The following is a 56,988-nucleotide window of genomic DNA, read 5'->3' on the forward strand; positions in this document are numbered from 1 at the left end:
CCGTCGTATATTTCCGCCGCCGCGAATCGCGATGGATATCGATGAAGTAGTGCAAGTCACGATTTTGCTTCATTGCTGCGACCACTGTTTGGCGGGACATATCATACGATTGGGAGTATTTCATCCCTTTCTTTAACAATTCGCTGACAATGTCGATTTTGCTCACTTCAGCCCCGATGCCGCGCTTTTCCAGTTCTTCCGCTAACTTTTCCCCCACTTTTGTGATGTTGACCGTCGGGTGAAACGCCAAATCCGGGTCAGTGACCCCTTTGAGCGCCGGCAAAAACGACTCATGCGTATGGGTATTGTAAATGTAGACCACTTTTTTCCCTCCGGTCGTCTGCGATGGCGGGGGAACCGGTTTTTCATCTTCGTTCTTGTTTGCTTGTTCGAGTTCATCGACCGAGGCTTGCCGTTCCGCAAGCATCGCCTCAAGCGGCGGCGCTGATTCGTATGGCATGTTCGTATAATCCGTTCCTTCACCAGCGATGAGAATTTTGCTGTCATAAAGGGCAAAGCCCGGCAGCTCGCTGCCAAGCAGGCTGCGCGGGTCATCGGGATTGATGCTCGTCGCCAGGCGGAACAATAGCGATGAGTAATTCGTCTGCCGCCGATCTTTCGGCAGCAGCTGCGCAAAATATCGATTTTCCAAGGCGAACAGACGAATGAACGTCTCTTCCGGAAAATGGGCCGCCATATCGTTCAGCGATGATGACGACGGACGGTATTCCGGCCGCAGCGATGTGAGCGCTCCGACAAGCATAAACATCATCATGCAGCCAAGGATGATGAGCATCAACAGTTTCTTTATGCTGGCTCCTGGAATCGCGATCATGACGTTTGGGGAGCGCCATCGTTTCATATTCCCACCCTTTCCCGGCTTGTCTCCTCAGTTTAACGTATGGCCAAGCGGGAAAAGATAGAACTGTTTTTTGTCTAATGGGTGTAGGAGCCGACATTGCCTTGGTCGACTTGCCGATGCAGCGCCGCATTCAAGCCGCCGGCTAATAAGTTGGCCATATCGCCGATAAACGAATCGATCTCTTTTGGGGTCACCATCAAATTATGCCCGAGCGGGGCGAGCACTTCATAGATGAGGCGCCGCTTTTCTTCATCGCCAAGCGTGCCGACCATGCCAAGAAACGTCGACCGTTCTTGCGGCGACGGCATGTCTTGTTCCGTCAATTTTCGTTTGCGCCCAAACGTCCAGCCCGCCGGAGCGAGCGCGCTTGACGGCCGTTTCCCTTCGCGCATTTCGCGGCCGAAGTGCTTCAAAATGAAATCGATCGTGTCGCTCGTGATGGAGACCGCATCGACAACCGTCGGAACGCCGATCGAAATGACCGGAATGCCAAGCGTTTCATAGCTTAACTCTTTCCGCTTGTTGCCGACCCCGGAGCCAGGATGGATGCCGGTGTCAGAAATCTGAATCGTCGCGTTGACTCGTTCGATCGAGCGGGCAGCCAAGGCGTCAATCACAATGACAAAATCCGGCTTTGTTTTCCGGACGACGCCGTCGATAATGTCGCTCGTTTCAATCCCGGTCGTCCCCATCACCCCCGGAGCAAGGGCGCTCACCGGCCGGAAGCCTTCCTCGACGCTTTCCGGCTGCAGCTGGAACAAATGACGGGTGACAAGCACGTTTTCCACCGTGAGCGGCCCGAGCGCGTCCGGGGTGACGTTTTGGTTGCCGAGCCCGACGATCAAGCAGCTCGCTTGATCGGGAATGCGGAGCCGCTTGAAAAAGGCGCTGAGCTGCTCGGAAAAAATGCGCTGCACGTTTTGCTGCAGCTCGGTGTTTTGTTCGCGGATGCCTTGCGCTTCAATCGTCACGTAGTGGCCCGGCTTTTTGCCGATCGAGGCCGCTCCTTGTTCCGTGACATGCACATGCGACAGCTTGACGCCGTTGATCTCCTCGTCATGAATGATGACCCCCTCAATCGGCGCGGCGCTTTCTTGTTTTTGCTGCAAGCGCTCCTCGAGTGCGATCTCATGCGCTTCGATCGCTAAATCCGTGCGCACCGAGTACTGGCGTAAATCGAGCGGCTGTTCCATGTCGTTCCTCCCCATTTCTGCCGTTTTCTTTTATTGTCGCCGCAATCAGGCCCGGTCATTCATGTTTCGTAAAGGATTTTCGCTTGAACACTCTTGCATAATCCAAACACGTTTGATAGAATAACACTTGTTCTTCCTGTTGTTCACAACAGAAAGTAGGAATGGTAACGGAGGTGAACGAACGTGGCTAACATCAAATCAGCGATCAAACGCGCGAAAACGAGCGAAAAGCGCCGGACTCACAACGCCTCGATGAAATCGGCCATGCGTACGGCGATCAAAAAATTTGAAGCGCTTGTTGAATTGAAAGACGTGGAAAAAGCGCGCGAGGCATTCATTATTGCGTCGAAAAAATTAGACAAAGCTGCAAGCAAAGGCCTTATCCATAAAAACGCCGCCAGCCGGCAAAAATCGCGCTTAGCGAAAAAATTGAACAGCATCCAAGCTTCCTAATCAAAAACGACCTGGCGCCAGGTCGTTTTTTTGTTTTTCTTTTGTTCACGGCAAACGGCCGGGCGATCGCTTCACCGCCGGCCGTGACGCCCCGCTTGCGCCGGGCGGGTGCCCCACCGCATCAGAAGCAGCTCAACGGCCAACCGGCGATCGACCGCTCCGCTTTTCACCTCGTAATCGGCGTCAGCGAGCTCGTTGATCGCCTCAGCAAGCTCTCCGTCAGCGAAGCGGGCCGCTTGAGCAAGAGCGAGCTTGACGCGGAACGGGTGCACCTTGAGCGCCGCAGCAATTTGCGCCTGCCCGTAGCCTAAGGAGGCAAGCCATTTCACTTGCGAAAGCAAGCGGAAATGGGCGGCGAGCAGCGCCAAAATTTTGATCGGCTCTTCATTGTTTTCAAGCAGATCATAAAACGTCTGCAACGCCGCTGGAATGTCGCGCTTCGCCACTTGCTCGACAAGCACAAATACGTTTTCTTCCGGCGTGCGGGCGACAAGCCGTTCAACCGCCGCCGCCTCGATGGTTCCGCCCGATCCGGCAAACAGGGCCAATTTATCGATTTCATTCGCCAAGGCGGAAAGCTGCGTCCCGGCCCGCCGCAACAGGACATCAATCGCCTCGTCGCTTGCTTGCGCCCCTTGGCTCTCGATGCGGCGCCGCACCCAGGCGCGCAGCTCCGCTTCGGCGAGCGGGGCGGCGATGACGACTTCGCTTTGCTCTTTGGCGAGCTTCGTAATTTTTTTTCGCTCATCAAGCTTCTCGTACGGCGCGAAAAAGACGACGATCGAAAACGGCGACGGCGCCTTCAAGTACGCCTCCAGCTTCGCCAAATCATGTTCGATCTCCTTCTCTTTTTCAGACGTGAAAAAATATGGATGCTTGATGAGGATGACACGCCGCTCGCCGAAAAACGGCACCGTCTCGGCCTCCTCAAGCGCCGCCTCGACCGGCGTTTCCTCGCAGTCGTACACAGCCAAGTTCCACTCCCGCTCCTCGGGGCCAAGCGCTGCGTTCACCAATCGCTCATACGTTTCCGTTAATAAAAACGGCTCATTGCCGTATAATAAATAAAGAAGAGAAAAACGCCGTTTTTCAATGTTTCCCCATACGCGTTCCAGCATGTTCCCGTCTCCATTCCCTAGCAAACGTCTCTGCTAGAAAAGATACACCGTTTTTCGTCATTTTACAAGGGAACCGGCTGCCGAAAAAACCGGTTCCCCTTTATATAAACGCCAGCCTATAAGTCCTAGGACCTTATTGGCCAGCGGGTTATTTTTATGTTTTCCCGGCTGTTTGAAAGTATTTGTGTCAACTGTTGTCAAGGAAGGAAAAGAAGCGAGCGGCGGTAGATTTTTCACGCGTTTTCGTCTATACTAAAAATGATTGAACGAGGAGGGGGAAAACGATGAACGTATTTGAAAAGGAAGTGCAAAGCCAACGAAATGACGCCGTCGATTCCGCCGTCGGATTCATCGTGTCGTTCGGCTTTTTCGCTACCATGTTCATCATCGCAACGTTGATCGAATTTTTCGGTCGATAAGGATTGCTTACATAAGCAATCCTTATTTTTTTGTTTCTGCTGAAACGTTCCGCTTTTTTGTGCACTACATCTTATGGTTTCATCACCTGAAAGGTTCCACCGTTTTCGTCATACACATAGCGAATGGCCCCGTTTTCATCCGTCCGCCAAATGATCGCCCGTTGTTGCCGAAGCCGCATAAGCACCTCGGGGGACGGATGCCCGTAGCGATTGTAGCGGCCGACGGAAATGATGGCCGCTCGCGGCTTGACCGTCCGCAAAAACAGCTCTGTTGTCGACGTTTTGCTGCCGTGGTGGGCGACTTTCAATACATCGGCGCGCAGCTCTGGATAAGCGCGGATGAGCGCCTGTTCCGCCTCTTCCTCGATATCCGCAGCAAACAGCCATGTCAAGCGGCCGAGGCGGGCAAGCAATACAAGCGAGCCGTTATTATCCTCATTGTTTCCCGCCTCCGGGTGCAATACGGAAAACGCGGCATCCCCCACCTTCCACCGATCCCCCCGCACGCTGGCGGCCACCGGCACAGAAAACGGGCGCGCCATCGCCTTGACGGCCGGCAGCGCTCCTGGGCTTGTGACAATCTTCTTGACGCGCACGGCTCCCATCACCTCGGGAGCAGCCCCGATATGGTCGGCGTCATCGTGCGTCAAAATCAGTTGATCAAGCGTCCTCACCCCTTGGGCTTTTAAAAACGGCACGACAACGTCGCGGCCGACGGCAAACGGCCGCGACCGTTTGCGCCACGGTTCGCGCACCCATTCCGGCGTCCCGCTGGTATCAATGAGATAGACTGCTTTTCGATAAGGAAGCTCAATATAAATACAGTCCCCTTGCCCAACATCCAATACCGTCACTTCCCCTTTCGGATCCACATACGGGGCGGCCAGCTGAAGCGCCGTCGCCGCCGCCACCGCTGTCAATCCGCGGATCAGGCGGCCGCGCTCCCAATCCAAAAACGCCGCCGCGATGGCCGTCAGATAGCCAGCTAAGCACCACGGCCCCGGACGCCCGAGCACAAGCATAAACGAGTAATCGACCGAGAAAAAACGGACAACCGCGTCCGTCAGCTCAATGAGGCGGCTAAACAGCCAAATGAGCGGAGAAAAGGAAAAAACTGCGGATAGAAAAGCAATGGGCAAAATGACAAATGAATACCAAGGGACGAAGAAGACATTCAGCCCTATGCTCCAAACAGAAATTTCATAAAAATGGTAAAGCAAAATCGGCAGCGCGGCAAGCTGAGCGGCGAGCGCGGTCTGAAACAAGTTTTGGAGCATCGAACGAGCAGAGGCGAGCACCGACACATGGGCGAGAAGGGCAAACGTGACAAGAAATGATAGTTGAAAACCGACATCCCAAACCATATATGGGTCAAAGACGAGCAGGGCAAGCGCTGTCCAACTCAACGCATCCAGCGGATGGATCATTCCTTTTTTCCACTGGACGGCCAATACAATCATCCCGGTCGCACAGGCGCGCAGCACCGACGGCGAAGCGCCGGCGAGCACCGCATACATAGGCAAGAAAACGAGCAAAGCAAGCACGGCCGCTTCGCGCGTCACAAACCGAATGGCAGCGGCCAACGCAGCGCCGACAAGCAGGGTGACATGGCCGCCGGAAATGGCCAACAAATGGATGATCCCGAGCTGCTGGTAACCGCTAATCACTTCCTCGTCCAACGAGCGGCGTTCGCCATAAATGAGCGCAGCGGCGATGCCGGCCGCTTCCGGCGGAAACTGGGCTTCAATGCGGCGGACGCCAGCCTCACGAATCGCCTCAAGCCGTTCGATGATGGTGGGACGGACGCGCACGCAAGCGGAAAGATCGATCGCCTCAGGGAGAAAGAGCCAATGGATACGATGGCGGCGCAAATAACGGCGGTAATCAAATGCATACGGATTGCTGGCTGGCATAGGGCGCTCGAGCATTCCGCTCAGCCGGCACACGACCCCGGGCATAAGACGCGCACGCAGCGCTTCTTTTTCCGCAGCCGTCCGAATGATGTAACGAAGCTGCACCCGCTCCTTGCCAGCTTGCACCGCCGCCTGCAATCGATCGCCGTCGATCGCCGGCGCGGCGGAAAAACGAACGGAAAGCGAATGACGGCCGCCGGAAAGGGAAGTTTTGTTATGATGGTCAACGATGAGAAAATAGACAAAAAAGAAGAGAGCTGCAACGAGAGCAGGAAGGAAACAGTGCGGCCGGCGGATGAAAAGAAGAAGGAGATAAATGATAAGGAGAAGACATGTGGTTTTGGACGGCGAGGCCGCCGCCACGGCAAAGAGCGCCGCCGCGGCGGGATAGACGGCTTGTCCTTTCATGCTCCCCCTCCGCCGCCGGAAAGCAAGGCGAACACATCCGTTTTCAGCGGCACTTGCACAAGCCGGACGCCAGCTTGAGCAAACAGCTCCAAGGCGTACGGGTGGTTTTTGTAGTCTTGGGCGTAATAGACAGCGCGAATGCCGCTTTGAATGATCGCCTTGCAACAATGCAAGCACGGAAAATGGGTGACATACATCTCGGCCCCCTCGGTCGGGACGCCGAACTTGGCGCATTGCAAAATGGCATTCATTTCCGCATGGATCGTCCGTACACAATGGCCGTCAATAACGTAGCACCCTTCATCGGTGCAATGGGCGCCCCCGGCGATCGAGCCGTTGTACCCGCCGGCGATGATGCGCTTATCGCGCACAATCGTCGCCCCGACCGCCAGCCTTGTGCACGTGCTGCGCAGCGCCAACAGATGGCTTTGCGCCATAAAGTATTGATCCCATGTGATGCGTTCCATTCTACGTCCCTCCGCTCGTTTCCATACTTTTAGTCTACCCGCCGCCGCCTGCCCCCGTCAACGCCGAAAAACGTCCGCAGCAGCCCTGATCCGCCCATAAACGAGAAGCATTGCGCTCCCCCGCCTCGTTTACGGCACAAGCAAATACGGTTTCAATTTCTCCAGCGTTTTTTCGCCAATTCCGGTTACATTCAACAAATCTTCCACCCGCTGAAACGGCCCGTGTTCTTCGCGATAGGCGATGATCGCTTTTGCCTTCGCCGGTCCGATGCCGGGAAGCTGCATCAACTCCTCTTCCGTCGCCGTATTGACCGCCACTTGCGGCCCGTCCCGAGCTCCATCGCTTGGAGACTTGCCGACGGCATCTGACGCTGGTGCGGCCTCGTCTTTTGCCGGCACGTAAATCATCATCTCATCGCGCACTTTTGCCGCCAGATTGATTTTCGTTTCATCCGCCTCGTCCGTCAATCCGCCGGCTAGGGCGATAACATCGCGAACGCGGGCGTCCGCCGCCACTTCGTACACTCCTGGCTTCGCGACCGCCCCTTTCACATCCACCACAGCGGTTTTGGGCGCCTCGTCCTTTTTTTCTTCCGGCCGGGCGGCATCCGTTTCAGCCGCCGCCGGCAAGACGACTTGCTCCTTTTCATCCGTCGGATGACGAAACACCCATAACCCCGCCGCCGCGGCAAACAACAAGAGCACCCCCGCTTTCCCATAACGTTTTCCAAGCTCCTGCACATGCTCCCACATACGATCCCATCCTTTCCATCTCCAGTCATAAACCGAGCCTTTTTCTCATACATATCGAAAAAGAGAGTTCCGGTGAACCAAAACCGGGAGGGGGGACAATGCATGAACATCGGCGTTATCGGCACGGGGAATATGGGCACCATCTTAATCGAAGCGTTCCTCGACTCCGGCGCCGTGAAAGCGGATCAGCTCGTCATAACGAACCGTACGCTTGCGAAAGCGTTCGCGATACAACGCGCGCATCCCGGCATGGCAGTGGTTGCCGATGCGGCTGAAGTCATCAAACAATCCAGCCTCGTCTTTTTATGCGTCAAACCGCTCGACATCCACCCATTATTGCAGCAACTGGCCCCGCACTGGACAAACGAACACTACCTCGTATCGATCACAAGCCCGATCAGCGTCGAACAGCTTGAAGCAGCCGTCCCTTGCCAAATCGTGCGCGCCATTCCGAGCATTGCAAACCGGGCGCTCTCCGGCAGCATCCTTGTCACCTTCGGCTCGCGCTGCTCAGCCGCCTGCCGGCAAACGATCGATGATCTTCTCCGGCGCATCGCCTCGCCGGTGTACATCGACGAGGCCATCACCCGCGTCGCTTCCGACATCTCAAGCTGCGGTCCAGCGTTTTTCAGCTATTTGCTTCAGCGCTTCATCGACGCCGCAGCGGCCAAAACCGCCATCACGAAGGAACAGGCGACGATGCTGGCGACCGATATGATCATCGGCCTTGGGGAACTGCTCAAGCGGAATCTGTACACATTGCCAACGTTGCAGGAAAAAGTATGCGTCAAAGGCGGCATTACCGGGGAAGGAATCGCTGTGCTGGAACAACGAATGAACGGCGTCTTTGAAGAAGTGCTGGCGAAAACACATGAGAAGTTTAAAGAAGATGTGGAGAAGGTGAAGCAACAGTTTCCTTGATTGATTTTCATTTGACAAGCAGCAGCGAAAATCCTGCTTCGTTCGACAAAAAAATGGACCCCAGCTTGTACGGCTGGGGTTTTCATATTTACGGATTTTTCGTTGGATTCCATCGTCGTTCAACCTTTCAGCTGTTGCTTGTTTTTATCTATATTGTTTCGATCCTCATTCGGCTATTGAGCCGGGCACAAGATTTCTTCCAATTACGTTTGGTTGACATTACACTCGTTTCAATCCTCAGCCAGCTATTAAGCCGGATGCAAAACGATAGAGCATTTTCCCTGCATGATTTTATGTTTCAACCAAAATCTCCCTAAATCTTCCTCATCCACGTTTCTTTTTATGATTTATGATTTCTCGCTCTTCGCCCCTCACCGCTTCCGCGCGACGAAAAACAACCGCTCCGCCGTCTCGGTCGGGGGCGCATCGGTGAAATCGGCGGTCACTTCAAGCACCTCGAAGCCAGCGGATTCGAGCCATCGCTCATAGACGGCGCGCTCGAACGTACGCTGTTCGTGCCATTCGTCGAAACGTTCGTATAGATCGCCGCGGCGGACGAAAAAGGTTAATTCATGCCCGACGCTGTGCGGCCAGTCAAGCGGATGGCACATCCATATGTAGCTGAGGTCGTCATCCTGGTCCGCAAACACGGCGTCGCGGAACAGGACGTCCATTTTGTAGACCGAATGGACATCAAACAAAAGCAGCCCGCCGCCGCCAAGGGCGCGGGAGACGGCGGCGAACGTCCGCTTCACATCCTCTTCATTCGTTAAATAGTTGAGAGCATCGCAAAACAGGAAGGCGCCATCCAGATCAGAAAACCCGTCGAGCTCCGCCATGTTTTGCTCGAAAAACGGCACCTCCACTCCCTCCGCTTCGGCTTTCGCCTGGGCGACGGCGAGCATATGTTCAGAGAGATCAACGCCGGATACTTGCCATCCGGCCTTGGCAAGGCGGATGGCAAGCTCTCCCGTCCCGCAGCCGATGTCAATGACCCGTCTCCCCGGCCGTTTGGTGTATTGGGCGAATGCCCGTTCAACAAACGATTGCCATGCGTCATACGGCGCCTCAGCCATGAGCGCATCATACCAGTCGGCGAAGCGGCCGTACGTCATGGCTGCAACACAGCCGCGACGTCTTCCGTCGGGGCGTCCCCCCAGAGCCGTTCGAGGTTGTAATACTCGCGCTCCTCTTTGGCAAAAACATGCACAACGATGTCGCCCAAGTCGACAAGCACCCATTTCGCCTCATGGAATCCTTCAACCCGCTTCACCACTAGGCCGTGTTCTTCCGCTTGGTCTTGAATTTCGCGGGCGATGGCCTGCACTTGTTTGTCCGAATTGCCATGGCAAATGACAAAATAATCGGCGACAAGCGAAATGCCTTTCATGTTCAAGACGACAATTTGTTCCGCCTTTTTATCATCCGCCGCGCGGACGACAAGCTGCAACGCCTCTTGTTCCGTCACCGTTTTGCTTCCCCCTTCACTTCACGCATGAGTGAATTGTACGCATGAATCGTATCTGGATAAATGAGCTGGCGCTTCTCAAGCAAAAACGCGATCGTATTTTTCACCGCCTGCAAAAGCGCCCGGTTGAGGTCTTCTTCCGCCAAGCGCCGTACGTCGTCGACGCCGGGGAAGCGGCGCCCTGGTTCAATATAGTCGGCCAAATAAATAATTTTTTCAAGCACCGTCATTCCCGCCCTCCCGGACGTATGGTAGCGAATGGCATCCAGCACCTCCGGATCGTCGATGCCGACTTCTGTCTGCACCAAATAGGCGCCAACGGGCGCATGCCATAGCTCACTGTTGTAAGCAAGCAAATCGTTGGGCATATTTTGCGCCAAAATGATTTGTTTCATTTCCTCGACCGGACGGAATTTGGCATAGTCGTGGAAAATCGCCGCCAGTTCCGCCTTTTTCGCGTCGGCGCCGTATTGCCTGGCGAGCTTAACAGCGGTCTCGACAACGCCAAGCGTATGCTCGTAGCGCTGCTCTGTCAGCTGTTGTTTCACGATCAGTAACGCCTGTTCTCGCTCCATATAGCCCCTTCTCCTCAATATAAAGTCTAACGCCTTCCGGCACAAGATAGCGAATCGTCTGCCCGTTCCGCACCCGCTCGCGGATGAGCGAGGAAGAAACGGCAAACTGCGGCGCCTCAACTTCGATGACCGGATACGGCGTTTCCATGGAAAACCCCGGCCGCTTGACGCCAACAAACGTCACCAACTCGATGAGCTCATCGATGCGGTGCCAATGGGGCAAATATTCGACCATATCGGCGCCGATGATGAAATAAAACTCGTCATTGGGATGCATCGCGACAAGCTGCCGGATCGTATCGTACGTATACGAAGGCCCTTCCCGCTCGAGTTCGATCGTCTCAATATGAAAGCGCGGATGGCCAGCCACTGCCAACTCGAGCATGCGCAGCCGGTCTTCGCTTTTGGTCACTTGTTCGTGCTGCTTATGGGGAGGAAGGCGGTTGGGCAGAAACCAAATTTCTGACAACTGAAGGGCGTCAAGCACTTCATTCGCCATGAGCAAATGACCGTAATGAGGCGGATCAAACGTGCCGCCGAAAATCCCGATTTTTCCCATCTTCTTTCCTCCCGCCGCCTGCCGTGGCTGCTCCCATTGTCAATCAGGCAGAACGATTTGTTTATGCTCCTTCGATTCTTTGTATAAGACGATCGTATTGCCGATCACTTGCACGACTTCCGCCCCCGTTCCAGCCGCGAGCTGCTCGGCGACGGTGCAGCGGTCTTCTTCACAGTTTTGCAAAACGCTCACTTTCAACAGCTCGCGCGCTTCGAGCGCCGCCGCAATTTGTTCGGTCATCGCTTCCGTCACGCCGCCTTTGCCGACTTGGAAAATCGGTTTCAAATGATGGGCTTGAGCGCGCAAAAACCGTTTTTGCTTTCCCGTTAGCATATGTTACCTCCTTAACGCTTCGATGACAAGCTGTTTCATCCGGTTGACATCCGGCCATTGGCCGGTCCACTTTTCGAACGCTAGCGCCCCTTGGTATACGAGCATGCCGACGCCGTTTTGCACACGGGCGCCGCGGGCTTTCGCTTCTTTCAGCCATTTTGTTTCCAGTGGATTGTAAATAATATCGGAAACGATCACCCCTGGGCGCAGCCGTTCAAGAGAAAGCGGCTGCACCTCGACACGCGGATGCATGCCGACAGAAGTGGTATTGATGATAATATCGTATTCGGCCAGCCGCGTTTCGGCCTCGGCGAGTGAAAAATACGCCGAGCGGCGCTCGTCCCCTTCGCGGACGAGCCGCTCCGCTTTTTCCACCGTCCGGTTGGCCATATCGATGCGCTCGGCTGCCGTCGACAGCAACGAAAAGTAAATGCCGCGCGCCCCGCCGCCAGCGCCGATCACCAAAATCCGCTTGCCGTCCAAGGTGATGTTCATTTCCTCTTCCAACGCTTGGACATAACCGAGCCCGTCTGTATTATAGCCGACGAGCCGGCCGTCATTGTTGATGATCGTATTGACCGCCCCGATGCGGCGCGCATGTTCGTCCACTTCGTCCAAAAACGGAATGACCGCCAGTTTGTGCGGAATCGTCACGTTCACCCCGGCGATGCCGAGCGCCCGCACGCCAGCGATCGCCGCACCGACTTGCCCCGGTTCGACGGAAAACAAATGATAGCGCGCCGGAATGCCCAAACGGGCGAATGCATCATTATGCATGAGCGGCGACAGCGAGTGCTCGACGGGAAACCCAATCAACCCGTATACCTTTTCCACGTTTCTCCCCTCCCGCTTTCCATTAAATCAACGATTGACGGATAAATACGTCGACCCCTTTTGGAGCATGGACGACGAGCTGGGCACCCGGGTCGTTGCACGTCACCCAGCCGAGTCCGGAAAAAACGATGTCCGTCTTCCGCTCTTTGACAGACAGCGAGCGCGGCACAAGCGGCGGAAATTCAGCGGCATAGCGTTTGTTTGGCGGCGACAGCAAATCGCCAAGCTGATTGGCATAAAGGGAGTCGGCTTTTTCCAACTTCGTCCGATGAACCGTCAACTCATTGGCCATGTAGCAGACGAACGAGCGGCGCCCGCCTTTGATGTAATCGAGGCGGGCCAAGCCTCCGAAAAAGAGCGTCTGCCCTTCGTTGAGCTGATAAACGCGCGGATGGATTTCCCGCTTCGGCGTAATGATCTTCAAATCGCGCGCATCAACAAAGTGCGCCATTTGGTGATGGTTGATGATCCCCGGCGTATCATACAGCGTCGCTCCACCCTCAAGCGGAATTTCGATCATATCGAGTGTCGTCCCCGGGAAATATGACGTGGTAATCACATTCCCTTTGCCGGTCGCCTCTTCAATGATCCGATTGATGAACGTCGACTTGCCGACATTCGTGCAGCCGACGACGTAGACATCGCCGCCCTCACGGTAGCGATTGATCGCTTCCATCACCTTCGCCATGCCAATTCCTTTCGCTGCGCTGACAAGGCAGACGTCAACCGGACGCAGCCCGAGCTCTTCCGCCATGCGGCGCATCCAGCGCAGCAGCTTCGGGTATTTGACCGACCTCGGCAATAAATCCGCCTTGTTGCCGACAAGCAAAATCGGATTCTCGGCCGCAAACCGCGGCAAGCCAGGAATCCAGCTGCCGTTGAAATCGAAAATGTCGACGATGTTGACGACAAGCGCCTTCGATTCCCCGATGCGGTGCAGCATGTTTAAAAAATCGCTGTCATCAAGCGGCACGTCTTGCACTTCGTTGTAATGTTTCAAGCGGAAGCAGCGCTGGCAAATGATTTCTTCCTCGTCTTTTTCGAGCACGCTTTTCGGCGCATAGCCCGCCTTTTTCGGATCGTCAAACTGAATGGCCGCTCCGCAGCCGATGCAACGCAGTTGTGGCTCCACGATCATTCCTCCCAGTAAATCATCCCTTTTTTGCGCATCACCTTTAAAATTCTCCGCTCCATTTTTCGATTGAAACGCGTCCATAATCCGTCCGTCTGGGCGACCGGGACGACTAAAATCGTGTTCAGTCCGAGCCGGTTGCCCCCAAGCACATCAGTCAGCAACTGATCGCCGATGACGACGACTTCCTCTTTCTTAAGCTCCATCATCTTTAATGCCTGCAAAAACGCGCGTGTCAGCGGTTTGTGCGCTTCAAAGATGAACGGGATGCCAAGCGGCTCAGCAAACGACTGCACGCGTTGTTTATTATTATTCGATACGATGACGACCTTAATGCCCGCCTGCTTCATCGCATCAAACCATGCGGCCAGCTCCGGGGTGGCGCTCGGCCGATCCCATTCAACGAGCGTATTGTCCAGATCGGTGATGATCCCTTTGACCCCTTTTTGTTTCAGCTCATCCGGAGTAATGTCGATCACACGCTTGGCAAACTGGCTTGGCAAAAAGTAGTGAAGCATGCCGGACACCCGCCTTTCCATTTGCTTTTCCCATCATAGCGAATTTGATCGTTTGTTTCAAAACAAAGTTTGCCAATGATAAACAGAAAAAATTTTCGACAAATTTTGCATCTCTCCATCTTGTGGATAACTGTTGCCCACATTATACACAAGCTGGCCATCACACTTCCTACTCTTTATAAACATGTTTTCCACATGTTATCCACCGCTTCCTGTGGATAACAGAACGGTTGTTCTCTTTCACAAGTCATGGTACATTGTAAGTAACCTACCATTATATGTATGACATGTTTGGCATATTCCATCCAAAAAAGGAGGACGCCCCCGATGAAACATTTGTCCGACGAGCTGTTGATCGAGTCGTACTTCAAGGCGAAAGAACTCAACCTCAGCCCGGAATTCATCGAGTTGATTGAAAAAGAAATCCAGCGCCGTTCATTGACCCACAAAATTAAGCTGTCCTCATAAGCGAAGGCCTTCGGGCTTTTTTTGTTTCGGAAAGCCTTAGCGCTCATGCGCCTCGCACCAATAGCCGAGCCGCTCGCCGACTTTGATCGGCATGGGCGCAACAATGCGCGGGTCAGGGGCGAAACTTCCGCGTTCAAACAGCAAGACGACCGTTGAACCGAACGAAAAATACGCCATTTCCTCTCCTTTTACAAGCTGCTCACCCTCATGGGTCAATTCAATGCTGTTGACGAACATGGCGCCGATTTTCACGATCGCCAAGCGCTTGCCGCCGGCTGTGACCTCGGTGATGAGGCGGTAATTTTTCTCGAGCGGCCGACGCCCATATTTTAAGCCAAGACGGTTGACCGGATACGACTTGCGGCCGAGCGCCCACTGCTTTTCGATCACTCCAGATATTGGGCTGTGGATGCGGTGATAATGACTCGGGCTTAAATACAGAATAAAAAAGAACCCGTTCACATACGGTTGTGCCGCTTCAACGCTGCCGAGCATTTCTGCAATGGAATACGGCTTTCCCTTGACGATCATTTCGCAGTTTTCTCGAATCGTGCCCATGTCTTCAATGACGGCGTCGACCGGGCTGACGACCGTATGCTCATCAGCGTCGACCGGCCTCACCCCAGCCTTCAGCCGGCGGACGAACAGTTGCTGCAACGTCTTATAATTTTTTAAGCTTTTTTCCATTTCGTCTTGGTTAATATGATAAATTTTTGCATACGATGATATCAATAGCCCGCTGAGTCGCGATTTGGCAAACGAAGCGAGCAGCTTTGAAGAAAGCGAGTGATTGGTCAGCTCGATGAACAAACGATAAAGCCATTTTCGCAAGCACGTTCCCTCCAGTAGCGCAACATCGCCATTCGTTACTACCTTCCATATTACCGCCAAAATGAGTATAATGGTAGTAGAATTTTCTTTTGGCGTTTTCTGTTGGAAAAGGAGTGGGGAAACTTGTTCTTATCGGACTATTTAGATTATACGTTAAAAAAGCTGAAAGCAAACGTGGCAAACATTTTGACGATGACAAACCTGTCGCTTGGCGGCTTTTCCGTCCTGGCTACGCTGAAAGGGCAGCTTCATATGAGCGTGCTGCTCGTTTTTTTAGCAGCGTTTGTCGATCGCTTTGACGGCGCTGTGGCGCGCAAGATGAACATTGAATCCGAACTTGGCAAGCAGCTCGATTCGATGAGCGACATCGTCTCCTTCGGCGTCGCTCCCGCCTTGCTGATGTACCAAGGCTTGTTCCATGAGTTCGGCGCGCCCGGCGCGGTATTCACCGTTTTGTACATCGCTTGCGGCGCCTTCCGCCTCGCTCGCTTCAACATCACAGAAAACAACGGCTACTTTGCGGGGCTGCCGATCACCGCCGCCGGGGTGCTGATGACGCTCGGCTATTTAGCCATCCCGTACTTCCCGCCGCAATCGTTTATGTTTTTGGCGCTCATTTTATCGTTTTTAATGGTCGGCACGTTTAAACTGAAAAAAATATGATGATCATCGGAGCTGCCCTTTCCGTCATCCTAATGGAGCGGGCGGCTTTTTGCGTCTCATGTCACACCTTTTTCCCTTTTCAACCTCCTATATTCAGTATATGATAAATATGGTTTCTTCATAAAAACGCCCAATGGCGTAGATCGTTCGTATGGAAAAAGCGGGGGGATTCATTTGGACAAAACATCGGTCATCGGCATCATCCTTGGTGTCATTGCCGTCGGGCTGGGCATGTACTTTAAGGGCGTTTCGCCTGCTGTATTGATCAATCCGGCCGCCATCCTCATCATTCTCGTCGGGACGGCGGCAGCGGTCGTCATCGCCTTTCCGACGCACGAAATTAAAAAAGTGCCAAAGCTTTTCAAAGTCATTTTCACGGAATCAACGACGCCGACGGTCGAACAACTGATTCCGCTGTTCGTCGATTGGGCGAATATCGCCCGCCGCGAAGGGCTGCTGGCGCTCGAGGCGAAATTGGACGACATTGACGACCCGTTTTTGCGCAACGGACTCAGCATGGCAATCGATGGGCAAACGCAAGAGTTCATCCGGGATGTCATGACAGAGGAAATCGTCGCCATGGAAGAGCGCCACGAAGCGAATGCCGCGATTTTTTCCCAAGCAGGCACGTACGCGCCGACGCTCGGGGTGCTTGGGGCCGTCATCGGCCTGATTGCCGCCCTTGGCAATATGGAAAACATCGCCGAGCTCGGCAAGGCGATCAGCGCCGCTTTTGTCGCCACGATGCTCGGCATTTTCACCGGCTATGTGCTTTGGCATCCGTTTGCCAACAAACTGCGGCGGAAATCGAAGGAAGAGGCGCGCGTGCGCTACATCATGATTGAAGGGGTGCTGTCCATTTTGGAAGGACAAGCCCCGCGCATGATCGAACAAAAACTCGCCTCATACTTGCCGGAAAACGAGCGGCGCCAAGCGCTGGTGCAAGGGGAAACGGCCAATGGCTAAGAAAAAAAAGAACAAGCATGACGACCATATGAGCGAGGCATGGCTGATTCCGTACGCGGATTTATTGACGCTATTGCTCGCCCTATTCATCGTCTTGTTTGCGAGCAGCCAAATCGACCAAAAGAAGTTTCAAGAAATTGCGCGCGCCTTTAGCACCGCCTTTGCCGGCGGAACGGGTGTTCTTGACTTTCAAAGCCCGATCGAGCCGATCACTCCACCGGCCCAAGACGAAGAAGGACGGCATCAAGCAAAGCAGCCTTCCCCAGCCGTAAACGGAAAGGAAAAAGAAGAATTAGGGCAAATCAAAGCGAAAATCGACAGCTACATCCACGACAACAAGCTGACGGGAAAACTGCAGACTTCCTTGACGGACGAAGGGCTCGCGATTACCATTTTGGATGATATTTTATTCGACTCCGGCAGCGCCGAAGTGCGCATGAAAGACCGGCGTCTTGCGGCGGAAATCTCCGCTTTGCTCGTCATGAACCCGCCGCGCAATATCATCATCAGCGGCCATACGGACAACGTGCCGATCCATAATGAGAAATTTGCTTCCAACTGGGAGCTGAGCGTCATGCGCGCCGTCAATTTCATGAAAGTGCTGCTTGAAAACAAGCAACTCGATCCGCGCTATTTCAGCGCCAAAGGGTATGGCGAATACAAGCCCATCGCCTCCAACGCCACCGCTGCCGGGCGGATGAAAAACCGGCGTGTCGAAATTTTAATTTTGCCGCGCACCGACGTCAATGATTCGTCCACATCCACTCAGTGACCGCCGCGCCTTCAGCGGGCGGTTTTCTTTAGCCGTCGCTTTGCCAAAACTCTCTTTTCCATGTCCAAACAGAAAAACCGGCGGTTCGCCGGTTTTTCCTCCTTCGTCCGCAAAGACCTTTATTCGAAAAAATCAAAGCTTGATCGTCCATTTAATGACTCCGGCTTTGGCAAGCGCCTCAACCAAAATGACAACGACCGGCCCGACGAACAACCCGATAAAGCCAAGCAGCTGAAACCCCAGATAGACGCTGACGAGCGCGGCGAGCGGGGAAATGCCCAAATTGGTGGAAAACACTTTCGGCTCAATGATCCGGCGCACGACGGTGATGACGACAAACAGCACGATGAGCCCGATGCCAAGCGTATTGTTGCCGTTCGCCATGCTGATGAGCCCCCACGGAACAAGCACGGAACCCGTTCCTAAAATCGGCAAAATATCAACGACGACGATGACCAGCGCCATCAACGCCGCATAGTCGACCCCCAACACGAAAAGGCCAGCCAGCGCGAGGAAAAACGTAATTAAACTAAGCAAAAACTGCGCTTTTAAAAAGCCGATCCCCGCTTTGCTCAGCTGGGCGACGACCATCCCAAGCCGCTGTTCGGTCCGTTCGGACAAATAGCGGCGCATGCCTTGCTTCAGCTGCGGCAAATCGAGGCAAATGAGAAACAGTGCGATCAAATACACTAAAAAATGAATCAAAAACGCCGGAATGGCGGCAATATAATGGACGAGCGACTGCGTCAAGTTGGTCGCAAACGACAAAAGCATTTGCTCGACGGTATTGACGCCGCGTTCAAGCGAATCGATGATTTCCTGCGGAATGGAGCTGGAATACGACTGCCACGTTTGAATGAGGCGGTCGAGCACTTTCGTCGCTTCGTTTAGCACATAAGGCAGTTTTTGCGAGAGCGCCATCACTTGTTGCACAAAAATCACGACTAGAAAGTAAAGGGAAAGCCCAAGAATGATGATGAACAATGAAAAAATCACCGTGACGGCGTGCGCGCGCTTCAGCTTATAGTTTTCTTGCAATCGGCGGATGGACGGCTCGAGCAAAAGCGCGGTCGCAAGTGCGAAAAGAAGAGGCACGCTGTATGGCACAAGCCATAGCCCCACAGCGAATAGCAACGCAATGATAATCCAACGTTTCACGTTCGTCCCTCATTTTTCATAAAAATTTAGCCAAAAGATGGTTCATGTATAAATATAGCCGACAGCATGCGGACGGGCAACTATTTCATGCGCTCGTTTTCATCTGCAGCGCGGCGTCGTCGTTGCCAAACGATGTAAATCGCCGCCACCGCCACCCCCGCTGCAATAGCCGGTCGGACGTATGGCGCCGCCATCTCGTCAATTTGCCGCCATCGTTGGCCAAGCTGCTCTCCCAACCAAATAAACAAGATGGACCATGGGATGATGGCCAACACCGTGTAAATCGTAAACGGCAACCACTTCATCCGCGCAATGCCGGCGGGGATCGAAATCGCATGGCGGACAACGGGGATAAACCGGGCGCTGAAAATGACGCCGGGGCCAAATTTCGCAAACCAGCGTTCCGCCACATCCAAATGTTTTTTCTGGATCAATACATATTTCCCATACTGATCTAGAAACGGCCGTCCGCCATAGTAGCCCATCCAATACAAAAACAACTGCGCCACCGTGCCGCCTATTGTCCCAGCTGCCACGGCCCCAGCAAATGAGACATCCCCCCGCGCTACCAAATAACCGGCATAGGCCAACACGATCTCGCTGGGGATCACTTCCACCATCAAGGCGAGAGCGATGCCGACATAGCCTAAACTGGTCAAAAAGGAAAACATCGATTGAATGACTTCGTGCACCGTTTTTCCTCCTTGTCTTTCGCTTCCTTGTCCATTTTTTCATTATACTATACGTTCCTTGCCAACAAAACGGGAAAAGCGGCTGATCATTCAGCCGCTTTCACGAGTGTCGATGATCATCTATATAGATGCAATTTAAAGCTTTAACATTTTTCGTCTTTGCCGGTCATTGCATCCGACTGTCGAGTGACCGAACAACGCCGCTTCCAGACCCATGAATGGGTCTGTGAAGCGGCGTTGTTCGGTCTTCCGTCACGCTAAGGCGTGGCGGAGGCAAGCCACACGCTTGCCTTCGACAGTCGAAAATGGGCAAACCACTTTTCTGTCAAGGATATGTTAAACTTCTTTGTTGCATCTATATACATAGTTATTATTGGTTAATCAACACATCTGAGCCACTTTTCTCTTAGGCGCTTTGCTGCTGCAGCTCAGCGATGTATTGTTTTCCTTGTTCTTCGTTATATTGCCCTTCCCATTTCGACATCACAACCGCCGCCAGCGAGTTGCCGATGACGTTGACCACTGTGCGCGCCATGTCCAAAAGGCGGTCGATGCCGGCGATAAACGCCAATCCTTCAACTGGAATGCCAACCGTGCCAAGCGTCGCCAATAAGACGACAAACGATACGCCTGGGACACCGGCAATCCCTTTGGACGTCACCATTAAAACGAGCACAAGCGAGATTTGCTGCGAAATCGGCATGTCGATGCCGTACAGTTGAGCGATAAAGACAGCCGCCAGCGCCTGATAGAGCGTCGACCCATCCAAGTTGAACGAATAGCCGGTCGGAACGACAAAGGATGTTACAGCCTTTGAACAACCGAATTTCTCCATTTTTTCCATAACCTTAGGCAACACGGTTTCCGAGCTCGACGTGCTATAGGCAAGCACTAATTCATCCTTTAAGATTTTTATAATATGGAAAATATTTGTACCTACCAATTTGGCCACAGCGCCAAGCACCACCAACACGAAGAACGCCATGACCGCATAAACGAGCACAACAAGCTTGCTGAGCGGAAGGAGCGAAGCGACGCCGAATTTCGACACCGTCACGCCGATCAAGGCGAAAACGCCAAACGGCGCAAACTTCATCACTTGGTTCGTCACATAAAACATCGCTTCCGCTGTGCCTTGGAAAAAGCGAAGCACCGGTTTCCCTTTTTCACCGATCGCGGCTACGCCCAACCCGAACATCACCGAGAAGAAGATGATCGGCAACATATTCCCGGTCGACAGCGCTTCAAACACGTTTTTCGGCACGATGTTGACAAATGTTTCAACCATCGAATGGTGCTGCACTTCGTTCGTCGTATCGACATACGACTGGATATCCGTTTTCTCAAGCGACTTCATATTGACGCCGACGCCTGGTTGGAAAATGTTCGCTGCCAAGAGGCCGACGATAATGGCAATCGTCGTAATGATCTCAAAATAAAGGATCGTTTTGCCGCCCAACTTTCCGAGCTTTTTCACATCACCGACGTTGGCGACGCCGACAATCAAGCTCGAGACGACGATCGGGATGACGATCATCTTAATTAAACGGAGAAAAACATCTCCGATCGGCTGCAAATACGTCGCTACTTTAGGGCTTCCGTAAAAAATGGCCCCAACCATAATCCCGAGAATAAGGCCGATGAAAATTTGCCATGCCAAGCCGATCTTGCGCATGATGCTTTTTCGCCTCCTTTAGACAAATTTAGACAAAAGACGACAAAATTATTTTACTTTTAAAAATAAAATCTGTCAATATTTTTGATTGAAATCGCTTCATCAAAGGATACAAATGAAAGAATTAAGTTTTTTAAAATAATTTCTATTCTTCCACTACTGAAAAAGCGGGTCGCTGCACCAGCAACCCGCTTTTGTTATGACCGCCGTTTTTCTTTTTCCTGCCGATAAAACTCGTGAAACATTTTCATTAATGCCCGTTTTTCAATGCGCGAGACATAGCTTCTCGAGATGCCGAGCTCTTTGGCGATTTCACGCTGCGTTTTTTCCCGCTGCCGACCGAGGCCAAAGCGATTGATGATCACCTCTTTTTCCCGCTCATCAAGCACGCTGATATATTGTTTGACTTGTTCGAGCTCCATGTTCAAGTGGATTTCATCGACGATGTCTTCGCCTTCGGCTTTTAAAATATCAAGCAGGCTGATTTCGTTTCCTTCTTTGTCCTGGCCGATTGGCTCATGCAACGAGACGTCTTTGCGCGTTTTTTTTAATGAACGCAGGTGCATCAGGATTTCGTTCTCGATACATCGAGCCGCATACGTTGCCAGCTTCGTTCCTTTGCCCGGCGAATAGCTTTCAATCGCCTTGATCAAGCCGATCGTGCCAATGGAGATTAAATCCTCGACCTCTTCTCCCGTATTTTCAAACTTTTTCACAATGTGGGCAACAAGGCGCAAGTTGTGTTCGATGAGCCGGTTGCGGGCTTGCTCGTCGCCTTTTGCCATCAGCGCCAAATACTTTTCCTCTTCTTGAGCGCTTAACGGCTGGGGAAACGCATTGTTTTTAATATACGAGACAAGAAACGTCAGCTCTTTCAACAGAAACGTAAACGCCGTGAAAATGCCGGACATGCTCTCACCCCCGCCTGCTGTCATCGGCGGAAACCGCCTATCGTTATGTATATGCAGGGGCGATGTTGTCCGTGTCTTTACGACAAAAATAGACCGGCCCGAAATGAGCCGGCAATGACCTGACCAATCAAAAACGATTGATGCCAACGTTCTGCTGATGCGGTCCGCCTGCTTATCCCCCTCCCGATGCAGAAGAACCGCCGTGCTTACGCTCTTGCCTCAACGCTGACTTCCGCGGCGACAACAAGCGCAATCGACGCGGTAATGATGATCGACATGACAATGGCGAACATCCCCGTTCCCTCCTTGACCTTCTCTTCTAGATTTTATTTTACCAAAGAAGACAAGGAGCGCTTCCGCCACATTTTGAACAATTCGTGAAATTCGACCGTCAACAACAGCACGCGGAGCACCGATATCCCCCCTTTAGCCTGAGTCAAGTCGAGTCTCCCGTCTGTTTCATCCACATCACAAGCCATACTGGTACAATTGACATGAATCTTCTCCCCTTTCATCTCCATTGTTTTAAAACAACCGTTGATGAGCGGAACATTTGCGGTCAAGCAACTCCTCCTCAGCTGCACGCGCGAACCGCTCCTCTTCGATGTTCCGTTGCCGCGGCTTTCTCCGCTCAATCGTGATCGTGATAAAAAACAAATGGATCGTCATACCCCCTCACCTCCTTTCCATGCAAAAAAACCGCAGAAGGAAGGCGTTTCTGCGGCTAAGCGTACAAAAAGGCCGCAGAAAGCGAGACTACTCCCCTTCTGCGGCCTGATCGCTGTTTTTCGTCATCGGTGCACGTTCATTCCCGGTCGGCGGAAGGTCGAATAGCCGTTTGATAGAATGGATGCGTTACTGTTGTCCACATCATCATTGTCATTGTCTTCGACCTCCCTTTGGAAATGATGCTACGTAGGCAATTATATCCAAAATTATTTCCATTGTAAACCGTTTTTTTGCAAAATAGGCAAAAAGCTTGCTTTCCCTTGAACGCCAGCATGGTGGCTAAACAAAAACCCGCCTTTCGGCCAAAAGGCAGGTTTACGGTTCGAACCGCTTTTCTTCTTCCTCAAGACGGCGGGCATAGCGGGCGGCTTGGCGCAAACAGGAAAGCGACGCGGTAAAACAGACGGCGACTGCCAATAGGGCGAACGGCTTTTTCGCTGTCTCAACCGCTTCTGGGATGATCGTTCCGAAATAGAGAAACGCTCCAAACGCGAACAAGACGAGGCTGTATGTTTTAAAGTCGCCCGCCTTGGCCCGCAGCTCGTTTCGTTGCTGCTCGTTCAAGCCCGATCCCTCCTCTCCCCTTTCACTGTATCATACATGGACAGAAGGGGGGAGCGGCAATTTCAGCCAAGCGCCTTCGCCAAATCGTCAAGCAGATCGTTGACATCTTCAAGCCCGACCGACAAACGGATCAGGCCATCGGTAATGCCGAGCTGTTCGCGCCGTTCCTTCGGGATCGAGGCGTGCGTCATTTTCCCTGGCAACGAAATTAAACTTTCGACCGCCCCTAAGCTTTCGGCAAGCGTAAAGTAGCGCACGCGCGACAGCACTTTCTCGGCGCGCTCCAAGCTGCCGACATCAAACGAAATCATGCCGCCAAATCCGCGCATTTGCTTTTTCGCCAACTCGTGGTTCGGATGATCCGGAAGACCTGGATAATGGACGCGCTTGACCGCCTTGTGTTCAGCCAAAAAAACAGCGATTTGGCGCGCATTTTCTTCATGTTCCTCCATCCGCACGGCGAGCGTTTTCATCCCGCGCATCAATAGCCATGAATCTTGCGGCCCGAGCACGCCGCCGGTTGAATTTTGCACGTAATGGAGCCGCTCGGCAAGCTCCGGCGTGCGGACAACCGCCAACCCAGCGACGACGTCGCTATGGCCGCCTAAATATTTCGTCGCGCTATGGATGACGATATCGGCGCCAAGCTCAAGCGGCGTCTGAAAGTACGGAGTGGAAAACGTGTTATCGACGATCAATAGCAGCCCATGCGCACGGGCAATGGCGGCGGCGGCTTGCAAGTCAGTGATTTTCAACAGCGGGTTCGTCGGCGTTTCAATATAGATGGCTTTCGTATTCGGCCGGATGTGCGCCTCGATGTTGGCGACATCGCTCGTATCGACGAACGTCGCCTCAAGCCCGAACCGATTCAGCACGTTCGTCATGACGCGATACGTGCCGCCGTACACATCGTCAGTGAGCACTAGATGGTCGCCGCTTTGAAACAACATCATGACGGCCGTAATTGCCGCCATACCGGAAGCGAACGCAAAGCCGGCTTCGCCGCCCTCGAGATCAGCGATCAGCTTCTCAAGCGCCGCGCGCGTCGGGTTGCCGGTGCGCGAGTATTCAAACCCTTTATGCTTTCCAACTTCTTCTTGCTTATACGTACTCACTTGATAAATCGGGACCGACACCGCTCCAGTATGCGGATCCCCCGGAATGCCGCCATGAATGAGCATTGTTTTCCGCCTCATCGTTACCTCCCACCTTCATAAATGTGTTTGCTTAAATAGCGTTCGCTCCCGTCCGGAAAAATGACGACGATATTCGTCCCTGGCTTTGCCTTCTCTGCTTCCATCAAGGCGGCATGAAACGCGGCGCCGGACGAACTGCCGACCAAAAGCCCCTCCTGTCTCGCGAGTTCGCTGACGCGCCGGAACGCGTCATCGTCCGCGATCGTGTAGATGGCATCAAAATAATCCGGATCCATAAACGGCGGCAAAAACTCCATGCCGATCCCTTCCGTCCGATGCGGACCCGGCTTGCCGCCGCCTAAAATCGAGCCTTCCGGTTCCACGATGACCGTTTTAATGGCCGGGTTTTTTTCTTTTAAAAACGTCGCTGTCCCCATAAACGTGCCGCCGGAGCCGGCGCCGGCGACAAAAATGTCGATCTGTCCGTCCAAATCGTCCCACAGCTCCGGACCGAGCGTCTTGTAATACGTCCTTGGATTGGCCGGGTTTTGGAACTGCTGGGGGCAATAGGCGCCTGGAATCGTGCGGGCGAGCTCCTCCGCTTTGCGGATTGCTCCTTCCATTCCCTCTTCAGTCGGTGTATGAACGATTTGCGCCCCGAGCGCCTTCATCAGCTGTTGTTTTTCGATGCTGAATTTTTCCGGCACACAAAAAATGATGTTCACGTTTTTGCCGATCGCCGCCAGCGCCAGACCGATGCCGGTGTTGCCGGCCGTCGGCTCGATGATCGTGCCCCCCTCTTTCAGTTTTCCTGATGCAAACGCCTCGCGCAACAGCTCTTGTCCGAGCCGGTCTTTAATGCTTCCGCCAGGATTGAAGTATTCAAGCTTGGCGAACAGCCGAACGCCTTCCGGGAGGGGGAAGCGCGTAATTTCGACAACCGGCGTATGGCCGATCAACTCATGGATGCTTTTTGCTACGCGCATACAAGTCACTCCGTTTCTTCACGCTCAGTTTAGCAGCAAAACGGCGGTGTTCTGTTGTCTATATATATATAGATGCAATTTAAAGCTTTAACATTTTTCGTTTTTGCCGATCATTTCATCCGACTGTCGAGTGACCGAACAACACCGCTTAAAGACCCATTCATGGGTCTTTAAGCGAGTCGTTGTTCGGTCTTTCGTCACGCCTTAGCGTGACGGAGGCAAGCCATAGGCTTGCCTTCGACAGTCGAGAAAATAGACAAGCTGCTTTTTCGCTGCATCTTAATAGCGCTTCTGTTTCATAACGGAAAGCATCGACAAGACAAGTTCAGCCGAATGTTTCGCCGCCGTCTCCAAAAACTGTTCAAACGACACGTCCGACTCCTCACCAGCAATATCAGACAACGCCCGGATGATGACAAACGGCGTTCCAAATTGCACGCACACTTGGGCGATCGCCGCCGCTTCCATTTCGACGGCGCACAATTCCGGAAACTGACCGCGCACAAATTCGACTCGCTTTGGATCGTTCATAAACGAATCGCCGGTGGCGATCAAGCCGGTCACTGCCTGCAGGCCATCAAGCCGCGCCGCCGCCTGCTTGGCCGCCTCAACAAGCGCCTCATCCGCCCGGTAGCGCGCCGGCAGGCCAGGCACTTGCCCGTAAGCGTAGCCGAACGCGGTCACATCGACGTCATGATGGACGACTTCCTCGGAAATGACAAGATCTCCGACACGAAGCGAAGGCAAAAATCCGCCGGCCGAACCGGTATTGATCACGAAATCAGGGCGAAAGTGATCAAGCAGAAGCGTCGTTCCCATGGCGGCGTTCACTTTGCCGATCCCGGATTTCAACAACACCGCCTCCACGCCGTCAAGGCGCCCTTTGGAAAATTCGCACCCGGCGATGACCGTTTCCTCGCGCCCTTCCATGCGCGAACGTAAAATCGCCACTTCCTCTTCCATGGCTCCAATAATGGCTGCTTTCATCGTTCTCCCTCTTTCTATGTCGTTTGTTTCACCGCCTCCATCACCCAGACGAACGCGTTTTGCTGCGCAAAGGAGGCGGAAAAGCCATGCTTGGAAAACAGTGATGCCAATACGTCAAGCGTCGTATAATATTCGCGTTCCAAATCGTCGGCCAAATCGTGGAAGCCGCGCGCTCGGGCTTCCTCAATCGCCTGGCGGAACGCCTCTTTGTCGCGAAACGCCGTATCGGCAAACACTATTTTACCACCCGGATGGAGCAATTGACTATATTTGGCCAGCGCTTCGTCTTTTTCCGCATCCGTCAAATGATGAAACGCATACGTGCTGGCGATCGTGTCGATCGGCTCCGGCGGTGTCGGAAATTGCAAAAAATCGCCGTCCAGAATGACCGCTCGCCCGCTGAGCTTTTCCGCCGCTTTTTTCCTCATCGGCGCCGATGGCTCGATCCCGTACACCTGCTTGCCGCGCTCAAGCAGCTTTTTCGTCAAGTTGCCTGTGCCGACGCCAAACTCGAGCACGACTTGGCCGGCTTTGTCGGCGACCGTGCTTAAAATGCGGTCATAACCGGCAAACACGTCTCGATATTGCTCATCGTATCCTTCGACCGATCGGTCATACGATTCCGCCCATTGCTCAAACAGGTCAAGAAACTCTCTGCCCATATGGTCACACCCCAAAAAAGTTTATAATTCCTATAAATATAGTATGTTTTTTTCGTATTGCCTGCTCTTACTGTAGCATATGTTTTTCCCTTGTTCAACGATCATGTTCGTTCGTATTGTTCCCCCTTGTACTCCGGTGGATGAGGGCGGGAAAATTTGCTACACTGACAATGGAAAGGAGGAAGAACGATGCCGAACATTTCTCTTGATTTGATCGAGGACAAAATCGAATTTTTTGAAGCGGACGACTTGCGGACGCTCGAGAAAAAAATCAACGAACAAATTGAACATAACAAGGCGCTCTTGCTTTCCGTCCATCATGTATCCCATCAAATGCACGTCATGGAAAACGGAAAGCGGTGGTACAGCGCAGTCGTTCATTTCAAAGCGAAAAAATAACAGGCGCCCTTCGTTTTTGGGCGCCTGTGTATTTTTCCGCCGCTAATGAACCGCCATTGTTTCACTGATGCCGCCAAAGTTTCGAATATCTCCGCTTCCCCTCATCATGCCGCTTATGGCTTTTGCTTCAACTTTTGCACTTTCGTCGGCTTCCAGCCTTCGTTCGTCACCCATTCAATGTACACTTTGTAATGGGCGGTTTGATCTTTCGTCGAAATCGTCGCGACTGCTTTGTTCGGCCCGTTGTTGCCGATGAACCAAACGATCATCTCCTCCGGGGCGATGCCGGTCGCATAGCTGACGGCATCGAGCATTTCCTTCCAGTCGACCGAATCTTTCTTAAACACCGTTTCATGCGGCTCCGTTTGCGTCGTACCGATCGGCTGCCATGCCGGGTTGACGATTTCTTTTTCAACGTTGGACCCCGGCGGGCCCGGCGTTTCTGTCATGCCCGCTTCGCTCGTTTCATCGGTGGAAGCAGCATCTTCTTCCTCGGCGGGCGTTTCGGCTTCCGCCGGCGCCGCCGCTTCGCCTGTTTCCACTTCCACCCGCTTCGCATTGGCCGCTTCTGTTTTGGCTTCGCGATCAACCGCCTTCTCGCTCGGCTGATCGCCAAACAGCAAGTTCCCGCCGACAATCAAAATGAGCAGCACGACAACGGCAATGGCTCCATTGAGCCAACGGTTGATTCTCCGCCGCTTGGCGCGGGCGGCAAAGCGTGTCCCCATTTGCGCCACCGTCTCCTCTCCCTTCTTTGGATGATGTTCGTGCTGGAAACATGGATTCCCCTTACATTTGGTTCGTCACTTCACTTCATTTTTGGCGTGGTCATAAGCATAAAGCGCCTCGACTGCGGCGGCGAACACATCATTCGTCGAGGCCCGCCCGCTCGGGCAGTCGAGCTCAACGACAGCGAGGGCGTATTTCGGGCGGTCGGCTGGAAAATAGCCAGCAAACCATTTATTAATGAATTCAGCACCGCCGTCCATTTTTCCTGTCTCCGCCGTCCCGGATTTGCCGGCGACCGGATACGGCAGCGAACGGAAGCGGCGGCCGGTGCCATCCTCTTTGGTGACAACGCTGCGCAAAAGCCGCTGCAGCTCTTCGGCCGTCTGCGGCGCGATCGGCGCCATGTCTGAAGCCGGTTGAGGCGGAAACGAAAAGAGGGTCGCACCGTTTTTATACAGCACTTTGTCAACGGCCCGCACCTGAAGCGCTTCGCCGCCGCGGGCGATGGTCGCCATCATGTTGGCGACGCCAAGCGGCGAGACGCGTACATTTTTTTGCCCGATCGCCGTTTGCGCCACCGCAAGCGGCACCCTCTTGTCGCGCGGATCATGCCAAATCGTTCCCTTCTGCTCCTCCGGGAACTGACGGAAATGCTCTTCATGGTACACCGCCCCTTCCCAGCCGGCCGTCGGATACAGCCCAAGCTTTCTCGCATACGTTTCAAACGCATCGGGATCGTGCTCGATCAACTGCTTGCCGAGCGTGGCGAAAGCATTGTTGCAACTGACGGCAAAGCTGTCCGCTAAATCAAGCATGCCGTAATCATGCTCCTCATCGCGGGTTTTGCCGTCAATTTTTCGGCTGCAGTCAAACGTTGTCTCAAGCGAGGCGAGCCCCTCATCAAGCGCCGCGGCCGCAATGACTGTTTTAAAAATCGAGCCAGGGATTTGCGGCAACACTATTTGGTTTTCCGCCCCGCGGTTTTTGTACGGATCACGCGGGTCCATGTTTGGGCGGCTGACCATGGCGAGCACACTGTTTGTGTCAATATCCAGCAAAACGAGACCGCCTTTTTTCAACCCGTATCGGTCAACGATCTGCTCCATCTCTTGCTGCAAGTCACGGTCAAGCGTCGTTTGCACGGTGACGGGATAAAACGGGTTGCCCGTATCGCTGTATTTGACATCGAGCCCAAACAGCGGCCGCCCTTCGGCGTCAACGTGATAAAGCAGCTTCGTTTCGCCGTCGGCGAGCAAAAACTCATCAAACGCCTTCTCAAGTCCTTGAATGCCCACTTCGGTCTTTGGCGGCAGCGGCCGTTTTGGATAACGCTTCTTGATGAGCTCCTGATCTGGGCGGGTGAAGCCAAGCAAATGCGGAGCGTACACCACCTCAAGAGAGTATTGTTTATTGACAGCTAAGACGCCCGGAATGCGCAAATCGTTAATTTGCTTCATTTGCTGGGCGCTCAAGGCGAGCGGCTCTCCATCCTTCTCTAAGACGAACGGACCGTCCGCCTGCTCAAGCTGGCGGCGGATCTCTTCTTTAGAGACGCCGGTGATGCGGGCGACTTGTTCCATCGGCCATTTCATCGTCGTTAAAAACGGGAATAAGACAAGCGACGGCACGTATCGCTTCGTGAGCGGCGCGCCATTTCGGTCGACGAACGAGCCGCGCCCGTCGTCAATGATCAGTTCTTGTGTCCGCTGGGCGACGCTTTCGGCAATTAAATTATGATTGGCGAACGACTCGGCGTCAATCAGCTGGATCTGCGCCAATCGCCCGACAAGCAACAACAAGCCCAGTTGAATGAGGACGAGCATGGCAAGCGTTCGTTTTTTCCACATAAAGAAAACACCTCATCATCAGTGTTGACGAGGTGTTTCCGTTTGAAACGTCAAGCGGCGGCAATTTTCTTCGCTTCGCACACCGCCGCTTGTTCAGGTCGGCCGCCTCCTGCTTCTTATTTCACAGCCACGATTTTCACAAGCATTTCCCCGCCCGGCGTTTGCACCGTCACCTCATCGCCGACGCGGCGGCCGAGAAGAGATTTCGCAATCGGCGAGTCGTTGGAAATTTTCCCTTCAAACGGATCGGCTTCAGCGCTGCCGACGATCGTATACGTCTCTTCCTCGCCGTCTGGAAGTTCAATGAACGTGACCGACTTGCCGAGCGAGACGACGTCCGGGTTTTCTTTGTCTTCTTCAATGATGACGGCGTTGCGGATCATGTTTTCAAGCATTTGGATGCGCGATTCGACAAACGCCTGCTCATCTTTGGCAGCATCGTACTCCGAGTTTTCCGACAAATCCCCGAACCCGCGCGCAATCTTAATGCGCTCCACCACTTCTTTCCGCTTGACCGTTTTTAAGTACTCAAGCTCTTGTTCCAGTTTCTCTTTTCCCTCTTTCGTCATCGGATACTGCTTTTCGTTCGCCATTCATCTCACTCCTCTATATATTCTGCATTATGTAAAACGTACGAACAGCAAAAACGGCTGTTCGTACGCTTACTTGTTATATAATATATTGTTTTGTCTCTGTTATGTTATTACAAAACCGCTTTTTGTTCAAGAACTGTGCGAATTTTTGCCACCATTAAATCGATGGCGACGACGTTCTGTCCGCCTTCCGGAATGATCACATCCGCGTAGCGCTTCGTCGGTTCGACAAACTGGTTGTGCATCGGCCGGACGACGGACAAATATTGCTCGATGACCGAATCGAACGTGCGGCCGCGCTCTTTAATATCGCGGATGAGACGGCGGATGATGCGGATGTCCGGGTCGGTGTCGACATATACTTTAATGTCCATTAAATTGCGGAGTCGCTCATCCTCCAAGACAAGAATGCCCTCCACGATGATGACATCCTTTGGCTCCACGCGAATGACGTCGCTTGAGCGAGTGTGCAGCGTATAATCGTACACCGGCTTGTCAATCGGCTCATAGCGAAGCAGCTTATGAATATGCTCAATCAACAAATCGTTGTCAAACGCCAGCGGATGGTCATAGTTCGTCTTCAGCCGCTCTTCAAACGGAAGATGGCTTTGATCTTTATAGTAAAAGTCTTGCTCCAAAACAAGGATCGAGCGGTCGCCGAAATGGTCGTAAATCGCGCGGGCGACGCTCGTCTTCCCCGAGCCGGAGCCGCCGGCGACGCCGATGACAACGGGCTTCTTCCCCATCTTAATTCTCCTTTCTCATCATGTTGTACGGGAAGAGAGGGCGCTTGACCTTAAACTTCACGATTTGCAGCGGATGGCGCGCCGCATCAAGCTCGTTGCCGTCTTCGTCCCAAATTTTCTCAATCACTTGGGTGAAGTTTTCAATTTCCGGACCGAAAAATTCGACTTCATCGCCCGGGCGGAAATGGTTGCGCTGCTGGACGGTGGCGATGCCCGTCTCCGGGTCATAGCCAAGCACCAAACCGGCGAATTCATGCGTCGTTTTCCGGCTGTGCGTCCCGTACATATGGTTCGTATAATCCGGGAAGCCGTCAAAGAACGACGGCGCCGTCTCGCGGTTGGCGCATTTCTCCAGCTCCCGCACCCACTCTTCGCGGATCGTGAAATGGTCTGGGTCAGCGCAGTAGGCATCAATGACTTTCCGGTAGACACTGACAACCGTCGCCACGTAATGGATCGATTTCATCCGCCCTTCAATTTTCAAGCTATCCACACCCAATTCGATCATCACCGGAATGGCGCGGATTAAGTTCAAATCTTTCGCGCTCATCGCAAACGGAGCGTCCCCTTTTTCAAACAACGGAATTTCCCGGCCGTCCGAGAGCTGATACAAATCGTAATCCCAGCGGCACGACTGGCAGCATCCGCCGCGGTTTGAGTCGCGCGCCGTCATATGGTTGCTCAATACACAGCGGCCGGAGTAGGCGGAACACATCGCCCCATGGATGAACGCCTCGATTTCAATATCGACTTTCTCTTTGATCTGCCGGATTTCTTCTGCGCCCACTTCACGAGCGAGCACAACCCGCTCGAGCCCTTCCTCTTTCCAAAATTGGACCGCTTTCCAGTTGGTAAGCGATTGCTGCGTGCTTAAATGCACTTCAAGCTTCGGCGCCACCCGGCGCGCCGTTTCGATGATGAGCGGGTCGGCGACGATGATGCCGCAAACACCGGCATCTTCAAGCGCCCGCAAATAGTCATCAAGGCCAGGGATGTTTTCGTTATGGGCGTAAATATTGGCCGTTACGTATACTTTGGCTCCGTATCGATTGGCAAATTCGACCCCTTCGCGAATTTCCTCGATCGTAAAGTTGTCGGCGTTGGCGCGCAAGCTGTACTCTTGGCCTCCGATAAAGACGGCGTCTGCGCCGTAATGGACGGCGATTTTCAGTTTTTCCAAGTTGCCGGCCGGGGCGAGCAGCTCTGGCTTTTTCACAATGACGCGCTTGCCGTCAATGATTTCGGAGATGCGATCATTTTTTAAAAGCATGCTGCTTCCCTCCTTTTCTCAATAAATGGTCTCTTTGAAGAAAAATCCGGTGTCGATGCGGCGATGCGGCGGCTGAAGCGCTTCAACGGCCGCAAGCAGCTCCTCTTTTTCCCGTTCGTACCGCTCGCGGTCATCGGCGCATAAATCGATGGCGCGGCGGTACAGCTTCGTCACTTCGGTAATGTAGCGCGGCTCGTGCAAAATCCCGTCAATTTTAAAGCTGTCGATGCCGGCCTCGACCATGTCGCCGAGCTCATCGATCATGCAAACATCGTTCGGGCTCATAATATGCGTGCCGTTTTCGTCTTCAAAAATCGGATATTTGTTGTCGCGCTCTTTGTCGTAAAGAAACATCCCTTTTTCGTACTTCTTCCGTTCAACTTCCATCACTTTCCCTTGATATTCAAAATAGCTGCCGATCAGCGAGCGCTTCGATTGGTACATGCACATCGCGCCGTGCACTTGCACCTCGATTTCCACTTCGGCATGGGCTTTGATTTCCAAAATGGCGTCCATGTTCAACTCGCGGGCCAAGACGGCGCGCTTCGCCCCTTTCCGGCCCCAATAGTTGCACGCATACCAGTTCGTCGCTGTCGTCTCCGTGCTCCAGTGGAGCTTCATGTGCGGCGCCGTTTCTCGGACAGTCAAGAGCACCGCGGGATCGCCGAAGACGATGGCATCGGCGCCGACATCAGCCAAAAACGCGACGTAGTCGCCAAGCTCGTCCACTTTATCGTTATGGAAAATGGCGTTCATCGCCACATACACGTTCATGCCGCGCCGGTGGGCGGCTTTGACGGCGGCAGCGACATCATGGCGGGAAAATTCGCCGGCAAGCCGCAAACCGTAGCGCTGCTCGCCAATGATGACCGCGTCCGCTCCGGCTTCAGCCAGCTCGTCGATATGGGCAACGCTCGTCGGCGTCACGAGCAATTCGGGTTTTTTCACTGTTCTTCACCTCGTTTTTTCGATATGGCGAGCCCATCGCCGACCGGAATGATGACCGTATCATAACCGCTTCGACTCATGAGCCACTCATTGTAGCGGCGAATTTTTCGGGCGATGTTCCAAAGCCGTCGATTGTCCGCCGGCGCTTCGGCGGCGACGAGCCCCTTAAACAAGACGTTGTCGCTGATGATGAGGCCGCCTGCAGCCACAAACGGCTCATAGAGCGTAAAAAAGCGCTCATATTGCCCTTTGGCGGCATCAATAAACAGCACATCAAACGGCGCGGCGGCCGCCACACCGGCCTCGACCGCGAGCGCATCGCCCAACACCGCCTCGATTTGCCGCTTGGTGTTCGTCTTTTCGATGTAAAAACGGGCGCGCTCATACCGCTCCCGGTCTTTTTCGATCGTCACAATGCGCGCATCCGGCAGCGCCTTTGCCATCCGGATCGCCGAATAGCCGATCGCCGTGCCGATTTCCAAAATGCGGCGCGGCCTGATCAGCTTCAAGATGAATAACAGCACTTCGACGCTCACCGGATCCATGATCGGTATGCGGTGCCGATAGGCGTACTGCTCCATCTCCTCAATGTCCTCATCCGGCGCCGGACGCAGCTTTTGCAAGTACGAAACAATGTCATTGGAAAGCAAGAGGAATTCCTCCCTGCCGTCAGCAAACTGAAAAGCGCTCGCCAAAGTTGAACTATATAGATGCAACGAAGAAGTTTAATATATCCTTGACGGAAAAGCGGTTTGCCCATTTTCGACTGACGGAGGCAAGCCTGTGGCTTGCCTCCGTCACGCCTTGGCGTGACGGAAGACCGAACAACCGGCCTGCTTCACAGACCCATATATGGGTCTGGAAGCGGCGTTGTTCGGTCGCCCGACAGTCGATCAAATACTCGGGAAAAACTACAAATGGTAAAGCTTCAAATTGCATCTATATACAACCCGGCATTTGCGCTTTGTCGTCATGAAAAATAAGAGCCGCAAAGGACTCTTATCGTTGGTCTGTTCAACTATACTACCATAAAACAGCGGAAAAGCGAAGCCGTTTCACCCCACCGGCCATTACCTTCCGTTTTGACCTATTGTTTTCCAATATGCTTCGCCTTTTCCCGGTTATGCTCGGCCAACGTTTTCGTAAAAATGACCTCGCCGCCCGGTGTCGCCAAAAAGTATAAATAGTCGGTCGCCGCCGGTTCAAGCGCCGCTTCGATCGACATTACGCCGGCGTTGGCGATCGGCCCCGGCGGCAGCCCTTTATGAATGTACGTGTTGTACGGCGAATTGACCTGCAAATCTTTATACAACACACGCTCTTTATGTTCGCCAAGGGCGTACAAAACGGTCGGGTCGGTTTGAAGCGGCATGCCGCGGTGCAGCCGATTGTAAAACACGCTGGCGATTTTTTGGCGGTCAGCTTTTTCCGTCGCCTCTTCCTCAATGAGCGACGACATCGTCAACAGCTGATGCGGCGACATGTTCTTTTCTTTCATCGCTGCCTTATATGTGTCAAGCACAGCTGCCGTTTTCGCCACCATCGCCTCAATGATCTCTGAGAGCGGCGGCTTTTCGTCAGCAAACACATACGTCGCCGGGAACAAGTAGCCTTCCAGCGGATAGCGGATGCCTTTCCGAAAAATATCATCAGTCAACAAATCCGGGTGCATTTTCATCAGCCGTTCGATATACGCGCGATCGTTAAGCAATTTCATAATTTGTTCTTGTTTGTACCCTGTTTTCGCAGCAATGAGGTCAGCGATTTGCACCAATTGCGACCCTTCCGGAACGGTCAGCTTCAATCCGATTTTTAGCGATTTCCCCGTTTTTAACAGCTCAATGATGCGCGCCATTGGCATCGCCCGCGTCAACTCATACTCCCCAGCCTGGAAGCCGGATTCATTTTTCCAGCGGACATATAAGCGAAACACGGCCGCGCTTTTAATGAGCCGCTTTTGTTCGAGCTGCTCGGCAATCGTCGCCGCCGATGAACCGATCGGAATCGAGACATGGACCGGGGTGCGGTCATTCGGGTCGACGGGCTTAAGCGCTGAACGGATGTATAAGAAACTGCTGGCGCCGGCAATGACAAACGCCGCCAGCAGAACAGCACAGACAATCAAGACGATTTTCCGCACAAGCCGCGCCTCTGGCGCCCTAAAATCGTTCTGTTTCATCTTTGTCCTCCTTTCACCCGGCCATATTATACTACAAAGTTCCGCATTTTTCGCCCTTGACGGTCAAAAAATGCAAAGCCAGGGGAGGAAACGCGCCGGTCAATCGAAGCCCTTCGCAACATTTGTCGGACAAACAAGAAGATGTCTGAACCATTGCATGGAACACAACTTATCGTTTCTCAGCGCATAATACGGCAATAAGAAAAGGGGCCCCGATCCTTTTGGCCCCCCTCTGCTGTCCGTTATTCGTCGTCTTCCTCTTCCTGTTCAGCGCAAAACGTATTCCATACTTCTTCGATCATGTCCCACTCTTCTTCCGTCTCGATTGGGAGCAGTTCGCCTTCTTTGTTCTCATCCCCAGGGATGAAGGCGGAAACGTGCACTTCCGTCTCGCCGTTCTCATCTTCCGCCTCGACGCCGACCGGATAGTAAAACACATACGATTTGCCGAAATCATCCGATTCAAACGTAAACAAAATTTCGCACAGCTGCTCGTTGCCATGTTCGTCGACAACGGTAATATGACGGTCTCCGTGTTCCATGTTTTCTCCTCCAATTTATCGTTTACTGTCCAAATATGACTGCAAAATGACGGCCGCCGCCATTTTGTCGATCACTTTCCGCCGCTTTTTCCGGCTGACGTCGGCAGCGATCAACATCCGTTCGGCGGCCATCGTCGACAGCCGTTCATCCCAAAGCACAACGGGCAAAGAAAACTCCTCTCGCAATTTGGCGGCGAACCGCTCGCTTGCCTCAGCGCGCGGCCCGAGCGTGCCGTTCATGTTTTTCGGCCACCCGACGACAATCGTATCGACGCCGTACTCATCGATGATGGCGCGCAGCCGCTTTAAGCCGTAGTCGCCGCGCTCCGTATCAATGGCGATCGTCTCCAATCCTTGCGCTGTAAGGCCGAGTTCGTCGCTAACGGCAACGCCGAGCGTTTTCGTTCCCAAATCTAATCCTAGCGTCCGCATCAGGTTAATCCTTTCGTTGCCCCTGTAAATAGAATTTCACCAATTCCTCGATTAATTCGTCGCGTTCAATTTTGCGGATGAGCGCACGCGCATCTTTATGGCGCGGAATGTAAGCTGGGTCGCCGGACAACAAGTAGCCGACAATTTGGTTGATCGGATTGTAGCCTTTTTCCTGCAAGGCGCCATACACCGTCAACAACACTTCGCGAACGTTCGTCTCGGCCGGCTCCTCGGAAAAATGAAACTGCATCGTTTGGTCAAACGAGCTCACCGTTTCCACCTCGCTCCTTATTCAGGCACCCCGTCCTTTTACATCCATTGTACACGATCCGCGCCAATTAGGAAACGGATTTCACCCATGTTTCGACATAACCGAGCGCTTCGCCGACCTTGCTTGGGTCCTTGCCGCCAGCTTGCGCCAAATCCGGGCGCCCGCCGCCGCCCCCACCGCAACGCGACGCTACTTCTTTCACCAGCTTGCCGGCATGGAATCCTTTTTTCACCAAATCGTCCGTTACTGCGGCAATCAGTTGCACTTTTCCGCCCTGGACGGACGCCAACACGATGACCGCCGTGCCGAGCTTTTGTTTCAAATCATCAGCCATGGCCCGCAGTTGATTCATGTCATTGGCCTGCACTTTTGCCGCCAACACCGGCACGCCGTTTACATCTTTCACTTGACGGGTGAGGTGCTCAGCTTCCATATGGGCGAGGCGGGCAGCAAGCGATTCATTTTCGCGCTCGAGCTCTTTCAGCTCGGCAAACAGTCCGTCAAGACGCGCATTCAATTCTTTCGGGCTTGTTTTCAGTTTTTGCGCCGCCTCTTGCAAAATAGCAAGCTGTTCGCTCATAAAGCGGTATGCCGCTTCCCCGGTCACCGCTTCAATCCGGCGCGTGCCGGCGCCGATGCCGGACTCGGAGACGATTTTAAACAACCCGATGGCTGATGTGTTGGGCACATGGCAGCCGCCGCACAGCTCGAGGCTGTAGTCGCCGACTTTGACGACGCGGACGATGTCGCCGTATTTTTCGCCAAACAGCGCCATCGCGCCCATCGCTTTCGCTTCCTCGAGCGGTTTATAAAAAATGTCAACCGGGAGGCTTTTCCAAATTTGTTCGTTGACGATGGCTTCGATGCGCTCGAGCTCCTCTGGCTTCACTTGCCCAAAATGGGTGAAGTCAAAACGAAGCCGGTCCGGGGCGACAAGCGACCCCGCTTGGTTGACATGGCGGCCGAGCACGTCTTTTAGCGCTTGATGGAGCAAATGGGTCGCCGTATGGTTTTTTACGATGCGCATCCGCTTTGCTTCATCGACGCGCGCCGTATAGCGGGATCCTTTTTTCACCGTTCCGCGTTCGACGATGATCGCATGAAGATGTTGGCCGTTCGGCGCTTTTTGCACATCTTTGACGACCGCTGTTCCTGTTTCGCTTTCAAACACGCCTTGGTCAGCGATTTGTCCGCCGCTTTCGGCGTAAAATGGCGTCACATCGACGATGATTTGCGCCTCTTCGCCGGCTTTCACTTCCTCGACAAGCCGCCCGTCTTTGACGATGGCGATGACCGTCGATGCAGCAACAAGCTCATCGTAGCCGACAAACCGGCTTTCATCTTTAATGTCACCGAGCACTCCGCCTTGGACTTGCATCGAATCGACATCTTGCCGGGCCGCGCGCGCCCGTTCGCGTTGCCGCTCCATCTCGCGCTCAAATCCGGCATGGTCGACCGTCATGCCCGCTTCAGCGGCGTACTCTTCCGTCAGCTCGATCGGAAAGCCGTACGTATCATACAGGCGGAACGCTTCCTCGCCCGGAATGACGTCGCTTCCTTGCTCTTTCGCCTTTTCGATCACCTCCGCCAATATGGCGAGCCCTTCATGGAGCGTTTCATGGAACCGTTCTTCTTCCGTCCGGATGACGCGGGCGATGAAATCGGCTTTTTCTTTCACCTCCGGATAGTAGTCGTGCATAATCTCGCCGACGACCGGGACGAGTTCGTACATAAACGGACGGTCAATGCCGATATGTTTCGCATAGCGCACCGCGCGGCGGAGCAGGCGGCGCAGCACATAACCGCGGCCCTCATTTGACGGCAGCGCCCCGTCGCCGATCGCGAACGTCACGGCTCGAATATGGTCGGCGATCACCTTAAAGGCGACGTCTTTGTCCGGATCTTCGCCATACCGCTCGCCGGCGATCTGCTCGGTCGCGCGGATGATCGGCAGGAACAAGTCGGTTTCAAAGTTCGTCGGCACGTCTTGCAAAATCGAGCACATCCGCTCCAAGCCCATGCCGGTGTCGATGTTTTTCTTCGGCAGCGGCGTGTACGTGCCGTCCGGGTTATGGTTAAACTGCGAAAAGACAAGGTTCCATACTTCTAAATAGCGGTCATTTTCCCCGCCTGGGTACAGCTCCGGATCGTTCGGGTCGTTGCCGAACGCTTCGCCGCGGTCGTAAAAGATTTCCGTGTTCGGACCGCTCGGGCCTTCGCCGATGTCCCAGAAGTTGCCTTCAAGGCGAATGATCCGCTCTTCCGGCAAGCCGATTTCGTTGCGCCAAATGTTGTACGCTTCCTCGTCTTCCGGATGGACGGTGACGGACAACCGTTCCGGATCAAAACCGATCCATTTGTCGCTCGTCAAAAACTCCCATGCCCAATGGATCGCTTCCCGCTTGAAGTAATCGCCGATCGAAAAGTTGCCGAGCATTTCAAAAAACGTATGGTGGCGCGCCGTTTTCCCGACGTTTTCGATGTCGTTGGTGCGGATCGATTTTTGCGCGTTGCAAATGCGCGGGTTTTCCGGAACGATGCGCCCGTCAAAGTATTTTTTCAACGTCGCGACGCCGCTGTTGATCCACAACAGCGACGGGTCGTCGACCGGAATGAGCGATGCGCTCGGCTCAACCGCATGGCCTTTTTCTTGGAAAAACTCTAAAAACATGCGCCGCACTTGGGCGGATGTCAGCTTTTTCATGATGATCCTCCCCTTTCGCCTTTTATATAAAAAAACTCCCATCCCCTGCAGGGACGAGAGTTATGCTCGCGGTACCACCCTGTTTATGGGCAAAAAACGCCCATCACCTCTTTGGCCGTAACGCAGCCTTGCGTCAGGTTTTGCCTGCGCTCCGGATTAGCCTTCTGTTGCCCTTCATCTGGAATTTCTTTCAGCCGCGGAAATTCCTCTCTGTGCGCGAGCTCGCGCGTTAAGATGGACTGCAACATACTCGATCCGTCATCGCGTTATGTATTCGCTTTTTTCATTGAAAGATTATAGACAAGCAGAGAGCATTTGTCAATGCGAAGCATAATGCTCTTTCCAATGGGCGATGGCCACTTTCAGCACCGCCGCCGTCGGAACGGCGAGAATGAGGCCGAGCACGCCGGCGAGCTCGCCGCCGGCAAAGAGGGCGAGCATAATGACAAGCGGATGCATATGCACGCTTTTGCCGACGATCAACGGCGACAAGATGTTCCCTTCTAAAAACTGCAAGGTAAAAATGATGACAAGCACGATCACGACCATTTTCAGCGAGACGGTGGCAGCCAAAATGACCGCTGGAACGGCGCCGATCAGCGGGCCAAAATACGGGATGATGTTCGTCACGCCAATGACAAAGCCGAGCAACAGCGGATAATCCATGCCGGCAAGCCACAAGCCGAGCGCCGCTGCCAGACCGATCGCCGCACAGACGAACAGCTGGCCGCGAATGTAGCCGCCGAGCGATTCATCGACATCCTTCAAAAACGTCATCCCCGGCCCACGCCACCGCTTCGGTGTCATGTACCAAATCGCTTTTTTCAACACATCGATGTCTTTTAACATATAGAAGACGATAAACGGAATGATCAACAGCGTCGCCGCCGAACCGATGAACGATTTGGCGGCGTTGATCGCCATCGCGACGGCGGCCGCCGCTGCCTGCTCGATCTCGGCAAACATCGCTTCGATGCGCGTGTGCACCTCAAGCGGCCAATTCGACGTCTCGTCGTGGATGTGGCGCACCCATTGGCGGTATGTATTCATCAAAGACGGCAGCTGTTCATCCAGTTCACGCAACTGGGCGATGAATAGCGGCACGCCGCGGTACAAGCCGTAGCCGACCAAACCGAAAAACAACAAATAAATCAACAAAATGGCAAGGGCGCGCGGCATTCCTTTGCGATGGATGGATTCCACAAGCGGGTAGAGCAAATACGTAATAAACGACGCCAGCAAAAACGGCGTCAACACCGTTGCGATAAAATCAATGACCGGCCGCCAAACGTCTTTCATCCGAACGATCAAATAGATGATTGCCGTCATGAGCAGCCATTTTCCGATGCGAAAGAACGACAGCCATTGTTGCTCGCCCATCGCCACACCTCCTACCGTTTAGTGTAGGAGATGCGGCGGGAAATATGCCTTCACCGCTTTTAGCACTATTTGACAGCCACAAGGCGACGCCCCCGCGCAAAGGCGAGGGCGAGCGCCGTCAGCGGATCGCTTGCATCAAGCGGCGGCGCATCCTCCGCATCGTGCGACCGTTCATCCAATCGTTTCGTTGGGCGAGCTGATAAGCGGCGACGCCTAATCCGACTGCTAACAGCGACGTCATCATCCGGTTCATGCGTGTCCCCCCTAAAATTGGATCGTGCGTTCGTGGTCGTCAAACAAGTCGTCAAGAGAACTCAACGTTCCGTCTTCTTCCACTTGATGGGCGTGGATCATCCCTTTCGAGACGGACAGCTCAATAAAGCAATCCCAGCAGTAGTACTGGTTGACGCCGATTTTCCCTAAATTTTTTCGTTTGCAATTCGGGCAAATGAGCATGGACAGCCACTCTCCTTACATCGTTGTTTCCACGGTGACCACGCCTTCTCTGGCGGTGAACGGAGCGAGCTCCATTCGTTTCTTTCCTTCGGTCAAATCGGAAAAAAATCCCTCGCTGATCTCGTATCCGTCAATTTTGCCCAATTGCCCGTCAAAATATACGTCATCCAACAGTCCGATCGTTGTTCCGTCCGCGGCGACAACCATGCTGCCGGCGAGGCCGCGTTCGCCGTAAAGAGAGTGGCCGCTGTCAGGAGAAGGAAACGGCTGGAAGCTATCGGCATCACAGATGATGACTCGGTCGTTTTCGAACGACTGCACGGCTGAAAGCGGCAAATAGCGGCGGCGGCCGAACAAACCGCCCTGTTCCGCGACAAGCCCTTTGACCGCGCCGTGGCTGGTAAACCAAATGTCAGCGATCGTTCCGACCATTTTTCCCGTCGTTTGTTCATAAATGGGAAGGCCCTTGATGTCGGAAAACGTCCGCATCGTTCTCCCACCTTTCCAGCCACCTTTAGCTTGGCTCATCGCCCATAAAGTCATACGGCGTAACGTTTTCCATCCCCATGTTCGCCTCTTCAAACGGCAGTTCGACCTCGACAAACGGCGCCGCCGCCCCCGCCAGCTTCTCAGCGAGCGCCGTCTGGCGCGCTCCGTCGCTTTGTTTTGCGACGCCGAATCGAAACGCTTCCTCTTCCCCGCATAAAACGAGAAACTGCTTGCTTCTTGTCACCGCAGTATACAACAAATTCCGTTTCAACATCCGGTAATAGCTTTTGACGACGGGCAAAATGACGATTGGAAACTCGCTTCCTTGCGCCTTATGAACCGAACAGCAGTACGCATGGGTGATTTGTCCTAAATCTTGCCGTGTGTACGTCACTTCAATGCCATCAAACGAGACGACGAGCAAGTCTTGCTTTTCGATATTTTCTTTGGCGTAAAAAATGGCAACGATTTCGCCGATGTCGCCGTTAAACACATTGTCTTCCGGTTGATTGACGAGCTGCAGCACCTTATCGCCGACGCGGTAGACGACCTCACCGACCGACAGCTCCCGCTTCCCCTCAGCCGGCGGGTTGAACAGCTCTTGAAGCGCTTTGTTCAATTGGTCAATGCCCGCTGGACCACGGTACATCGGGGCGAGCACTTGAATATCTTTGACGGAAAACCCTTTTTTGCGCGCGTTGTCCGCGATTTGCCGCACGACATCGACGACCTGGCCCGCACGGCAGCGGATGAATGAACGGTCTGCCTTCGGAGCGGTCAAATCGTCCGGCACGACGCCGCGCTTCATCTCATGAGCAAGCTCGATGATCGATGATCCTTCCGCCTGGCGATACACCTCGGTCAACCGAGCGAACGGAATGACGCCTGAAGAGAGCAAGTCTTTCAGCACTTGCCCTGGCCCGACGGATGGCAATTGATCCTCATCGCCGACAAAAATGACTTGCATGCCGTTTGGCACGGCTTTTAACAGCTGGTTGGCGAGCCACGTGTCGACCATCGACATCTCATCGATGACAAGCAGCTTGCCGGAAATCGGTTCGTTCTCGTCGCGGCTGAACCCTTCCGCCCCATTCCAGCCGAGCAAGCGGTGGATCGTCGCCGCCGGCAGCCCGGTCGCCTCGCTCATCCGCTTCGCCGCTCGGCCGGTCGGTGCGGCCAGCAGCACCGGAAACGGCTCGCCTTGTTTGTAGTCAGCCGGGTCAAGAGACAGGCCGTTTAGGGCGGCAAACAGCTCGACGATGCCTTTGATGACCGTCGTTTTCCCCGTTCCCGGACCGCCGGTCAAAATAAACAGCGGCGAAGAAAGCGCTTGTTGGATCGCTTCCCTTTGCTGGGGGGCATATTGCATGCCAAGCCGTTCCTCAAGCGCCCCAAGCGCCAGCAAAAACTCCGACTCGGCAAACGCCGACGGCGGCGTCTGCCCGAGCAGCCGCTTAATGTTGGAGACGATCCCTTTCTCGGCGAAGTAAAGGGAAGGGAGATAATAACGCCCTTGCTCGGCGATCAGCTTCCCTTCTTCGCTTAACATCAGAAGCGTTTGGCTGATCGCTCGTCCATCCACCGCACCGCTCAGCCTTCCGTCAAGCAGCTCCCCGATGCGCTCCATCAGCTCTTCCTCGCGCAAATAAACGTGCCCTTCCTGCAAGCACGCCTGTTCAAGAACAAACAACGAGGCGGCGCGCAGCCGGGCCGGATGGCTGCCGGAAATGCCGAGCTGGCGCCCGATTTCATCAGCGCGGCCAAAGCCGATCCCTTCGATATCCTCAACGAGCTGGTACGGGTTCTCGTGGATGATGTCAACCGCTTCTTCGCCATACGCTTGGTAAATTTTCATGGCCAGCTGCGGGCCAAAACCGAGCTGGGCGAGGGCGATCATCGTTTGCTCAAGCCCTTCGTGGGCGCGAAGCGCATCGTACAGCTGCTTCGCCTTTTTTTTCGTCAGCTTCGGCACACGCTCTAGCGCCCTGGGGTCGCGCAAAATCGCGGCGATCGCGTTTTCGCCGAGCGTCTCGACAATCGCCGCAGCCGTTTTTTTGCCGATTCCTTTAAACAAACCGCTCGATAAATAATGAATGACTCCTTCTTTCGTGTTCGGAAGCTGTTTGCGGAACTGACTAGCCGCATATTGGCGGCCAAAACGCGGATGTTGGCGGAATTGTCCGTAAAAGATGTAGACGTCCCCTTCGTTTAAACGCGGAAAATAGCCGGTGACGACGACTTCCTCCTCAACGGGCGCTTCGTTCGTTTCCTCAACGCGCACGCGGACGACCGTGTACAATGTTTCCTCATTATGAAAAATGACCGCCAAGCACACTCCTTTAATGAACGTGCGTCCGTCAAGGGCGAGGATTTGTTGCTCTTGCAACAGCCATCCCCCTGCCTTTTTACGGCGCAAGCCGCTTTTCCATCAGTTTCTTTCCGTATCCGGCAAGCACGTGATCGGGCTTGGCTTCCAAGGCAGCGGCAAACATATTGCGGGCGGCATCGAGCTCATCTTTGTACGCATAAATGACGCCTAAATTGTAGTACGCATCAGCGTGGCGCGGATCGAGTTCCAACGTTTTTTCGAAATAACGCTTCGCCTCATCGACATAATCGAGCGTGGCGAGGCAAAGGCCAAGCTGAAACAGCGCTTCGGCATCCGTCTCGTTCAGCTCAGCCGCGCGCTGCAAATACGGCAGCGCCAGCCGCGGCATCTCGAGCCGCCATAAGGACATGCCGAGCATAAAATGCGTATCGGCATCGTCAAGACCAAGCCCTAGCGCGCGCTCAAACATATCTTTCGCTTTCGCGAACTGCTCACGCTTATAATGCACTGTACCCATGCCGTAATACGCGGCCGCCGCCTTCTTGTCAATTTTCAACGCCTGTCGGAAACAGTCAAGCGCCTTCTCTTCTTCACCGGCAGCAACGAGAACCGTGCCAATGTTAATGTACCCGGCTGGATCGTCCGGATGCTGTTCGACCGCAGCGGAAAAACAGCGGATGGCTTCCTCATACTTCCCCTCGCGCATATACGCCAAGCCTTGTTCGTTGAAATTGGCCACCGCCCATCCCCTCCCTGATTCAACGTGATTTTCAAGCAACGGCCTCCAGCCTAATAGCCTGATTGAAGATCGTGCGCACCGGCACATCCGTCAACCAACATACCAAAGCTTTTCGCCGTTGCGGAACACCTCATCGATCGTACCGCCGCCGAGGCATTCCTCGCCGTTGTAAAAAACAACCGCCTGCCCCGGCGTCACCGCCCGCGCCGGCGCATCAAACACGACTTCCGCCCCGCCGTCCGCAAGCGGGTGGACCGTCACGCCGACATCAGGCTGACGATAGCGAAATTTCGCCGTGCAACGGAACGGCGCTTCCGGCTTGCGGTCAGACACCCAGTTGACATCGACCGCCTTTAGCGAGGTGGAATACAAATATTCGTTTTCAAACCCTTGGGCGACATACAGCACATTTTCGCGCACATCTTTGCCGACGACAAACCACGGTTCGCCGCTGCCGCCGATGCCAAGGCCGTGGCGCTGGCCGATCGTGTAATACATGACGCCGTCATGCCGCCCTTTCACTTCGCCATCGAGCGTTTTCATCACTCCCGGCTGAGCCGGCAAATAATGGCTCAAAAATTCTTTGAAATCGCGTTCGCCGATAAAGCAAATGCCCGTGCTGTCTTTTTTTCCAGCGGTGGCGAGCCCAGCCTCTTTGGCGATCCGGCGCACGTCCGCTTTCTGCAAATGGCCGATCGGAAACATCACTTTCGACAGCTGAGCTTGGCCGAGCTGGTTTAAAAAGTACGTTTGGTCTTTGTTCGGGTCGGCTCCACGCAGCATTTTATATTCGCCATCGCGAAACTCGACGCGGGCGTAATGGCCGGTTGCGATGTAATCGGCGCCGATCGACATGGCGTGCTCTAAAAACGCCTTGAACTTAATTTCCTTATTGCACATCACGTCCGGGTTCGGCGTGCGCCCGGCTTTGTATTCATTCAAAAAGTACGTAAACACTTTGTCCCAATACTGTTTTTCAAAATTGACCGCATAATACGGGATGCCGATTTGATTGCAAACGCGCACGACGTCTTCGTAGTCCTCAGTCGCCGTGCAAACGCCGTTTTCATCGGTGTCATCCCAGTTTTTCATAAAAATGCCGATCACATCATATCCTTGTTCTTTCAATAGCAGCGCAGCGACCGACGAGTCGACCCCGCCGGACATGCCGACGACGACGCGCGTTCCGTGCGGCGCTTTGTTCATGCTGTTTCCCCCCTTTAGCGGTTTGTGAGCCGCTTTATGATCTTCACTGTTTCCTCGGCCGCCCGCTCAATTTGTTCCATCGTATTGCCGAGCCCGAAGCTGAAGCGCACAGACGAACGGATGCGCTCCGACTCTTTTCCGCACATCGCGACAAGCACGTGCGACGGGTCGATTGACCCGGCGGTGCATGCTGACCCGCTCGAGGCGGCAATGCCGGCTAAATCCAAGTTCACGAGCAGCGATTCGACATTCGTTCCCGGGAAGGCGACATTCAAAATATGCGGCAGGCCATCCGGGCGGCCGTTGACCGCATAGTCGATCCCTGAGGAGCGGAAAATCGCAAGCATCGCCTCGCGCCACGCCGCATATTGCCGACGTTTCTCTTCCCTTGTTCGCTCAGCGATTTCCGCCGCCTGCGCCAAGCCGATGATGCCGGGGACGTTTTCCGTGCCGGCGCGCCGCTTCCGCTCCTGTTCGCCGCCGAAAAGGAGCGGAGTGATGCGGACCGTTTCCCGGACATACAAAGCCCCGCTTCCTTTCGGGCCGTTGATTTTATGAGCGGAAATCGACAGCAAATCGATCCCGTATTCATTCACATCGATCGGAAGAAGCCCGTACGCCTGGACGGCGTCCGTATGGAAATAAGCCGGATGATCGCGAAGCAGCGCCCCGATTTCGCGAATCGGCTGGATCGTGCCGACTTCGTTGTTGGCAAACATGACCGACACCAAAACGGTCTCATCGCGCAGCGCGGCCTTGACATCCTCGACCGATACCGTCCCTTGTTCGTCAACGGGCAAATACGTGACCTCAAACCCTTGCGTCTCTAAATATTCACAAGCGCGCAGCACCGCATGATGCTCGATGGCGGTTGTAATGATATGATTGCCGCGGCCGCGGTTCGCTATGGCCGTTCCGATGACCGCAAAGTTATCCGCTTCCGTGCCGCCGCTTGTAAACACAATCTCCGTCTCTTTCGCCCCAATCGAGCGGGCGACAACAGCCCTCGCTTCATCGACCGCGCGGCGGCTCTGCCGTCCAAAATGATGGATGCTTGACGGGTTGCCGAACTGTTCCGTCATCCACTGGACCATACCGGCAGCTACGTCTGGATGGACCGGGGAAGTTGCCGCATGGTCCAAATAAATCCGTTCCAACGGTCATTCTCCTTTCCTTTCTGTTGCTTAAATATAAAACATATATGCCCCTTCATCCCCGTCGCTATACTTCGCCAAATCTTCGAGCGTTGTGCTGTCGAGCACTTCCTCGACCGCATCGCGGATGCGAATCCATAGCTCGCGCTTCGCCGGCTCTTCCTCCTCGAGCTCCTCGACCGGGGTCAGCGGCCCCTCCAACACGCGCAAAATGTCGCCGGCGGTGATTTTCGCCGGATGCTCAGCGAGCACATAGCCGCCATACGCTCCACGAATGCTTTTGACGAGCCCGGCGTTGCGCAACGGCGTGACGAGCTGCTCTAAATAATGTTCAGATAAATTGTTCGCCTTGGCGATCGAACGAAGCGAGATCGGACGATCGCCATATTTTTTGGCCAATTCAATCATAATCGTCAAGCCATATCGGCCTTTCGTCGAAATCTTCATTCATATCCCTCCTAACCGCTTAACCCTTGCGTCCGAGTGCCGGCGGCCGGTCCAAGCAGGCGGCTTGCGACCTTTTGGCATTGCGGCAGCGCCAAGCCGGCATCGAACCGATCGTCACACAAAAAAGGAACGTGCCAAACGACACCGGGCCGCCGAGCAACCAGCCGGCCAACAGCACGAACGCTTCGATCCCGATGCGAATGTACGCCACGTTCCATCCGGTCAGCTCGGTCAAAGCGAGCATGAAACGCCTGTGTTATTATATCATAAAAATCCCTTTCCCTTCACGGCTGAACCTTGACCTCTTGTTTCAACTGCTCAAGCCGCCGGTACACCTTGGCGTAATGTTTTTCCTCGCCATGCTCTTTCGGTTCATAATAGCGGACGCCTTCCAGAGCGGAGGGCAAATACGCTTGCGCCACCCAGCCGTTCGGATAATCGTGCGGATACAAGTAGCCTTGTCCACGCCCGAGTGCAGCCGCCCCTTTGTAATGAGCGTCTTTTAAATGATCCGGAATATCGCCAAGCTTGCCGGAACGGACATCGGCAATGGCAGCGTCCAGCGCCTTGTAAGCACTGTTGGATTTCGGGCTTAAACAGAGTTCAATCGTCACAACCGCGAGCGGAATGCGCGCTTCCGGCAGTCCGAGGCGTTCCGCCGCTTCGACCGCTGCCTGTACTTTCACTCCCATCATCGGATTGGCAAGTCCGATGTCCTCATAAGCCATCACAAGCAATCTCCGGCAAACGGACGCCAAGTCTCCGCCTTCAAGCAGACGGGCCAAATAATGAAGCGCGGCATCGGCATCGCTGCCGCGCACGCTTTTTTGAAACGCGGACAACAACGAATAATAATGATCGCCATATTTGTCATGGGTAAAACCGCGGTTTGCGGTGCATGAAGCCACGATATCCTCATCAATATACAAGCGGCCGTGGCGCTCATCGGCAGCCGCAACCGCCGCCTCCAGAAGCGAAAGCGCGACGCGCGCATCCCCACCGGCTGCCTCGGCGATGCGCCATAACAACGACTCGTCAATGACAACCGGCGGCTCGCCGACCCCTCGTTCCGGATCAGCGAGCGCCCGCTTCAGAATGATCATGAGGTCATCCGGCTTGAGCGGTTTCAGTTGTTGGATTTGCCCGCAGCGGCTGCGAATGGCGGGATTGACCTCGTGAAACGGGTTTTCCGTTGTGGCGCCAATCAAGGTCACGAGCCCGGATTCGAGATGCGGCAACAAAACGTCTTGCTGCGCTTTATTCAGCCGATGGATTTCGTCGATAAACAACACGACGTTCCCTGACCAGCGCGCCGCTTCGACTGCCTCTTCGATTTCCTTTTTGCCGGCGGCCGTCGCATTGATAGCGACCCATTCGCGCCCGGCGGTGCGGGCAATGGCGTAAGCGAGCGACGTCTTCCCTGTCCCCGGCTCTCCGTAAAGCAAAAGCGATGGAACATGACCTTTTTTGACCATTTTATAAAGCGGCGTACTAGGGCCAATGATGTGCTGTTGCCCAACGATCTCATCGATCGTCCGCGGCCGCATCCGCCAAGCAAGCGGCTCCGTCGTTTTGGGCATGCCGACCCCCTCCTTGAGATTGATGACGCTATGTTCACAGACATCCTCCGATGCCGCCTATTCATTTTCGGCGAATGGGGCGTCTCCCCGTGGGAAGATCGGTGGTTTTAATAAAAATAGCGTTCAATGGCCTCCTTCAACTCATTGTACAGCGGAAGCGAGTATTTCGCCAAATAGAGCAGAAGCGCCTCCACCATAAACCGCCTAGCTGTCTCCCCTTTCTCGAGTTCTTCCTTCAATAAGCGCAGCGAGCGAAGAATATCGTCTTCAACCGGACGCAGCGCCGCCATGCGCTCTAAACAGCTGATGGCCCGTTCTTTCCATTGACTCCGCTCTTGGGTCGCCGCAGCAATGTAATCCGCCATCACCGTTTCATCGAGCAATCCCGTCTTGCCGTCAAGCAGGCTGGCAACGATGGCATCAAGCCGATCGAGCAAGAAGGGGGCAAGCTTCTCAGGAAGCAGCGGCTTTCGGTCTACCGCCAAGTAAATCAGATATTCTTTCAGCATTCCGTTGAGCATCGTCGCGCAATCAAACGAAACTGGACGCACTTGTTCGCCGTATATGTCTTCAATCGCCCGGCGATACCAGTGGAGCGTATGGGCGCGGATGCGAAACACCAGATGCTGCACCTCATGGCTCACCTTCACAGCTTGTTCGCCCAACTGCATTTGCACCAGCTCTTTATGTTCGTCAAACAGCTGGATTTGTACAGTCAACTGACGGCAAAACCGCTCGCGCGCGGTTAAGGCGGGATCAGCCTCGATTTGTTTAAGCTGGCGAAACAAGACTTCATAATGGTAGCGGAAAATCGATACAGCCAACTCTTCTTTTGATTTGAAATAATTGTAAATCGAACCTTTGGCTACTCCGCTCCGCTCGGCTATTTCCTGCATGGAGGTAGCGTGATAGCCTTTTTCGGCGAATAATTTCATCGCCGTTTCAATGATGTCCTCTTTCCGTCCCAATGTTTTCTCCTTCCTTACTCCTTCTTCATGTCCATTATAGTCGATCTTGCCATGAAAAAAAATGCCGGACGGCCCGTTATCCGGCCATCCAGCCCTGTCATTTTGCCATCGGTTCGCGTTTTGCCGTCCGGAAGAAAAACGCCTCATACATCGCAGGAATGAACACAAGCGTCAATAACGTCGACGACGTCAGGCCGCCGATGACCGTGATGGCCAGCCCTTTCGAAATCAACGTGCCGGCCTCATTCGTCAGCGCAAGCGGAATGAGCGCTGTCACAGTCGCAAAGGCTGTCATTAAAATCGGCCGCAGCCGTGTTTTGCCGGCTTCAATGATGGCGCTTCGCACCGTCATCCGTTTTTGTTCGCGGTTTTGTCCGATTCGATCCACCAGCACGATCGCATTGGTCGTCACGATGCCAATGAGCATCAACAAGCCGATCATGACGCTGATGGAAAGCGGCTCATCGGCCACATACAAAGCAAACAGCGAACCGATGGGAACAAACAAAAGGGAAGATAAAATGATCAGCGGCACCCGCACTTTGCCAAATGTAATCAGCATCGTCAAATACACAAGCCCGATGGCCGCCGCCATGGCCACACCGAGCTCGCGGAACGTCTGCACCGTCTCATCGCTTCCGCCGCCCGTTTTCACTGTGACATCGGATGGGATCTTCAAATCATTTACATGTTTCGAAATATCATTCGTTACTTTCTGAATGTTGTCGCCGACAATCTGGGCGGATACGCGGGCAAACACTTTTCCGTCCAGCTTTTGAATGGACGTATACACGTCCGCCTCTTTCACTTCGGCGACAGCTGAAAGTGGAATCACTCCGTTTCTCGTCACGATCGGAAGCTCTTTCAACTCATCGATCGATCCCAACGTTTCATCATACGAAAGTTCGACTTGCTCATCCTTGCCGCCGAGTTTCAGCGTCCCCACATCGACCGGTTTGGTCGCATCGGCCACCGCCCCCAGCAATTGCATGCCCGAAACGCCATAAGCGGCCGCCTTTTCCGGATCAATGGCGACAATCACTTGTTTTTGCTTTTCCGTCAAGTTATTCGTCACATCTTTGACATCATCGCGTTGTTTTAAATACGTCTCGACCTGTTTGGCTGCTGTTTGGAGCGCCTCCAAATCATTGGAGTATAAGTCAATATTCACGTTATTATTCGTTGGCGGCCCTCCGCTCGACATCTCTTGCACGCCCACTTTTGCCCCGGGCGCGAGCTGATTCGCGATGCGGCGCATTTCTTTTTCGAAAACGGCCACGGTTTTCGCGGTGTCAGCGCTGTCCTTTAATAGAATATAATAGCTGGCTTGATTGGGCCGCTTCAATCCTGTGCGGAAATCGCGGCTTCCCACCGCGGCGGTGACGCTCTCGACATCGCTTCGTTTTAAAAACATCTTTTCCATCTCCAACGACACATCATTCGTTTTGGCCACCGATGTGGAAGCCGGCAGTTCAATGCTCGCCACCAGCGTTTTCTGCTCTTCGTTCGGCAAAAACGTAAATCCAAGTTTCGGCACGAGCGTCAATGAACCAACCAATAGCACAACCGACAACACAAAGACAATCGCTTTATGGTTGAGCGCCCATTCAATGATTCGGCCATACAGACGCTGAAGCGCTCCTTCTTTTTCCTCTGGCGGCACACGGCGGAACGAAAATTTCGCTAAAATCGGCACAACTGTCACGGCCACCAACAAAGAGGCCAACAGGGCAAACGTAATCGTCAAGGCAAAAGGCAGGAAAAATTCCCCTGTAATGCCCCCAACAAGCCCGAGAGGCAAAAAGACGACAACCGTTGTGATGGTCGAGGACACAATCGCTTTGACAATTTCTTTCGTTGATTGCTCGACTAAATCATCGCTCATGCCTGTTTTCTCCCGGCGGACGCGGCGGAAAATATTTTCGATCACGACAATGCTGTCATCCACGACTCGGCCGACGGCGACGGCCATGCCGCCAAGCGTCATGACATTGAGGGTAATATCCATACGATTGAGAAAAATGGCCGATACAAGCAGCGAGAGCGGAATCGAGACGATGGCAATCACAGTCGCCCGAACGTTGCGCAAAAAGAGCAAGACGGCCAGCGAAGCGAACAGCGCCCCGAGCAGCCCTTCACGGACAAGCGATTCAACGGATTGTTTGATGCCAGCTGACGAATCAAACCCGATGGAATAATCAAACTGATGTTTGTAGGAATTCAGCACTTTGATCACTTGGTCTGCCACTTCAATCGTATTGGCATCTTGTTTTTTCGTCACCGCCATCGACAGCGATGGCTTCAAATTATAGCGGGTGAATTCGCTTTGCTCGTTGACTTCCTCAATCGTCGCAATATCCCCAAGCTTCACGGACGCAACGCGCTGCAATCCATTCGCCGCCATAGGAACAGCTGTCGGCACGAGTTTCAGATTTTTCAACTCATGGATGGTGTTCAATTTTTCCTCGACGCGAACAGGAATTTGCCATGTATCGGTTTGCAACGTTCCAGCCGGGAACGCCAACACCTTTTCATTGATTTGGTTTTTAATCTCTGACAAGTTCAATCCCGCCTGAGCAGCCTTTTTCCGATCGACTGTGATCCGGATGAGGCGCTCGCTGTCTCCACCGATCGAAACGGAATTCACCCCGTCGATTTTATTCAATTCTGGAATCACTTCGGTTTCCAGCAACGTTTGCAGATCGGTTCCGTTTTTGGCAAACAAGGAAATGTTGAAAACCGGGATGGAACCGAATGAAAACCGATTGACTTCCGTTTGCACATTATCGGGCAATCCTGCCTTATCAATGAGCGATTCGACCTGCCGCTCCATTTTCTCCATATCCGTCCGAAACGGAAATTCAAGATTCATAACGGCCATTCCTTCATAGGAAGAACTCTGCATTTGCTTAAGCCCGTCAAGGGACTTCAGTTTTTCCTCGAGCTTGGCCGTGACCTCCTCATTCACGTCTTGCGGAGAAGCCCCAGGATAGACCACTTCAATCGACAACTGGGGAAATTCAATGTTCGGCAGCAAATCGACCTTCAAGGAGGAGAAGGAATACAGTCCTAGAAACATGAGCAAAAACGAACATACAAACACAGCTGCCGCATTTTTCAAACTGAACCTGGTCAAAAACGTCATCATGCCACCTCTCATCCCACGATTTTGACCAATCAGTCTAATTGTTTTGAACTGACCGGTCATACAAAACTATTTCTATGATACATGAAAATGGGAAAAATGAAAAGGGCGAAGTTTAAAGTGGAAATCAAACGGAAAAACTATGACCATATCAACATTACCATTTGATGGGGTGGACAACATGAAAACAAGACAGGATGCTTGGTCACATGAAGAAGATGTACTGTTGGCTGAAACGGTGCTGCAATATATACGCGAAGGAAAAACGCAACTTGCCGCTTTTGAAGTCGTTGGGAGACAACTGCACCGCACAGCGGCAGCATGCGGATTCCGTTGGAACGCCGAGGTGCGCAAACGGTACCTTGAGGCGATCGAACAGGCAAAAAAGCAGCGGAAAGAACGGAAACGGGCGCTCGAAATGATGAAAAAGTGGCAAAAAGACAGTACGGTTGCTGCTTGGAGTCCTTCTGGAGAACGGGATGGCGCCGAAGGGTCATCGCCTTTTCTCCCGGCGGCCCCATTGACACTGGAGCAGTGCATTTCATTTTTGCAAACATTGCGGCGCGGCATCGAGGAGATGGAAGCGATCCGCCAGGACAACGAGCGCCTGAAACGCGAGCGGGCGGAATGGCAGACGCGGAACGAACAGCTTGCTCAAAAACTCGAACGCCTTGAAACGAGGCAGACCACCGTGCAAGAAGATTATGAAGCGCTCGTGAAAATCATGGCCCGCGCCCGCCAGCTCGCTTCCGAAGAAGGCGACCGCTTCTCTCTTGCCCAGCTGTTTGCCGCCGAGGCGAACGGATCGAACGAATCGCTCGCCCATTCATAAAAAAAGAAGGTGCCCCAACAAGCATCGGGACACGTTTTCACCGCTGGAACGACGGACAGCGCCCGCTAACAAACCGGTGAATGCACCGATGTTCACAGGAATCTCCACCTTCCCATTTTGTTCGAAATGAAGGTGGAGTCGTTCAATCGTCGCCAACGCGCCTTATGGGAATTCCCTCTAATAGACGATGAATCACGTAGGAAGCCATAATAAGCCCGGCAACTGATGGAACGAAAGCATTCGAAGACGGCGGCATTTTCGCCTTGCGGATCGGCGAAGCGTCATTGCCGACGACCTGGCGGACATCTTCGCGGATTTTCACCGGCTTCTCGTCGGAAAAGACGACCGGAATGCCGCGGCGGATCCCTTCTTTGCGCAGCTTGGCGCGGATGACTTTCGCGATCGGATCGGTGTGTGTTTTCGAAATATCGGCAATGCGGAACCGGGTCGGATCCATTTTGTTCGCCGCACCCATGCTGGAGATGATCGGAATGCCGCGCTTGAGGCATTGTTTCATCAAATGCACTTTGTACACAATCGTGTCGGACGCATCGATGACAAAATCCAGATCATAGGCGAAAAATTGCTCATACGTCTCTTCCGTATAAAACATTTGCAAAGCGATCACCTCGCACGCCGGGTTGATGTCGGCGATGCGCTCTTTCATGAGCTCCACTTTCGGACGCCCGATGGTCGAGAGCAACGCATGGATTTGCCGGTTGATGTTGGTGATATCGACGTTATCGCGATCAACAAGCACCAATCGGCCAATGCCGGAACGGGCGAGCGCCTCGACGGCGAACGACCCCACGCCGCCGACGCCAAGGACGGCGACGGTGGCGTTTTTTAAGCGTTCCAACCCTTCAGGGCCAATCGCGAGTTCATTGCGGGAAAATTGGTGCAGCATCGTTCTCCTCTCCGTTTGCTTCAAAATTGATGTTTATGCCGCTTTTTATCCTACCATCAAGACAGCAAAAGAGGCAACGGCATTTTGCTGGCAAAACAAAACCCCTATGCGGCCATCCGCATAGGGGAAATGTTGTTGATTCCTTAATGTCGCCAGTCCCAATCGTGCCGTCGATGCCTTCGTTTTGAACCCGCTCTCCCATAGGTGGGTGCCCTGTTCCAAGGTTTGCGCTTCCCCTGTGACGAAGAGGCGTGCACGCCGCTTGGAAACCCCGAGCTCCCGGATCATAAACTGTTCGGTCAAAACGATCAGTGATCCGACGAACACATTAGGACGGTTGTTAGTTTTATTGTAACACATTTTTCAGCCTTTGTGAACATCTATTGCCAACGTTTCTTTTTCAGATGCCGCTGTTACTCGTTTTCTGGAAGCACAACCGCCAAGTGCAGCTCCTCGAGCTGCTTGTCGCTGACCGGCCCCGGCGCTTCGGTAAGCAAGCAGCTCGCGCTCGCCGTTTTCGGAAACGCGATCGTATCGCGCAAGTTCGTGCGCCCAGCGAGCAACATCACCAGCCGGTCAAGGCCAAGCGCAATGCCGCCGTGCGGCGGAGTGCCGTATTCAAACGCCTCAAGCAAGAATCCGAACTGGCGGCGCGCTTCTTCTTCGCTGAACCCTAAGGCGCGGAACATTTTTTCTTGCACGTCCCGCTCGAAAATGCGAAGCGAGCCGCCGCCAAGCTCATAGCCATTTAAGACGAGATCGTACGCCTGCGCGCGGACGGCGCTTGGGTTTGTCTCCAACAGCGGAATGTCGTCGCGCACCGGCATCGTAAACGGATGGTGGGCGGCGTAATAGCGCCCTTCTTCTTCGTCATACTCCAAAAGCGGCCAATCCGTCACCCACAAAAACGCGAGCTTCGCTTCGTCGATCAAGCCGAGCTCCTTGCCAAGCTTCAGCCGCAACGCGCCGAGCGCCGCTGCGACGATCGCTTTTTCGTCGGCGACAAACAAAAGCAAATCTCCGTCTTCGACAGCAAGCGCTCGACGCAGCGCCGCCTGTTCCTCATCGGTGAAAAACTTGGCGATCGGTCCTTTCAGCTCTTCGCCTTCCGCTTTCAGCCAGGCGAGCCCTTTCGCCCCGTAGCGGCCGGCAAATTCTCCTAAGGCGTCAATATCTTTACGCGAATAGCGAGGGGCAGCGCCTTTCGCGTTGATCGCCTTCACTTGGCCTCCTTCTTTGACGGCGCGGGCGAACACTTGAAATGCTGAATTACGGACGATTTCCGATACGTCGACGAGCTCGAGGCCAAAGCGTATATCCGGCTTGTCCGAGCCGTAGCGGCTCATCGCCTCGTCATACGTGATGCGCGGAAACGGGCGCGGGATGTCGATCCCTTTTGCTGCTTTCACGACGGCAGCCATCATCCGTTCGGTTAAATCCATAATATCCTTTTGTTCGATAAACGACATTTCGATGTCGATTTGCGTAAATTCCGGCTGGCGGTCAGCGCGCAAATCCTCGTCACGGAAGCAACGGGCGATTTGGTAGTACCGTTCCACGCCGCCGACCA

62 protein-coding genes, 1 other RNA gene and 1 other annotated feature (2 of these 64 only partly in view) are annotated in these 56,988 nt (G+C 53.8%); of the genes, 10 read left to right on the plus strand and 53 right to left on the minus strand.

Annotation, left to right across the window (positions count from 1 at the left end):
- Together spoIIP and gpr are read right to left on the minus strand one after the other, a co-directional pair.
- Positions 1–862, minus strand: partial view of a stage II sporulation protein P gene (spoIIP, locus tag ACVBDQ_RS01815; RefSeq protein WP_081130539.1) — the 5' portion only. Its footprint begins 338 nt before the window's first position; only the first 862 of its 1,200 coding nucleotides appear in the window; it begins with the start codon at positions 860–862; the stop codon falls past the left edge of the window.
- A 74-nt stretch (positions 863–936) separates the two neighbouring features.
- Entirely contained in the window at positions 937–2,055 is a 1,119-nt protein-coding gene (gpr, locus tag ACVBDQ_RS01820; protein WP_011231990.1) for a GPR endopeptidase, read from the minus strand.
- A 183-nt stretch (positions 2,056–2,238) separates the two neighbouring features.
- Here gpr and rpsT point away from each other — a divergent pair, with 183 nt between their 5' ends.
- Entirely contained in the window at positions 2,239–2,508 is a 270-nt protein-coding gene (rpsT, locus tag ACVBDQ_RS01825) for a 30S ribosomal protein S20 (protein ID WP_014196381.1), read from the plus strand.
- Positions 2,509–2,579: 71 nt separating this feature from the next.
- On the opposite strand, the gene holA is transcribed toward rpsT, so the two are convergent.
- A complete protein-coding gene (gene holA, locus ACVBDQ_RS01830; RefSeq protein ID WP_011231992.1) occupies positions 2,580–3,626 on the minus strand; it encodes a DNA polymerase III subunit delta in 1,047 nt (348 codons plus the stop codon).
- Between the two features lie 284 nt (positions 3,627–3,910).
- On the opposite strand from holA, the gene ACVBDQ_RS01835 reads away from it, so the two are divergent.
- Positions 3,911–4,045, plus strand: coding sequence for a YqzM family protein (locus tag ACVBDQ_RS01835; RefSeq protein WP_011231993.1), 135 nt, complete (start codon positions 3,911–3,913; stop codon positions 4,043–4,045).
- A 71-nt stretch (positions 4,046–4,116) separates the two neighbouring features.
- On the opposite strand, the gene ACVBDQ_RS01840 is transcribed toward ACVBDQ_RS01835, so the two are convergent.
- The 3 genes from ACVBDQ_RS01840 to ACVBDQ_RS01850 form a co-directional block, all read right to left on the minus strand.
- Positions 4,117–6,366 carry a DNA internalization-related competence protein ComEC/Rec2 gene (locus ACVBDQ_RS01840; RefSeq protein ID WP_081130538.1) on the minus strand — a complete coding sequence of 750 codons (2,250 nt, stop codon included), beginning with the start codon at positions 6,364–6,366 and terminating at the stop codon, positions 4,117–4,119.
- Positions 6,363–6,833, minus strand: coding sequence for a ComE operon protein 2 (locus ACVBDQ_RS01845; RefSeq protein ID WP_011231995.1), 471 nt, complete (start codon positions 6,831–6,833; stop codon positions 6,363–6,365). Before ACVBDQ_RS01845 ends, ACVBDQ_RS01840 begins: the two co-directional genes overlap by 4 nt.
- A 129-nt stretch (positions 6,834–6,962) precedes the next feature.
- Positions 6,963–7,586 carry a helix-hairpin-helix domain-containing protein gene (locus ACVBDQ_RS01850; protein ID WP_014196384.1) on the minus strand — a complete coding sequence of 208 codons (624 nt, stop codon included), beginning with the start codon at positions 7,584–7,586 and terminating at the stop codon, positions 6,963–6,965.
- 102 nt (positions 7,587–7,688) lie between these two features.
- On the opposite strand from ACVBDQ_RS01850, the gene comER reads away from it, so the two are divergent.
- Positions 7,689–8,507 carry a late competence protein ComER gene (gene comER, locus ACVBDQ_RS01855; protein WP_021322006.1) on the plus strand — a complete coding sequence of 273 codons (819 nt, stop codon included), beginning with the start codon at positions 7,689–7,691 and terminating at the stop codon, positions 8,505–8,507.
- Positions 8,504–8,824, plus strand: a complete 321-nt coding sequence (locus tag ACVBDQ_RS01860) for a hypothetical protein (protein ID WP_021322005.1) — start codon at positions 8,504–8,506, stop codon at positions 8,822–8,824. The genes comER and ACVBDQ_RS01860 overlap by 4 nt, the downstream gene beginning before the upstream one ends.
- Before the next feature lie 54 nt (positions 8,825–8,878).
- Here the strand turns inward: ACVBDQ_RS01860 and ACVBDQ_RS01865 are convergent, their stop codons facing one another.
- The 8 genes from ACVBDQ_RS01865 to ACVBDQ_RS01900 are packed head-to-tail and all read right to left on the minus strand — an operon-like array spanning position 8,879 to position 13,926.
- Complete coding sequence (locus tag ACVBDQ_RS01865) at positions 8,879–9,622, minus strand: class I SAM-dependent DNA methyltransferase (protein ID WP_014196386.1); 744 nt, start codon at positions 9,620–9,622, stop codon at positions 8,879–8,881.
- Entirely contained in the window at positions 9,619–9,975 is a 357-nt protein-coding gene (rsfS, locus tag ACVBDQ_RS01870) for a ribosome silencing factor (RefSeq protein WP_011231999.1), read from the minus strand. The genes ACVBDQ_RS01865 and rsfS overlap by 4 nt, the downstream gene beginning before the upstream one ends.
- Positions 9,972–10,550: a bis(5'-nucleosyl)-tetraphosphatase (symmetrical) YqeK gene (yqeK, locus tag ACVBDQ_RS01875; protein WP_011232000.1), complete on the minus strand. Its 579-nt coding sequence runs from the start codon at positions 10,548–10,550 to the stop codon at positions 9,972–9,974. Before yqeK ends, rsfS begins: the two co-directional genes overlap by 4 nt.
- Positions 10,459–11,109, minus strand: a complete 651-nt coding sequence (locus tag ACVBDQ_RS01880; protein ID WP_011232001.1) for a nicotinate-nucleotide adenylyltransferase — start codon at positions 11,107–11,109, stop codon at positions 10,459–10,461. The genes yqeK and ACVBDQ_RS01880 overlap by 92 nt, the downstream gene beginning before the upstream one ends.
- Before the next feature lie 39 nt (positions 11,110–11,148).
- Entirely contained in the window at positions 11,149–11,442 is a 294-nt protein-coding gene (gene yhbY, locus ACVBDQ_RS01885; protein WP_014196388.1) for a ribosome assembly RNA-binding protein YhbY, read from the minus strand.
- 3 nt (positions 11,443–11,445) lie between these two features.
- Positions 11,446–12,276: a shikimate dehydrogenase gene (gene aroE / locus ACVBDQ_RS01890; protein WP_011232003.1), complete on the minus strand. Its 831-nt coding sequence runs from the start codon at positions 12,274–12,276 to the stop codon at positions 11,446–11,448.
- A 22-nt stretch (positions 12,277–12,298) separates the two neighbouring features.
- Entirely contained in the window at positions 12,299–13,408 is a 1,110-nt protein-coding gene (gene yqeH / locus ACVBDQ_RS01895; RefSeq protein ID WP_011232004.1) for a ribosome biogenesis GTPase YqeH, read from the minus strand.
- A gap of 2 nt (positions 13,409–13,410) precedes the next feature.
- The gene (locus ACVBDQ_RS01900; RefSeq protein ID WP_328091316.1) at positions 13,411–13,926 is read right to left on the minus strand and encodes a YqeG family HAD IIIA-type phosphatase; all 516 of its coding nucleotides are present in this window, start codon (positions 13,924–13,926) and stop codon (positions 13,411–13,413) included.
- 327 nt (positions 13,927–14,253) lie between these two features.
- Here ACVBDQ_RS01900 and sda point away from each other — a divergent pair, with 327 nt between their 5' ends.
- Complete coding sequence (gene sda, locus ACVBDQ_RS01905) at positions 14,254–14,394, plus strand: sporulation histidine kinase inhibitor Sda (protein WP_008879941.1); 141 nt, start codon at positions 14,254–14,256, stop codon at positions 14,392–14,394.
- Between the two features lie 36 nt (positions 14,395–14,430).
- Here the strand turns inward: sda and ACVBDQ_RS01910 are convergent, their stop codons facing one another.
- On the minus strand, positions 14,431–15,225 hold the full coding sequence (locus ACVBDQ_RS01910) for a phosphatidylserine decarboxylase (protein WP_011232006.1): 795 nt from the start codon (positions 15,223–15,225) through the stop codon (positions 14,431–14,433).
- Between the two features lie 123 nt (positions 15,226–15,348).
- Between ACVBDQ_RS01910 and pssA the strand changes: the two genes are divergently transcribed.
- The 3 genes from pssA (at position 15,349) to motB (ending at position 17,626) form a co-directional block, all read left to right on the plus strand.
- On the plus strand, positions 15,349–15,888 hold the full coding sequence (gene pssA / locus ACVBDQ_RS01915; RefSeq protein ID WP_014196390.1) for a CDP-diacylglycerol--serine O-phosphatidyltransferase: 540 nt from the start codon (positions 15,349–15,351) through the stop codon (positions 15,886–15,888).
- Positions 15,889–16,062: 174 nt separating this feature from the next.
- The gene (gene motA, locus ACVBDQ_RS01920; RefSeq protein WP_011232008.1) at positions 16,063–16,854 is read left to right on the plus strand and encodes a flagellar motor stator protein MotA; all 792 of its coding nucleotides are present in this window, start codon (positions 16,063–16,065) and stop codon (positions 16,852–16,854) included.
- Positions 16,847–17,626: a flagellar motor protein MotB gene (gene motB, locus ACVBDQ_RS01925; protein ID WP_013524187.1), complete on the plus strand. Its 780-nt coding sequence runs from the start codon at positions 16,847–16,849 to the stop codon at positions 17,624–17,626. Before motA ends, motB begins: the two co-directional genes overlap by 8 nt.
- Before the next feature lie 132 nt (positions 17,627–17,758).
- On the opposite strand, the gene ytvI is transcribed toward motB, so the two are convergent.
- From ytvI to ACVBDQ_RS01975, 10 genes are all read right to left on the minus strand, one after another.
- Positions 17,759–18,784 (minus strand): sporulation integral membrane protein YtvI, encoded by a 1,026-nt coding sequence (ytvI, locus tag ACVBDQ_RS01930; protein WP_011232010.1) that lies wholly within the window; start codon positions 18,782–18,784, stop codon positions 17,759–17,761.
- A gap of 80 nt (positions 18,785–18,864) precedes the next feature.
- A complete protein-coding gene (locus tag ACVBDQ_RS01935) occupies positions 18,865–19,476 on the minus strand; it encodes a DedA family protein (protein WP_047758444.1) in 612 nt (203 codons plus the stop codon).
- A 406-nt stretch (positions 19,477–19,882) separates the two neighbouring features.
- Positions 19,883–21,151 (minus strand): cation:dicarboxylate symporter family transporter, encoded by a 1,269-nt coding sequence (locus ACVBDQ_RS01940; RefSeq protein ID WP_011232012.1) that lies wholly within the window; start codon positions 21,149–21,151, stop codon positions 19,883–19,885.
- A 197-nt stretch (positions 21,152–21,348) separates the two neighbouring features.
- Complete coding sequence (gene sigK / locus ACVBDQ_RS01945; protein ID WP_020278372.1) at positions 21,349–22,062, minus strand: RNA polymerase sporulation sigma factor SigK; 714 nt, start codon at positions 22,060–22,062, stop codon at positions 21,349–21,351.
- A 525-nt stretch (positions 22,063–22,587) separates the two neighbouring features.
- Positions 22,588–22,731 (minus strand): YrzI family small protein, encoded by a 144-nt coding sequence (locus ACVBDQ_RS01950; protein ID WP_011232016.1) that lies wholly within the window; start codon positions 22,729–22,731, stop codon positions 22,588–22,590.
- A gap of 375 nt (positions 22,732–23,106) precedes the next feature.
- On the minus strand, positions 23,107–23,355 hold the full coding sequence (locus tag ACVBDQ_RS01955) for a YrhC family protein (RefSeq protein ID WP_020278374.1): 249 nt from the start codon (positions 23,353–23,355) through the stop codon (positions 23,107–23,109).
- 62 nt (positions 23,356–23,417) lie between these two features.
- Positions 23,418–24,551, minus strand: coding sequence for a bifunctional cystathionine gamma-lyase/homocysteine desulfhydrase (locus ACVBDQ_RS01960; protein ID WP_011232018.1), 1,134 nt, complete (start codon positions 24,549–24,551; stop codon positions 23,418–23,420).
- 2 nt (positions 24,552–24,553) lie between these two features.
- Complete coding sequence (locus tag ACVBDQ_RS01965) at positions 24,554–25,477, minus strand: PLP-dependent cysteine synthase family protein (protein ID WP_011232019.1); 924 nt, start codon at positions 25,475–25,477, stop codon at positions 24,554–24,556.
- A gap of 279 nt (positions 25,478–25,756) precedes the next feature.
- Positions 25,757–26,464, minus strand: coding sequence for a 5'-methylthioadenosine/S-adenosylhomocysteine nucleosidase (gene mtnN, locus ACVBDQ_RS01970; protein WP_021322000.1), 708 nt, complete (start codon positions 26,462–26,464; stop codon positions 25,757–25,759).
- A gap of 14 nt (positions 26,465–26,478) precedes the next feature.
- A complete protein-coding gene (locus tag ACVBDQ_RS01975) occupies positions 26,479–27,126 on the minus strand; it encodes a class I SAM-dependent methyltransferase (RefSeq protein ID WP_011232021.1) in 648 nt (215 codons plus the stop codon).
- A gap of 189 nt (positions 27,127–27,315) precedes the next feature.
- On the opposite strand from ACVBDQ_RS01975, the gene ACVBDQ_RS01980 reads away from it, so the two are divergent.
- The gene (locus ACVBDQ_RS01980; protein WP_011232022.1) at positions 27,316–27,525 is read left to right on the plus strand and encodes a YrzA family protein; all 210 of its coding nucleotides are present in this window, start codon (positions 27,316–27,318) and stop codon (positions 27,523–27,525) included.
- Between the two features lie 113 nt (positions 27,526–27,638).
- Here ACVBDQ_RS01980 and ACVBDQ_RS01985 read toward each other — a convergent pair whose 3' ends face one another.
- The 25 genes from ACVBDQ_RS01985 to ACVBDQ_RS02105 all read right to left on the minus strand — a co-directional run bounded on the left by ACVBDQ_RS01985 (position 27,639) and on the right by ACVBDQ_RS02105 (position 53,679).
- Positions 27,639–28,262, minus strand: a complete 624-nt coding sequence (locus tag ACVBDQ_RS01985; RefSeq protein WP_014196395.1) for a YrrS family protein — start codon at positions 28,260–28,262, stop codon at positions 27,639–27,641.
- 66 nt (positions 28,263–28,328) lie between these two features.
- Positions 28,329–30,101, minus strand: coding sequence for a peptidoglycan D,D-transpeptidase FtsI family protein (locus ACVBDQ_RS01990; protein WP_042380626.1), 1,773 nt, complete (start codon positions 30,099–30,101; stop codon positions 28,329–28,331).
- 116 nt (positions 30,102–30,217) lie between these two features.
- Positions 30,218–30,694, minus strand: coding sequence for a transcription elongation factor GreA (gene greA, locus ACVBDQ_RS01995; protein ID WP_011232025.1), 477 nt, complete (start codon positions 30,692–30,694; stop codon positions 30,218–30,220).
- A 110-nt stretch (positions 30,695–30,804) separates the two neighbouring features.
- A complete protein-coding gene (udk, locus tag ACVBDQ_RS02000; protein WP_011232026.1) occupies positions 30,805–31,440 on the minus strand; it encodes a uridine kinase in 636 nt (211 codons plus the stop codon).
- Position 31,441: 1 nt separating this feature from the next.
- A complete protein-coding gene (locus ACVBDQ_RS02005; protein ID WP_011232027.1) occupies positions 31,442–32,710 on the minus strand; it encodes a peptidase U32 family protein in 1,269 nt (422 codons plus the stop codon).
- An 18-nt stretch (positions 32,711–32,728) separates the two neighbouring features.
- Positions 32,729–33,658 carry a peptidase U32 family protein gene (locus ACVBDQ_RS02010; RefSeq protein WP_011232028.1) on the minus strand — a complete coding sequence of 310 codons (930 nt, stop codon included), beginning with the start codon at positions 33,656–33,658 and terminating at the stop codon, positions 32,729–32,731.
- On the minus strand, positions 33,655–34,308 hold the full coding sequence (locus tag ACVBDQ_RS02015) for an O-methyltransferase (RefSeq protein WP_014196397.1): 654 nt from the start codon (positions 34,306–34,308) through the stop codon (positions 33,655–33,657). Before ACVBDQ_RS02015 ends, ACVBDQ_RS02010 begins: the two co-directional genes overlap by 4 nt.
- A 437-nt stretch (positions 34,309–34,745) precedes the next feature.
- Positions 34,746–35,837 (minus strand): endolytic transglycosylase MltG, encoded by a 1,092-nt coding sequence (mltG, locus tag ACVBDQ_RS02020; protein WP_081130658.1) that lies wholly within the window; start codon positions 35,835–35,837, stop codon positions 34,746–34,748.
- Positions 35,838–36,079: 242 nt separating this feature from the next.
- The gene (locus tag ACVBDQ_RS02025; protein WP_011232031.1) at positions 36,080–36,379 is read right to left on the minus strand and encodes a DUF1292 domain-containing protein; all 300 of its coding nucleotides are present in this window, start codon (positions 36,377–36,379) and stop codon (positions 36,080–36,082) included.
- Between the two features lie 15 nt (positions 36,380–36,394).
- Positions 36,395–36,811: a Holliday junction resolvase RuvX gene (gene ruvX, locus ACVBDQ_RS02030; RefSeq protein WP_011232032.1), complete on the minus strand. Its 417-nt coding sequence runs from the start codon at positions 36,809–36,811 to the stop codon at positions 36,395–36,397.
- A 4-nt stretch (positions 36,812–36,815) separates the two neighbouring features.
- Positions 36,816–37,082, minus strand: a complete 267-nt coding sequence (locus ACVBDQ_RS02035) for an IreB family regulatory phosphoprotein (protein WP_011232033.1) — start codon at positions 37,080–37,082, stop codon at positions 36,816–36,818.
- A gap of 67 nt (positions 37,083–37,149) precedes the next feature.
- Positions 37,150–39,786 (minus strand): alanine--tRNA ligase, encoded by a 2,637-nt coding sequence (gene alaS / locus ACVBDQ_RS02040; RefSeq protein WP_023634609.1) that lies wholly within the window; start codon positions 39,784–39,786, stop codon positions 37,150–37,152.
- Positions 39,787–39,832: 46 nt separating this feature from the next.
- Positions 39,833–40,057 (minus strand) — a binding site (T-box leader).
- 47 nt (positions 40,058–40,104) lie between these two features.
- Positions 40,105–41,166: an AI-2E family transporter gene (locus ACVBDQ_RS02045; protein ID WP_021321998.1), complete on the minus strand. Its 1,062-nt coding sequence runs from the start codon at positions 41,164–41,166 to the stop codon at positions 40,105–40,107.
- A 118-nt stretch (positions 41,167–41,284) separates the two neighbouring features.
- Positions 41,285–41,419, minus strand: a complete 135-nt coding sequence (locus ACVBDQ_RS02050; protein ID WP_013144658.1) for a YrzQ family protein — start codon at positions 41,417–41,419, stop codon at positions 41,285–41,287.
- An 11-nt stretch (positions 41,420–41,430) separates the two neighbouring features.
- Positions 41,431–41,622: a hypothetical protein gene (locus ACVBDQ_RS02055; protein WP_008881018.1), complete on the minus strand. Its 192-nt coding sequence runs from the start codon at positions 41,620–41,622 to the stop codon at positions 41,431–41,433.
- Positions 41,623–41,637: 15 nt separating this feature from the next.
- Positions 41,638–42,111, minus strand: coding sequence for a PRC-barrel domain-containing protein (locus ACVBDQ_RS02060; protein WP_011232037.1), 474 nt, complete (start codon positions 42,109–42,111; stop codon positions 41,638–41,640).
- A gap of 25 nt (positions 42,112–42,136) precedes the next feature.
- On the minus strand, positions 42,137–44,497 hold the full coding sequence (gene recD2 / locus ACVBDQ_RS02065; RefSeq protein ID WP_011232038.1) for an SF1B family DNA helicase RecD2: 2,361 nt from the start codon (positions 44,495–44,497) through the stop codon (positions 42,137–42,139).
- A gap of 19 nt (positions 44,498–44,516) precedes the next feature.
- Positions 44,517–45,179 carry a tetratricopeptide repeat protein gene (locus tag ACVBDQ_RS02070; RefSeq protein ID WP_011232039.1) on the minus strand — a complete coding sequence of 221 codons (663 nt, stop codon included), beginning with the start codon at positions 45,177–45,179 and terminating at the stop codon, positions 44,517–44,519.
- Between the two features lie 90 nt (positions 45,180–45,269).
- Positions 45,270–46,385, minus strand: a complete 1,116-nt coding sequence (mnmA, locus tag ACVBDQ_RS02075; protein WP_119877911.1) for a tRNA 2-thiouridine(34) synthase MnmA — start codon at positions 46,383–46,385, stop codon at positions 45,270–45,272.
- A gap of 14 nt (positions 46,386–46,399) precedes the next feature.
- Positions 46,400–47,542 carry a cysteine desulfurase family protein gene (locus ACVBDQ_RS02080; RefSeq protein WP_011232041.1) on the minus strand — a complete coding sequence of 381 codons (1,143 nt, stop codon included), beginning with the start codon at positions 47,540–47,542 and terminating at the stop codon, positions 46,400–46,402.
- A gap of 27 nt (positions 47,543–47,569) precedes the next feature.
- Positions 47,570–47,986, minus strand: a complete 417-nt coding sequence (gene cymR / locus ACVBDQ_RS02085; RefSeq protein WP_011232042.1) for a cysteine metabolism transcriptional regulator CymR — start codon at positions 47,984–47,986, stop codon at positions 47,570–47,572.
- A 19-nt stretch (positions 47,987–48,005) separates the two neighbouring features.
- Entirely contained in the window at positions 48,006–48,230 is a 225-nt protein-coding gene (locus tag ACVBDQ_RS02090) for a hypothetical protein (RefSeq protein WP_011232043.1), read from the minus strand.
- Between the two features lie 40 nt (positions 48,231–48,270).
- Positions 48,271–49,566 carry a replication-associated recombination protein A gene (locus ACVBDQ_RS02095; RefSeq protein ID WP_011232044.1) on the minus strand — a complete coding sequence of 432 codons (1,296 nt, stop codon included), beginning with the start codon at positions 49,564–49,566 and terminating at the stop codon, positions 48,271–48,273.
- Between the two features lie 107 nt (positions 49,567–49,673).
- Positions 49,674–50,534, minus strand: coding sequence for a TetR/AcrR family transcriptional regulator (locus ACVBDQ_RS02100; RefSeq protein WP_011232045.1), 861 nt, complete (start codon positions 50,532–50,534; stop codon positions 49,674–49,676).
- A gap of 97 nt (positions 50,535–50,631) precedes the next feature.
- Entirely contained in the window at positions 50,632–53,679 is a 3,048-nt protein-coding gene (locus ACVBDQ_RS02105; RefSeq protein ID WP_011232046.1) for an efflux RND transporter permease subunit, read from the minus strand.
- A gap of 181 nt (positions 53,680–53,860) precedes the next feature.
- Here ACVBDQ_RS02105 and ACVBDQ_RS02110 point away from each other — a divergent pair, with 181 nt between their 5' ends.
- Positions 53,861–54,511 (plus strand): RsfA family transcriptional regulator, encoded by a 651-nt coding sequence (locus ACVBDQ_RS02110; protein WP_014196405.1) that lies wholly within the window; start codon positions 53,861–53,863, stop codon positions 54,509–54,511.
- Between the two features lie 142 nt (positions 54,512–54,653).
- Here ACVBDQ_RS02110 and ACVBDQ_RS02115 read toward each other — a convergent pair whose 3' ends face one another.
- The 3 genes from ACVBDQ_RS02115 to aspS form a co-directional block, all read right to left on the minus strand.
- Positions 54,654–55,418, minus strand: a complete 765-nt coding sequence (locus tag ACVBDQ_RS02115; protein ID WP_014196406.1) for a tRNA threonylcarbamoyladenosine dehydratase — start codon at positions 55,416–55,418, stop codon at positions 54,654–54,656.
- A 151-nt stretch (positions 55,419–55,569) separates the two neighbouring features.
- Positions 55,570–55,756: non-coding RNA, 6S RNA (ssrS, locus tag ACVBDQ_RS02120), on the minus strand.
- A 75-nt stretch (positions 55,757–55,831) separates the two neighbouring features.
- Positions 55,832–56,988, minus strand: the 3' portion of a protein-coding gene (gene aspS / locus ACVBDQ_RS02125) for an aspartate--tRNA ligase (RefSeq protein WP_014196407.1). 616 nt of this gene lie beyond the right edge of the window; only the last 1,157 of its 1,773 coding nucleotides appear in the window; its start codon lies off the right edge, out of view — the gene reads right to left on this strand; it ends in the stop codon at positions 55,832–55,834.

Source organism: Geobacillus sp. CCR (assembly GCF_052906625.1).

Coding starts and splice junctions, on each gene's coding strand:
- gpr (WP_011231990.1), bottom strand. CDS start 2,055: ATGGAACAGCCGCTCGATTTACGCCAGTACTCGGTGCGCACGGATTTA.
- holA (WP_011231992.1), bottom strand. CDS start 3,626: ATGCTGGAACGCGTATGGGGAAACATTGAAAAACGGCGTTTTTCTCTT.
- ACVBDQ_RS01835 (WP_011231993.1), top strand. CDS start 3,911: ATGAACGTATTTGAAAAGGAAGTGCAAAGCCAACGAAATGACGCCGTC.
- ACVBDQ_RS01840 (WP_081130538.1), bottom strand. CDS start 6,366: ATGAAAGGACAAGCCGTCTATCCCGCCGCGGCGGCGCTCTTTGCCGTG.
- ACVBDQ_RS01845 (WP_011231995.1), bottom strand. CDS start 6,833: ATGGAACGCATCACATGGGATCAATACTTTATGGCGCAAAGCCATCTG.
- ACVBDQ_RS01850 (WP_014196384.1), bottom strand. CDS start 7,586: ATGTGGGAGCATGTGCAGGAGCTTGGAAAACGTTATGGGAAAGCGGGG.
- comER (WP_021322006.1), top strand. CDS start 7,689: ATGAACATCGGCGTTATCGGCACGGGGAATATGGGCACCATCTTAATC.
- ACVBDQ_RS01865 (WP_014196386.1), bottom strand. CDS start 9,622: ATGACGTACGGCCGCTTCGCCGACTGGTATGATGCGCTCATGGCTGAG.
- yqeK (WP_011232000.1), bottom strand. CDS start 10,550: ATGGAGCGAGAACAGGCGTTACTGATCGTGAAACAACAGCTGACAGAG.
- ACVBDQ_RS01880 (WP_011232001.1), bottom strand. CDS start 11,109: ATGGGAAAAATCGGGATTTTCGGCGGCACGTTTGATCCGCCTCATTAC.
- yhbY (WP_014196388.1), bottom strand. CDS start 11,442: ATGCTAACGGGAAAGCAAAAACGGTTTTTGCGCGCTCAAGCCCATCAT.
- ACVBDQ_RS01900 (WP_328091316.1), bottom strand. CDS start 13,926: ATGCTTCACTACTTTTTGCCAAGCCAGTTTGCCAAGCGTGTGATCGAC.
- sda (WP_008879941.1), top strand. CDS start 14,254: ATGAAACATTTGTCCGACGAGCTGTTGATCGAGTCGTACTTCAAGGCG.
- motB (WP_013524187.1), top strand. CDS start 16,847: ATGGCTAAGAAAAAAAAGAACAAGCATGACGACCATATGAGCGAGGCA.
- ACVBDQ_RS01940 (WP_011232012.1), bottom strand. CDS start 21,151: ATGCGCAAGATCGGCTTGGCATGGCAAATTTTCATCGGCCTTATTCTC.
- sigK (WP_020278372.1), bottom strand. CDS start 22,062: ATGTCCGGCATTTTCACGGCGTTTACGTTTCTGTTGAAAGAGCTGACG.
- ACVBDQ_RS01950 (WP_011232016.1), bottom strand. CDS start 22,731: ATGACGATCCATTTGTTTTTTATCACGATCACGATTGAGCGGAGAAAG.
- ACVBDQ_RS01960 (WP_011232018.1), bottom strand. CDS start 24,551: ATGAGGCGGAAAACAATGCTCATTCATGGCGGCATTCCGGGGGATCCG.
- ACVBDQ_RS01965 (WP_011232019.1), bottom strand. CDS start 25,477: ATGCGCGTAGCAAAAAGCATCCATGAGTTGATCGGCCATACGCCGGTT.
- mtnN (WP_021322000.1), bottom strand. CDS start 26,464: ATGAAAGCAGCCATTATTGGAGCCATGGAAGAGGAAGTGGCGATTTTA.
- ACVBDQ_RS01975 (WP_011232021.1), bottom strand. CDS start 27,126: ATGGGCAGAGAGTTTCTTGACCTGTTTGAGCAATGGGCGGAATCGTAT.
- ACVBDQ_RS01980 (WP_011232022.1), top strand. CDS start 27,316: ATGCCGAACATTTCTCTTGATTTGATCGAGGACAAAATCGAATTTTTT.
- ACVBDQ_RS01990 (WP_042380626.1), bottom strand. CDS start 30,101: ATGTGGAAAAAACGAACGCTTGCCATGCTCGTCCTCATTCAACTGGGC.
- greA (WP_011232025.1), bottom strand. CDS start 30,694: ATGGCGAACGAAAAGCAGTATCCGATGACGAAAGAGGGAAAAGAGAAA.
- udk (WP_011232026.1), bottom strand. CDS start 31,440: ATGGGGAAGAAGCCCGTTGTCATCGGCGTCGCCGGCGGCTCCGGCTCG.
- ACVBDQ_RS02005 (WP_011232027.1), bottom strand. CDS start 32,710: ATGCTTTTAAAAAATGATCGCATCTCCGAAATCATTGACGGCAAGCGC.
- mltG (WP_081130658.1), bottom strand. CDS start 35,837: ATGAAACAGAACGATTTTAGGGCGCCAGAGGCGCGGCTTGTGCGGAAA.
- ACVBDQ_RS02025 (WP_011232031.1), bottom strand. CDS start 36,379: ATGGAACACGGAGACCGTCATATTACCGTTGTCGACGAACATGGCAAC.
- ruvX (WP_011232032.1), bottom strand. CDS start 36,811: ATGCGGACGCTAGGATTAGATTTGGGAACGAAAACGCTCGGCGTTGCC.
- alaS (WP_023634609.1), bottom strand. CDS start 39,786: ATGAAAAAGCTGACATCCGCCCAAGTGCGGCGCATGTTTTTAGAGTTT.
- ACVBDQ_RS02045 (WP_021321998.1), bottom strand. CDS start 41,166: ATGGGCGAGCAACAATGGCTGTCGTTCTTTCGCATCGGAAAATGGCTG.
- ACVBDQ_RS02050 (WP_013144658.1), bottom strand. CDS start 41,419: ATGAACCGGATGATGACGTCGCTGTTAGCAGTCGGATTAGGCGTCGCC.
- ACVBDQ_RS02055 (WP_008881018.1), bottom strand. CDS start 41,622: ATGCTCATTTGCCCGAATTGCAAACGAAAAAATTTAGGGAAAATCGGC.
- ACVBDQ_RS02060 (WP_011232037.1), bottom strand. CDS start 42,111: ATGCGGACGTTTTCCGACATCAAGGGCCTTCCCATTTATGAACAAACG.
- mnmA (WP_119877911.1), bottom strand. CDS start 46,385: ATGAACAAAGCGCCGCACGGAACGCGCGTCGTCGTCGGCATGTCCGGC.
- cymR (WP_011232042.1), bottom strand. CDS start 47,986: ATGAAGATTTCGACGAAAGGCCGATATGGCTTGACGATTATGATTGAA.
- ACVBDQ_RS02090 (WP_011232043.1), bottom strand. CDS start 48,230: ATGCTCGCTTTGACCGAGCTGACCGGATGGAACGTGGCGTACATTCGC.
- ACVBDQ_RS02095 (WP_011232044.1), bottom strand. CDS start 49,566: ATGCCCAAAACGACGGAGCCGCTTGCTTGGCGGATGCGGCCGCGGACG.
- ACVBDQ_RS02105 (WP_011232046.1), bottom strand. CDS start 53,679: ATGACGTTTTTGACCAGGTTCAGTTTGAAAAATGCGGCAGCTGTGTTT.
- ACVBDQ_RS02110 (WP_014196405.1), top strand. CDS start 53,861: ATGAAAACAAGACAGGATGCTTGGTCACATGAAGAAGATGTACTGTTG.
- ACVBDQ_RS02115 (WP_014196406.1), bottom strand. CDS start 55,418: ATGCTGCACCAATTTTCCCGCAATGAACTCGCGATTGGCCCTGAAGGG.